At 42.0% G+C, this 57,671-nt stretch carries 56 protein-coding genes, 1 other RNA gene and 2 other annotated features (2 of these 59 cut by a window edge); of the genes, 5 read left to right on the forward strand and 52 right to left on the reverse strand.

The annotated features are described in order from the left end of the window. The 8 genes from ruvX to cymR all read right to left on the reverse strand — a co-directional run. On the reverse strand, positions 1-275 hold the 5' portion of the coding sequence (gene ruvX / locus P5G49_RS06315; RefSeq protein WP_301242647.1) for a Holliday junction resolvase RuvX. 145 nt of this gene lie to the left of the window's left edge; the window shows 275 of its 420 coding nt (coding positions 1-275); its start codon is at positions 273-275; the stop codon falls past the left edge of the window. Continuing rightward, a complete protein-coding gene (locus P5G49_RS06320) occupies positions 272-544 on the reverse strand; it encodes an IreB family regulatory phosphoprotein (RefSeq protein WP_283732267.1) in 273 nt (90 codons plus the stop codon). Before P5G49_RS06320 ends, ruvX begins: the two co-directional genes overlap by 4 nt. An 81-nt stretch (positions 545-625) precedes the next feature. Further along, positions 626-3,259, reverse strand: coding sequence for an alanine--tRNA ligase (gene alaS / locus P5G49_RS06325; protein ID WP_301242648.1), 2,634 nt, complete (start codon positions 3,257-3,259; stop codon positions 626-628). Between the two features lie 295 nt (positions 3,260-3,554). Further along, positions 3,555-5,993, reverse strand: coding sequence for an SF1B family DNA helicase RecD2 (recD2, locus tag P5G49_RS06330; RefSeq protein ID WP_301242649.1), 2,439 nt, complete (start codon positions 5,991-5,993; stop codon positions 3,555-3,557). A 29-nt stretch (positions 5,994-6,022) separates the two neighbouring features. Beyond that, the gene (locus P5G49_RS06335) at positions 6,023-6,685 is read right to left on the reverse strand and encodes a tetratricopeptide repeat protein (RefSeq protein WP_301242650.1); all 663 of its coding nucleotides are present in this window, start codon (positions 6,683-6,685) and stop codon (positions 6,023-6,025) included. An 11-nt stretch (positions 6,686-6,696) separates the two neighbouring features. After that, a complete protein-coding gene (mnmA, locus tag P5G49_RS06340; protein ID WP_301242651.1) occupies positions 6,697-7,821 on the reverse strand; it encodes a tRNA 2-thiouridine(34) synthase MnmA in 1,125 nt (374 codons plus the stop codon). Positions 7,822-7,842: 21 nt separating this feature from the next. After that, the gene (locus P5G49_RS06345) at positions 7,843-8,979 is read right to left on the reverse strand and encodes a cysteine desulfurase family protein (RefSeq protein WP_301242652.1); all 1,137 of its coding nucleotides are present in this window, start codon (positions 8,977-8,979) and stop codon (positions 7,843-7,845) included. 26 nt (positions 8,980-9,005) lie between these two features. Beyond that, positions 9,006-9,428 carry a cysteine metabolism transcriptional regulator CymR gene (gene cymR, locus P5G49_RS06350; RefSeq protein WP_301242653.1) on the reverse strand — a complete coding sequence of 141 codons (423 nt, stop codon included), beginning with the start codon at positions 9,426-9,428 and terminating at the stop codon, positions 9,006-9,008. Positions 9,429-9,559: 131 nt separating this feature from the next. Here cymR and P5G49_RS06355 point away from each other — a divergent pair, with 131 nt between their 5' ends. Beyond that, positions 9,560-10,843, forward strand: coding sequence for a replication-associated recombination protein A (locus P5G49_RS06355; protein WP_301242654.1), 1,284 nt, complete (start codon positions 9,560-9,562; stop codon positions 10,841-10,843). 220 nt (positions 10,844-11,063) lie between these two features. On the opposite strand, the gene P5G49_RS06360 is transcribed toward P5G49_RS06355, so the two are convergent. The 4 genes from P5G49_RS06360 to hisS all read right to left on the reverse strand — a co-directional run bounded on the left by P5G49_RS06360 (position 11,064) and on the right by hisS (position 15,247). After that, the gene (locus P5G49_RS06360; protein ID WP_301242655.1) at positions 11,064-11,831 is read right to left on the reverse strand and encodes a tRNA threonylcarbamoyladenosine dehydratase; all 768 of its coding nucleotides are present in this window, start codon (positions 11,829-11,831) and stop codon (positions 11,064-11,066) included. Between the two features lie 92 nt (positions 11,832-11,923). After that, positions 11,924-12,109: non-coding RNA, 6S RNA (gene ssrS / locus P5G49_RS06365), on the reverse strand. Positions 12,110-12,200: 91 nt separating this feature from the next. Next, the gene (aspS, locus tag P5G49_RS06370) at positions 12,201-13,958 is read right to left on the reverse strand and encodes an aspartate--tRNA ligase (protein WP_301242656.1); all 1,758 of its coding nucleotides are present in this window, start codon (positions 13,956-13,958) and stop codon (positions 12,201-12,203) included. A 17-nt stretch (positions 13,959-13,975) separates the two neighbouring features. Beyond that, the gene (hisS, locus tag P5G49_RS06375; RefSeq protein WP_301242657.1) at positions 13,976-15,247 is read right to left on the reverse strand and encodes a histidine--tRNA ligase; all 1,272 of its coding nucleotides are present in this window, start codon (positions 15,245-15,247) and stop codon (positions 13,976-13,978) included. Between the two features lie 65 nt (positions 15,248-15,312). Then, positions 15,313-15,545, reverse strand: a binding site (T-box leader). A gap of 131 nt (positions 15,546-15,676) precedes the next feature. Between hisS and P5G49_RS06380 the strand changes: the two genes are divergently transcribed. Continuing rightward, positions 15,677-17,212, forward strand: a complete 1,536-nt coding sequence (locus tag P5G49_RS06380; protein ID WP_301242658.1) for an N-acetylmuramoyl-L-alanine amidase family protein — start codon at positions 15,677-15,679, stop codon at positions 17,210-17,212. A 42-nt stretch (positions 17,213-17,254) separates the two neighbouring features. Here the strand turns inward: P5G49_RS06380 and dtd are convergent, their stop codons facing one another. The 7 genes from dtd to P5G49_RS06415 form a co-directional block, all read right to left on the reverse strand. Next, complete coding sequence (dtd, locus tag P5G49_RS06385) at positions 17,255-17,695, reverse strand: D-aminoacyl-tRNA deacylase (protein ID WP_301242659.1); 441 nt, start codon at positions 17,693-17,695, stop codon at positions 17,255-17,257. 17 nt (positions 17,696-17,712) lie between these two features. Then, positions 17,713-19,908 carry a RelA/SpoT family protein gene (locus P5G49_RS06390; RefSeq protein ID WP_301242660.1) on the reverse strand — a complete coding sequence of 732 codons (2,196 nt, stop codon included), beginning with the start codon at positions 19,906-19,908 and terminating at the stop codon, positions 17,713-17,715. Positions 19,909-20,045: 137 nt separating this feature from the next. Beyond that, positions 20,046-20,558 carry an adenine phosphoribosyltransferase gene (locus P5G49_RS06395; RefSeq protein ID WP_301242661.1) on the reverse strand — a complete coding sequence of 171 codons (513 nt, stop codon included), beginning with the start codon at positions 20,556-20,558 and terminating at the stop codon, positions 20,046-20,048. Then, complete coding sequence (recJ, locus tag P5G49_RS06400; RefSeq protein ID WP_301242662.1) at positions 20,549-22,897, reverse strand: single-stranded-DNA-specific exonuclease RecJ; 2,349 nt, start codon at positions 22,895-22,897, stop codon at positions 20,549-20,551. The genes P5G49_RS06395 and recJ overlap by 10 nt, the downstream gene beginning before the upstream one ends. A gap of 129 nt (positions 22,898-23,026) precedes the next feature. Next, a complete protein-coding gene (locus P5G49_RS06405) occupies positions 23,027-23,365 on the reverse strand; it encodes a LapA family protein (protein ID WP_301242663.1) in 339 nt (112 codons plus the stop codon). A 79-nt stretch (positions 23,366-23,444) separates the two neighbouring features. Further along, positions 23,445-25,721, reverse strand: coding sequence for a protein translocase subunit SecDF (gene secDF / locus P5G49_RS06410; protein WP_301242664.1), 2,277 nt, complete (start codon positions 25,719-25,721; stop codon positions 23,445-23,447). Positions 25,722-25,849: 128 nt separating this feature from the next. After that, positions 25,850-26,170, reverse strand: a complete 321-nt coding sequence (locus P5G49_RS06415) for a post-transcriptional regulator (RefSeq protein ID WP_301242665.1) — start codon at positions 26,168-26,170, stop codon at positions 25,850-25,852. Between the two features lie 97 nt (positions 26,171-26,267). Between P5G49_RS06415 and P5G49_RS06420 the strand changes: the two genes are divergently transcribed. Continuing rightward, on the forward strand, positions 26,268-27,788 hold the full coding sequence (locus P5G49_RS06420) for a putative polysaccharide biosynthesis protein (protein WP_301242666.1): 1,521 nt from the start codon (positions 26,268-26,270) through the stop codon (positions 27,786-27,788). On the opposite strand, the gene P5G49_RS06425 is transcribed toward P5G49_RS06420, so the two are convergent. The 32 genes from P5G49_RS06425 to P5G49_RS06580 form a co-directional block, all read right to left on the reverse strand. Continuing rightward, a complete protein-coding gene (locus P5G49_RS06425) occupies positions 27,782-28,423 on the reverse strand; it encodes a DUF421 domain-containing protein (RefSeq protein ID WP_301242667.1) in 642 nt (213 codons plus the stop codon). The two genes, P5G49_RS06420 and P5G49_RS06425, sit on opposite strands and share 7 nt — an antisense overlap. Before the next feature lie 107 nt (positions 28,424-28,530). Beyond that, the gene (gene yajC, locus P5G49_RS06430; protein ID WP_301242668.1) at positions 28,531-28,803 is read right to left on the reverse strand and encodes a preprotein translocase subunit YajC; all 273 of its coding nucleotides are present in this window, start codon (positions 28,801-28,803) and stop codon (positions 28,531-28,533) included. A 38-nt stretch (positions 28,804-28,841) separates the two neighbouring features. After that, positions 28,842-29,981 (reverse strand): tRNA guanosine(34) transglycosylase Tgt, encoded by a 1,140-nt coding sequence (tgt, locus tag P5G49_RS06435; protein ID WP_301242669.1) that lies wholly within the window; start codon positions 29,979-29,981, stop codon positions 28,842-28,844. Positions 29,982-30,018: 37 nt separating this feature from the next. Next, on the reverse strand, positions 30,019-31,059 hold the full coding sequence (gene queA, locus P5G49_RS06440) for a tRNA preQ1(34) S-adenosylmethionine ribosyltransferase-isomerase QueA (protein WP_301242670.1): 1,041 nt from the start codon (positions 31,057-31,059) through the stop codon (positions 30,019-30,021). Positions 31,060-31,096: 37 nt separating this feature from the next. Further along, positions 31,097-32,101 carry a Holliday junction branch migration DNA helicase RuvB gene (gene ruvB / locus P5G49_RS06445; RefSeq protein ID WP_301242671.1) on the reverse strand — a complete coding sequence of 335 codons (1,005 nt, stop codon included), beginning with the start codon at positions 32,099-32,101 and terminating at the stop codon, positions 31,097-31,099. A 33-nt stretch (positions 32,102-32,134) separates the two neighbouring features. Further along, a complete protein-coding gene (gene ruvA, locus P5G49_RS06450) occupies positions 32,135-32,740 on the reverse strand; it encodes a Holliday junction branch migration protein RuvA (protein ID WP_301242672.1) in 606 nt (201 codons plus the stop codon). 135 nt (positions 32,741-32,875) lie between these two features. Beyond that, on the reverse strand, positions 32,876-33,745 hold the full coding sequence (locus P5G49_RS06455; RefSeq protein ID WP_301242673.1) for an aminoglycoside phosphotransferase family protein: 870 nt from the start codon (positions 33,743-33,745) through the stop codon (positions 32,876-32,878). Positions 33,746-33,752: 7 nt separating this feature from the next. Next, entirely contained in the window at positions 33,753-35,030 is a 1,278-nt protein-coding gene (locus P5G49_RS06460; protein WP_301242674.1) for a LysM peptidoglycan-binding domain-containing protein, read from the reverse strand. A gap of 189 nt (positions 35,031-35,219) precedes the next feature. Further along, positions 35,220-36,083, reverse strand: coding sequence for a prephenate dehydratase (pheA, locus tag P5G49_RS06465; protein WP_301242675.1), 864 nt, complete (start codon positions 36,081-36,083; stop codon positions 35,220-35,222). A 51-nt stretch (positions 36,084-36,134) separates the two neighbouring features. Next, positions 36,135-36,590 (reverse strand): ACT domain-containing protein, encoded by a 456-nt coding sequence (locus P5G49_RS06470; protein WP_301242676.1) that lies wholly within the window; start codon positions 36,588-36,590, stop codon positions 36,135-36,137. Positions 36,591-36,630: 40 nt separating this feature from the next. Further along, positions 36,631-37,929: a GTPase ObgE gene (gene obgE / locus P5G49_RS06475; RefSeq protein WP_301242677.1), complete on the reverse strand. Its 1,299-nt coding sequence runs from the start codon at positions 37,927-37,929 to the stop codon at positions 36,631-36,633. Positions 37,930-37,941: 12 nt separating this feature from the next. Next, positions 37,942-38,460 carry a Spo0B domain-containing protein gene (locus P5G49_RS06480; protein WP_301242678.1) on the reverse strand — a complete coding sequence of 173 codons (519 nt, stop codon included), beginning with the start codon at positions 38,458-38,460 and terminating at the stop codon, positions 37,942-37,944. 114 nt (positions 38,461-38,574) lie between these two features. Then, a complete protein-coding gene (gene rpmA, locus P5G49_RS06485; protein WP_191692692.1) occupies positions 38,575-38,865 on the reverse strand; it encodes a 50S ribosomal protein L27 in 291 nt (96 codons plus the stop codon). 12 nt (positions 38,866-38,877) lie between these two features. Next, positions 38,878-39,204, reverse strand: a complete 327-nt coding sequence (locus tag P5G49_RS06490) for a ribosomal-processing cysteine protease Prp (RefSeq protein WP_301242679.1) — start codon at positions 39,202-39,204, stop codon at positions 38,878-38,880. A 6-nt stretch (positions 39,205-39,210) separates the two neighbouring features. Next, the gene (gene rplU, locus P5G49_RS06495) at positions 39,211-39,519 is read right to left on the reverse strand and encodes a 50S ribosomal protein L21 (RefSeq protein WP_251694297.1); all 309 of its coding nucleotides are present in this window, start codon (positions 39,517-39,519) and stop codon (positions 39,211-39,213) included. A gap of 13 nt (positions 39,520-39,532) precedes the next feature. Continuing rightward, positions 39,533-39,606 (reverse strand) — a sequence feature (ribosomal protein L21 leader region). A 39-nt stretch (positions 39,607-39,645) separates the two neighbouring features. After that, on the reverse strand, positions 39,646-40,260 hold the full coding sequence (locus P5G49_RS06500) for a site-2 protease family protein (protein WP_301242680.1): 615 nt from the start codon (positions 40,258-40,260) through the stop codon (positions 39,646-39,648). Further along, positions 40,257-40,805: a M23 family metallopeptidase gene (locus P5G49_RS06505; protein WP_301242681.1), complete on the reverse strand. Its 549-nt coding sequence runs from the start codon at positions 40,803-40,805 to the stop codon at positions 40,257-40,259. The genes P5G49_RS06500 and P5G49_RS06505 overlap by 4 nt, the downstream gene beginning before the upstream one ends. Before the next feature lie 349 nt (positions 40,806-41,154). Then, positions 41,155-42,489 carry an FtsW/RodA/SpoVE family cell cycle protein gene (locus tag P5G49_RS06510; RefSeq protein ID WP_301242682.1) on the reverse strand — a complete coding sequence of 445 codons (1,335 nt, stop codon included), beginning with the start codon at positions 42,487-42,489 and terminating at the stop codon, positions 41,155-41,157. Further along, entirely contained in the window at positions 42,486-42,908 is a 423-nt protein-coding gene (locus P5G49_RS06515; RefSeq protein WP_301242683.1) for a PadR family transcriptional regulator, read from the reverse strand. The genes P5G49_RS06510 and P5G49_RS06515 overlap by 4 nt, the downstream gene beginning before the upstream one ends. A 3-nt stretch (positions 42,909-42,911) precedes the next feature. Continuing rightward, positions 42,912-43,463, reverse strand: a complete 552-nt coding sequence (locus tag P5G49_RS06520; protein ID WP_301242847.1) for a sigma-70 family RNA polymerase sigma factor — start codon at positions 43,461-43,463, stop codon at positions 42,912-42,914. Between the two features lie 229 nt (positions 43,464-43,692). Then, entirely contained in the window at positions 43,693-44,490 is a 798-nt protein-coding gene (gene minD, locus P5G49_RS06525) for a septum site-determining protein MinD (RefSeq protein WP_301242684.1), read from the reverse strand. 2 nt (positions 44,491-44,492) lie between these two features. Then, a complete protein-coding gene (gene minC, locus P5G49_RS06530; protein ID WP_301242685.1) occupies positions 44,493-45,164 on the reverse strand; it encodes a septum site-determining protein MinC in 672 nt (223 codons plus the stop codon). 26 nt (positions 45,165-45,190) lie between these two features. After that, positions 45,191-45,709, reverse strand: coding sequence for a rod shape-determining protein MreD (gene mreD / locus P5G49_RS06535; RefSeq protein ID WP_301242686.1), 519 nt, complete (start codon positions 45,707-45,709; stop codon positions 45,191-45,193). Beyond that, positions 45,706-46,599, reverse strand: a complete 894-nt coding sequence (gene mreC / locus P5G49_RS06540; protein WP_301242687.1) for a rod shape-determining protein MreC — start codon at positions 46,597-46,599, stop codon at positions 45,706-45,708. Before mreC ends, mreD begins: the two co-directional genes overlap by 4 nt. An 18-nt stretch (positions 46,600-46,617) precedes the next feature. Beyond that, positions 46,618-47,634, reverse strand: a complete 1,017-nt coding sequence (locus P5G49_RS06545) for a rod shape-determining protein (protein ID WP_301242688.1) — start codon at positions 47,632-47,634, stop codon at positions 46,618-46,620. A gap of 263 nt (positions 47,635-47,897) precedes the next feature. After that, the gene (gene radC / locus P5G49_RS06550) at positions 47,898-48,575 is read right to left on the reverse strand and encodes a RadC family protein (protein WP_301242848.1); all 678 of its coding nucleotides are present in this window, start codon (positions 48,573-48,575) and stop codon (positions 47,898-47,900) included. Between the two features lie 28 nt (positions 48,576-48,603). After that, positions 48,604-49,203 carry a Maf family protein gene (locus tag P5G49_RS06555; RefSeq protein WP_301242689.1) on the reverse strand — a complete coding sequence of 200 codons (600 nt, stop codon included), beginning with the start codon at positions 49,201-49,203 and terminating at the stop codon, positions 48,604-48,606. Positions 49,204-49,299: 96 nt separating this feature from the next. Then, a complete protein-coding gene (locus tag P5G49_RS06560) occupies positions 49,300-49,965 on the reverse strand; it encodes a hypothetical protein (protein ID WP_301242690.1) in 666 nt (221 codons plus the stop codon). 89 nt (positions 49,966-50,054) lie between these two features. After that, the gene (locus P5G49_RS06565) at positions 50,055-50,810 is read right to left on the reverse strand and encodes a prepilin peptidase (RefSeq protein WP_301242691.1); all 756 of its coding nucleotides are present in this window, start codon (positions 50,808-50,810) and stop codon (positions 50,055-50,057) included. A gap of 128 nt (positions 50,811-50,938) precedes the next feature. After that, positions 50,939-52,669: a sensor domain-containing diguanylate cyclase gene (locus tag P5G49_RS06570; protein WP_301242692.1), complete on the reverse strand. Its 1,731-nt coding sequence runs from the start codon at positions 52,667-52,669 to the stop codon at positions 50,939-50,941. 18 nt (positions 52,670-52,687) lie between these two features. Next, on the reverse strand, positions 52,688-54,394 hold the full coding sequence (locus tag P5G49_RS06575; protein ID WP_301242693.1) for a sensor domain-containing diguanylate cyclase: 1,707 nt from the start codon (positions 54,392-54,394) through the stop codon (positions 52,688-52,690). Positions 54,395-54,543: 149 nt separating this feature from the next. Further along, a complete protein-coding gene (locus P5G49_RS06580; RefSeq protein WP_301242694.1) occupies positions 54,544-55,752 on the reverse strand; it encodes a bifunctional folylpolyglutamate synthase/dihydrofolate synthase in 1,209 nt (402 codons plus the stop codon). A gap of 62 nt (positions 55,753-55,814) precedes the next feature. Here P5G49_RS06580 and P5G49_RS06585 point away from each other — a divergent pair, with 62 nt between their 5' ends. Together P5G49_RS06585 and P5G49_RS06590 are read left to right on the forward strand one after the other, a co-directional pair. Next, on the forward strand, positions 55,815-56,681 hold the full coding sequence (locus P5G49_RS06585; RefSeq protein WP_301242695.1) for an ATP-grasp domain-containing protein: 867 nt from the start codon (positions 55,815-55,817) through the stop codon (positions 56,679-56,681). Further along, complete coding sequence (locus P5G49_RS06590) at positions 56,678-57,487, forward strand: ATP-grasp domain-containing protein (RefSeq protein WP_301242696.1); 810 nt, start codon at positions 56,678-56,680, stop codon at positions 57,485-57,487. The genes P5G49_RS06585 and P5G49_RS06590 overlap by 4 nt, the downstream gene beginning before the upstream one ends. A gap of 27 nt (positions 57,488-57,514) precedes the next feature. Here P5G49_RS06590 and P5G49_RS06595 read toward each other — a convergent pair whose 3' ends face one another. Further along, on the reverse strand, positions 57,515-57,671 hold the 3' portion of the coding sequence (locus P5G49_RS06595; RefSeq protein ID WP_301242697.1) for a valine--tRNA ligase. The gene runs 2,489 nt beyond the window's last position; the window shows 157 of its 2,646 coding nt (coding positions 2,490-2,646); the start codon falls outside the window, past its right edge; the stop codon is at positions 57,515-57,517.

The following is a 57,671-nucleotide window of genomic DNA, read 5'->3' on the forward strand; positions in this document are numbered from 1 at the left end:
ACAACAGGATGACCGAACGCCTCTTTTAAAAGTTCCGCGAATCTTTCAGATGCTTCCCCTCTTGGGCCGACCGTGTTGTTCATATTTTTCGGATAACCGACAACGAAAGAAGTAACAACATATTCAGAAACAAGCTCCTGAATTCTTGACATACCGAATTGGCCGGCACTTTCATCAATCTTAATCGTTTCGATGCCTTGGGCTGTCCACCCAAGTGCATCGCTGATTGCAATACCGACCGTTTTGGATCCAACATCCAACCCCATTACCCTCACTTGGACTTACCCCCGTTTTCACGGATGTAGAACTTCACAAGCTCCTCAAGAATTTCGTCCCTCTCCAATTTCCGGATGAGGTTACGGGCTTCATAATGGCGAGGAATATAAGCCGGGTCGCCAGATAGAAGATAACCGACAATCTGGTTAATAGGATTGTAACCCTTGTCCTCTAGTGCTTTATGCACATGAAGCATGACCAATTTAACTTCTTGCTCCATAGATTCCTCAGGAAAATTGAATTTCATCGTTTTGTCGTATGAATTCATAGTCGACACCCCGCTTTCCAATCGTCCGTTTGTTAATCGGATATCTTTCCCACTTACTCTATACCCGACGCCTATTTCCGTTTAAACGGATTTGACATAATCATACACGGATTGGAGAGCTACATCAAGTTTAGAAGCATCCTTTGCACCAGCCATTGCCATATCCGGACGGCCTCCGCCTTTACCATCGCATTGAGAAGCTACATGATTGACGATTTTACCGGCATGGAACTTCCCATCCTTCAAGTCTTCTGTCACTCCGGATGCCAATAATACTTTTCCATCGGAAGCAGCACCAAGTACAATTACTCCCTTTACAATCTTTTGTTTCAATTCATCAATCATTTGCCTTAACGCGTTATTATCTTTGACATCGACTTTGGCAGATACAACCGTCACATCATCAATTTGTTGTGAAGTTGCCAATATGTCTGTTAACTGGCTATTGCCCAATTTTGCAGAAAGTGAATCATTTTCGCGGTGAAGCTCTTTAATTTCCGCCAATGTGGATTGAACTTTTGCAACAATCTCTTTCGGATTCGTTTTTAAGATTGTCGCTGCGTTGTTCAATAGCCCCTCTTCCTCTTTGAATGAAAGGTAAGCCTGCTTTCCAGTTACTGCCTCAATTCGTCTTGTACCTGCGCCGATGCCGCCTTCCGATTCAATTTTGAAGAGGCCGATAGTCGAAGTTGTCGGTACATGGCAGCCACCGCATAGTTCAAGAGAAAAATCTCCCACGGATACTACTCGGACAACGTCCCCATACTTTTCACCGAATAATGCCATAGCACCCATCTCTTTTGCTTCTTTGATAGATTTTTGGTCAATTTGGACGGAAATATCTTCCCAGATTTTTTCATTGACGATTTCTTCAATTCTTTCCAATTCTTCTTTCGTGACTTGGCCGAAATGCGAGAAATCAAAACGTAGACGATCTGGGCCAACATAAGATCCAGCCTGGTTGACATGTTCACCTAACACGAGTTTCAATGCTTTATGCAGAAGATGAGTAGCTGTATGGTTTTTAATGGTCAATTTCCGGGATTCAGAATCTACCTCGGCATGTACTTTTGTGTTGTTAGAAACTTCACCCGATCGGACAACTCCAGAATGCAAATGTTGGCCATTCGGCGCCTTTTGCACATCTTTCACATCAATGATAAAGGACACACTCTCAACGATTCCTTTATCGGCGATTTGTCCTCCACTTTCTGCATAGAACGGTGTACGATCAAGTATGAATTGGATTTCATCCCCCTCAGAAGCATGCGCAACCAATTCTCCATTATGCAAAAGAACGCTAATTTCCGATTCGCAACCTAAATTATCGTACCCGATGAATTCGCTTGTTTCATGAATATTTCCTAACACTTCCGATTGGACATGCATTGAATCGACATCTTGTCGGGCTGCCCTTGCACGTTTCCGCTGATTTTCCATTTCTTCTTCAAATCCAGCACGGTCAACTGTAACACCGGCTTCTTCCGCAAACTCCTCCGTAAGCTCGAATGGGAAACCGTATGTGTCGTAGAGCCTAAATGCGTCCTCTCCGGATACAACTGAATGTCCGGCAGCTTTCGCCTTCTCCATGACACCACTTAAAATGGCCAAACCTTCGTTCAGCGTCTCGTGGAAGCGTTCTTCCTCATTCTTTATCACTTTCATGATAAAGGCTTCTTTCTCTGTTACTTGTGGGTAGAAATCTTTCATGATTTCACCGACTACAGGTACCAATTCATACATGAATGGTTTATTGACGCCCAATTGTTTTGCGAAACGGACTGCACGGCGTAGTAGTCTACGTAAGACATAACCACGGCCTTCGTTAGAAGGTAAAGCTCCGTCTCCGATTGCAAACGCAACTGTACGGATATGGTCTGCGATCACTTTGAATGCAGTATCTTTTTCATCATTTTTGCCATAGGTTTCACTGGATACCTTTTCGATCGATTGAATGATCGGCATGAATAGATCTGTATCAAAGTTGGTGCGTACATTTTGAATGACGGAGGCCATTCGTTCTAGCCCCATCCCAGTATCAATGTTTTTCTTCGGAAGCGGTGTGTACGTATGATCTGGATTATGGTTGAATTCAGAGAACACCAAGTTCCAGATTTCCAAATAACGCTCGTTTTCTCCACCAGGATACAATTCCGGATCCGAGAAATCATCACCGTATTCAGGACCACGGTCATAGAAGATTTCGGAGTTCGGTCCGCTTGGGCCTTCACCTATGTCCCAGAAGTTACCTTCAAGGCGGATGATGCGCTCCTCAGGAAAACCAATTTTGTCTTTCCAAATCGTGTATGCTTCATCGTCTTCTGGATGGACAGTAACAGATAATAATTCCGGATTAAACCCGATCCATTTTTCGTTTGTCAGGAAGTCCCAAGCACGGATGATGGCTTCTTCTTTGAAGTAGTCACCGATTGAGAAATTCCCTAACATTTCGAAGAATGTATGGTGGCGTGCTGTTTTTCCGACATTTTCAATGTCATTTGTACGTATTGATTTTTGTGCATTGACGATTCGTGGATTTGTGGGGACGACCCGACCGTCGAAATATTTTTTCAGTGTCGCGACTCCGCTGTTGATCCATAGAAGAGAAGGGTCGTCGATTGGTACAAGGGGTGCTGACGGCTCTTCGTTATGGCCGTGTTCTTTGAAATAATCAAGGAACATTCTTCTGATTTCTGCTGCTGTCAATTTTTTCATAAGTCTTCCTCCTTTAATTTTTCAGTGATTCAAATAAAAAAATCCCCGCCCCTGTACAAGGGACGAAGATTTTCATGGTACCACCCTAATTTACCGGCGATGTGACACCGGTATCTCAAGAAGCCTTAACGGGGCTAACGGCAAGGATTAGTTGCACTCGGGAGTAGCTTTCCGACAAATGGCCATGGGAATCCTTGCAGCCTGGGGATTCCTTTCTTAACATGGCGATAGGCGTACTTTCTCCGTCAACGTTTTTCTATGATACTTTGGATTATAGGGAAAAGAGTGCAACGTGTCAATCCATTGCCTCTGAAAAGTCGTATGGGGTGACTCCTCTCATCCCGATCATTGGGTCAATCCCAAGAATTGTTTCCCTCGTCAATCTGTATTCCTTTTTTTCCAAGTTGCTGTCAGGACCATCATTGACCTTGCTTCCCTCTTGTATCGTGTTTGACACTGGATCAGAAACATCAGCACCATTGGTGATGGATTCTTTTCGTAATCTTTCCTTCAAGGTCGTCTGCCGCTCCAGTTCGTCTGTCCGGTTGATTCCGATTTTGAACTCTTCGGGCTCCCCGCATAAGATCAGGAAGTTTTTTGCACGTGTAATCCCAGTGTAAAGAAGGTTTTTACGTAGCATTTTCCTATAGCCCCGAACAATCGGCATGACGACAATCGGAAATTCACTTCCTTGGGATTTATGGATTGAACAGCAATAGGCTAAAGTGATTTGATTTAAATCATTTCTTTCATACTCGACTTCGATCCCGTCATAAGAAACGATAAGCATTTCTTTTTTATCCACGGTTTCATTTGCTTTGATGATTGAGATGACCTCACCCATATCGCCATTGAATACGTTACTTTCTGGTTGATTGACAAGCTGGAGCACTTTGTCTCCGATTCGGTAAACAGTCTCCCCGAACACAACTTCCTTTCGATCGGGGCCCGGAGGATTGACCATCTGTTGGATCATCTTATTTAACCCGTCTATTCCGGCAGGCCCCTTATACATTGGCGCAAGAACTTGGATATTCTTAATATGATGGCCTTTCGACACCGCATTTTTGACAACCTGTTCGACCACTTCAAGGATTTGATCCCCAAATGCCTTGATAAATGAACGATCCCCTGTTTTTCGGGTGATGTCATCTGTCCAGTCGCCATTTTTTATCATATGAGCCATTTCAATAATTGTAGACCCTGCACTTTGACGGTAGATTTCAGTTAATTCCACTACAGGAATCTTTCCGGAATTAAGCATATCCTTTAATACTTGACCTGGCCCAACAGGGGGTAGCTGGTCCTGATCGCCAACGAAGAGGATTTGGATATCACTTTGTAATGCCTTTAGTAGTTGGTGAGCCAACCATGTATCAACCATCGACATTTCATCGACAATAATGAGTCGCCCTTCCACTTCTTTACCGACCGCATCATCTTTCTCTTGTCCAGTGAAACCAAGAAGTCTATGGATTGTCATTGCAGGAAGACCCGTCGATTCAGACATCCTTTTAGCTGCACGGCCAGTTGGGGCTGCTAAAACAATTGGAAAACTTTCCTCTTTTTGCGCATAGATTTTCGAATCTAATGAAAGCCCATGCAATTCGGCATATACTTCCACCAATCCACGGATTACAGTTGTTTTACCTGTACCCGGACCTCCAGTCAAAATCATTGCAGGCGAATGGATTGCTTCCTGGATAGCTGCAACTTGCGTCTCTGCATAACTGACACCTAACCGTTCTTCGGCTTCACCAATTGCTTTGCGGATTTCAGAAACTGGAAACTTGTCGGCATGGTCATTTTCCATGATTCTTTCCAACTTCGATGCTATTCCTATTTCCGAGAAATAGAGCGAGGGAATATAAAGTCTTTTACCTTCACCGCATAACTTTCCTTCCTCCACCAATTCAATGACCATTTGTGAAATTTTCTCGAACGTCACTTCTTCCCTTTGACTACTTTCAAGAAGTCGCTTCACTTCCGGCAAAATCATTTCCGCCTCCAAAAATACATGGCCAGCTGACTGGACTCCTTGGTTAATCGTGTGGAGAATCGCGGCTTTCACTCGCGAAGGATGGCTACCCGTAAGCCCCAAATGTTTTCCCAATTCGTCCGCACGTTGAAAACCGATCCCTTCAACGTCCTCAATCAACCGAAAAGGGTTCTCTCTTAATAATTCTATCGCTTCCTCACGATAGGTTTGATAGATCCGCATGGATAGCTGGGGCCCAAAACCCCAATCATTCAATTGAACCATCGATCGCTCCAACCCAAGGTTTTCCTGCAACACTGTTCTTAAAGTTTCTTTCCTATCATCTGAGAGCTTCGGAATCCGATCAAGAACAGAAGGATTTTCAAGGATTTGTTTGATAGCATCCATCCCTAAAGTCTTTACAATCGTATCTGCAGTTTTTCTACCTATACCAGGAAATAAGTCACTCGATAAATAATGGACAATTCCAGTTTCGGTTTCAGGCATCTCTTTGGAAAAAGTGTGGACGTCGAATTGCTGTCCATATGTCGGATGGTTGACAAGTCGTCCCGTTAATCGATAATCCTCTTCGTTCGCAAGTGGGGGGAAATTCCCTTTGATGACGATTTCCCTATCCGCATAGCCGCTATTCGTTTTAGTAATTTTCAATTTGACAATTGAAAATAGATTATCAGGGTTGTGGAAGATTGTTACTACCGGTCTTCCAACTATGAACATCGCCTCTTCTTTACCCATGACTTCCACACCACCTTAACCGTCAGCTGTTATGATTGTTCACCCATTTTGATCATGTCATATATATATCGTGCTTGAGTATGTTCAGGTTCAAGCGTAAACGCCTTCTCAAGGTGACGAAGGGCATCCTCTTTCTGGTTTGTCGATACAGCATATAACACTCCGATATTGTAATGGGCATCAACATTTTCCTCGTCTTGTTCAAGGATGAAGTGAAGTTCTTTTGCAGCTTCCTCAAACAGTTCCATTTCTGCAAGTAGAATTCCATAAGCCAACCTGATTTCAAGATCATCAGGGGCCAATTCGGCCGCCCTTTGAAAATATGGTAATGCAAGCTTACTATTATCCGATTGCTTTAAGCTTTTTCCAAGCATGAAAAAAGCGTCTGCTTCATTTAATCCTGTGCGGATTGCTTTTTCATAAACTCGCGCCGCTTCTTCGTAACGCTCATTTGTGAAATAGAGATTGCCTAATCCATAAAAAGCAGATCCGGCATTTTCATCTAAAGTGATAGCCTTTTGGAAGAACCGCTCCGCCCTTTCCACATCACCAAGAGAGGCAAATACATTCGCTATGTTAATGTATCCTACGGGGTTGTCCGGTTCTTCTTCAGCTGCCTTCATGAATGCTTCTATTGCCTTTTCATATGCTCCCTCTTGTAAGGCTTTTATTCCAAGTTCATTGTATTCCATTGAATTTCCTCTCATCCTACGTAATCTAATTGGACACCGTTTTTAATGACTGTATCGATTGTTCCGCCACCAAGACATTCTTCTCCGTCATAAAACACTACCGCCTGACCCGGAGTGATCGCTCTGACAGGCTCAGCGAATGTAACGACAGCCTCGCCATTTTCCAACAGTTCAACCGTCACTTTCGTATCCGGTTGGCGGTATCGGAATTTTGCCGTACATTCAAATGTTTTTGGCATCGTACGAGCAGTTGCAAAACTGATATTTATGGCAGTCAGGCTATCCGAATAAAGTGCATCGTGATGGAATCCTTGACCGACTAATAATGTATTCTCTTTTAAATCTTTCCCAATTACGAACCAAGGGTCGCCTGCACCACCGATACCAAGTCCGTGACGCTGACCGATAGTATAATACATCAAACCATCATGTCTACCGACAGTTTTCCCATCCATTGTTTTCATTTCTCCCGGTTGCGCCGGCAAGTATTGGCCAAGGAATTCCTTGAAATTCCGTTCGCCAATAAAGCAAATGCCTGTAGAATCTTTTTTCTTTGCTGTTGTAAGTCCAGCCCGTTCTGCAATTCCGCGAACCTCTGATTTGTCAAGATGCCCAAGTGGGAACATCACTTTTTGCAATTGTTCCTGCGTTAGTTGATTAAGAAAGTAGGTCTGGTCTTTGTTTTCATCTTTCCCTCTCAGCATCGCTACACCTTGCTCTGTTTCTACGACTTGGGCATAGTGGCCTGTTGCCAAGAAATCAGCGCCAAGACTGATTGCATGATCTAAGAATGCGTTGAATTTTATTTCCTTATTGCACATTACATCCGGGTTCGGTGTTCTTCCGGCCTTATATTCCTCAAGGAAATACGAAAATACTTTGTCCCAATATTGTTGTTCAAAATTGACTGCATAATAAGGGATTCCGATTTCATTACAAACACTAATAACGTCCTCATAGTCCTCTGTTGCTGTGCAGACACCGAATTCGTCAGTGTCATCCCAGTTTTTCATGAAAATGCCGATGACATCATAGCCTTGTTCCTTTAAGAGAAGAGCTGCGACCGACGAGTCAACACCGCCGGACATCCCTATGACTACTCTCGTTTCCGAAATCGGTTTTGTTGTAGTTCTCATTGTACTTCATCCTTTTTATATTCATTTCACAAGTCTTTTTACGATTTCCGAAGTTTTTTCAGCCGCCTGCCGGATTATTTCTTCATCAAGTCCAAGTCCGAAGCTGAATCGGACAGAGTTCCTTAATTTCGAAGTTTCGCTACCGCATATGGCAGATAAGACATGGGAAGGCTCAAGCGATCCCGCTGTACATGCGGATCCGCTCGAAACCGCAATTCCTGCCATATCCATATTTACAAGTAGGGATTCTATATCCGTCCCGGGAAAACTAATATTTATAACATGCGGAAGTCTTTCCGCTCCCCCCGCATTCACTTCGAAGGCAACTTCATTTTGCTCAAAAGTTTCCATAAGGATCTTTTCAAAGCTTGCATATTTGATGCGATTTTTGGCCATCTCTTTTTGGGCTATTTTCACTGCTTCTGCAAAACCCGCAATTGCTGGCACATTTTCTGTTCCTGCCCTTCTTTTTCTCTCTTGTTCACCGCCGAATAGTAGAGGGTTCGTTTGAAGTCCTTTTCGTTGGTACAAGAGGCCGACACCTTTAGGGCCGTTCAGCTTATGGGCAGAAGCGCTCAATAAATCAACATTTAGTTCATTTACATCCAGTTCTACTACACCGAATGCTTGTACAGCGTCTGTATGAAAAACGGCCTGATGCCCCTTCAACAGTTCACCGATTTCCTTGATTGGTTGAATCGTACCAATCTCATTATTCCCGTACATGATTGATACAAGGATTGTTTTTTCTGTTAATGCATCCGCAACTTGGGCAACATGTACTTTACCGTTTTCATCCACAGGTAAATACGTCACTTGAAATCCGTTTTTCTCTAATTCTTTACAGGAATTTAAAACTGCGTGGTGTTCAATTGCAGTCGTAATGATATGGTTTCCTTTTTCTATCAATGAATTTGCAGTACCGAATAGGGCGACGTTGTCTGCTTCAGTACCTCCTGAAGTGAAAATGATTTCAGTCGGTTCCGCATGCAATGCCTCTGCAATCACTTTTCTGGAGTCATCTAAAAGTTTACGTGAGTTTCGTCCGAATGAATGGATGCTAGATGGATTTCCAAATACCGTATCCATTGCACGCATATAGGCCGCATTAACTTCCGGATGTATTGGAGTTGTGGCGGCATGATCTAAATATATCATTATCTGAATTTTGCTCCTTCACATGTTTATATATAAAACATATATCCATCCAAATTGGAAGATTCGTCTTCTGATTCAACAAGGTCCTCTATTGTAGTCTTGTCAAGGACATCCCTTATCGCATCGCCGATTCGATTCCAAAGTGCTCGCTGCGGTACATTTTCTTCTTCAATTCCTTCAACGACCTGAATTGGCCCTTCAAGCAATCTAATTACATCACCAGCGGTAATTTCACTTGGCGGCTTTGAAAGCTTATACCCTCCGTATGCTCCACGGACACTATTGACAATTCCACTATTTCGCAAAGTAGGTATGAGTTGCTCTAAATATGCTTCAGATAGGTTTTGCTCCTCAGCTATTTTCCGTAATGGCAACGGACCTTCCCCATACTTTTTTCCAAGCTCTACAACAACCGTTAGGCCATAGCGACCTTTCGTTGAGATTCTCATAGTAACCAACGTCCTTTTCTTTAACTACACTTCAAAATATTATAGCATAACTGTCCCTTTCGCTTCCTCCAAATGACTTATCCACTTTCATTGTGTATAATGGAGGAACAGATGTACGGGGAGGGATTATTTTGCACAATGAACCATTGGCATTCCGAATGCGGCCTAAAACTATTGATGAGATTGCCGGACAGCAGGAAACAATCGGAAAAGATACAGCACTTTACCGAATGATAACAAAAGGCCATGTCCCTTCCATGCTGCTATACGGCGAACCAGGAATCGGGAAAACATCATTGGCATTTGCCATTGCAGGAACGACCCAGTTGCCATTCATCTCCTTGAATGCCACCGTTTCAGGAAAAAAAGAGGTCGAGGATGTAGTTGCTGAAGCCCGGATCACAGGAAAAGTCATTCTTTTTCTTGATGAAATCCATCGGTTCAATAAACTGCAACAGGATACATTGCTTCCTCATGTTGAAAAAGGCTCAATTGTGCTTATCGGGGCAACAACTGAAAACCCCTTCCATAGCGTAAATCCCGCTATTCGATCACGTTGCGGGGAAATCCTGCAGTTAAAACGGCTGGAGTCAGAAGATATTGTAAGCCTTATAGAACGCGCACTGAACGATAATGACCGTGGACTCGGGAAGACACCTATTGAAATAACCGCCGAGCAAATCCAGAAAATTTCTGAAAGCGTGAACGGAGATGCCCGAAAAGCACTCACTTTGTTAGAGTCGATCGTTTCGGCAAGTGACGAAGAAGACGGAAAAATAATAATTGAGGATTGGTTGATCGATAATTTGATTGGCCGTATCGGACTCGTCGGTGATAAAAAAGGATCTCATCATTATAATCTTTTATCCGCTTTACAAAAATCGGTCCGTGGAAGTGATGTAAATGCCGCAATCTTCTATCTGGCAAACTTACTGGAAACCGGGGATTTGATCGCCGTGTCAAGGCGGTTACTTGTAATGGCGTATGAAGATATCGGTTTAGCCGCCCCTGAAGTAGGACCGCATGTTCTTGCTGCAACGGAGGCTGCTGTACGGTTAGGGATGCCTGAAGCACGTATCCCATTGGCGAACGCAGTTATCGAGATGTGTCTTGCCTCAAAATCAAATTCAGCTTATAAAGCGGTCGATGCAGCAGTCAGGGCGATAAATGACGGAAAAACTGGCGACATCCCCCTACACCTTCGGGATACGCATTATGCAGGTGCAGCCGACTTAGGCCATGAAGGCTATCTTTACCCACACGATAACCCAATCGGTTCCTTCGGTGGCTGGGTTGACCAGCAGTACTTACCCGACAAACTAAAAGACACCGAATTTTACACTCCGGTAATTGCAGGCGAAGAAAGAAAATTAGCCGGCATTTATGAACGGTTAAAAGAATTTAGGAAGAAATAATAATTATATATGTGATAATGATGTGAATGGGTGGCTCCAGTTGCTTGTAGTGGAAGGCGGCGACTCCAGCGGGAATAGCATGAGCTGAAGACCCCGCAACGTAGCGAAGCGAAGTGAGGAGGCTGAAGCCATGCCCGCGGAAAGCGTCCGCCTGGAACGAAAAGCAACGGTTTATGCAAAAAAAGGCTGTCCAGAATTAACTTCCGGACAGCTCTTCTCATTACTTTTTATCCTTCACTCGTTCAATCGGTATATCTTTGACAATGTCATTCAATACCCAACTTGCACACACAAGCCCTGCCACTGAAGGAACATATGAATTTGAAGCAGGCGGCATCTTCGCTTTTCGAATCTTTGCATCCGGCTTCCCGACTGTTTCTACGATATCTTCGCGTATAACAATCGGACTCTCATCTGAAAACACCACAGGAACACCTTTCTTAATACCTTCCTTTTTCAATCGAAGTCTAATCACTTTCGCAATCGGATCAGTATGCGTCTTCGAAATATCCGCTATCCGAAAGCGAGTCGGATCCAGTTTATTTGCAGCACCCATACTTGAAATGATTTTAATTCCCCGGGAAACACATTCCTTAATAAGATGAATCTTATAACTAATCGTATCTGATGCATCGATAACATAATCAGGGTTGTAACTGAAAAACTCTTCATATGTCTCTTCCGTATAGAACATATGAAGACCGATCACTTCGCAATCTTTATTGACATCGGCAATCCGCTCTTGCATCACTTCAACCTTTGAACGACCGATTGTTGAAAGGGTTGCTACAAGCTGACGATTAACATTTGTAATATCAACTGTATCTTTATCAATTAGTATTATTCTTCCAACACCGCTCCGTGCACACGCCTCGGCAGCAAACGAACCGACTCCGCCCACTCCAAGTATAGCTACTGTAGTGTTGCGCATCCGTTCAACGCCTTCTTTTCCAATTGCCAATTCATTACGGGAAAATTGATGTAACACTAAAATTCCGCCCTTCTTATATCAATCAAAAACCCCTCCGCATGTCCGCAAGAGGGGTATAGTGAGTTAAGAGTAATCTTTAAAAATCAGTAACGAATCCCAAATATGCCGTCTTTGAAGTATCGTTTTGAACCCGCACTCTGCAGGTGGGTGCCATATCCATCATTTCTGAAGTCCCTTAAAGTAACGGGCATTTCATCCAAAACGGAATACGAGCTCCCTACGATAATTATGTTCGGTCAAAACTGATTAGCAAAAAACGAACACTTCAGGATTCGTATTAATAGTATCCTATCACAATCCGGGATTGGATTCAACGATTTTACACCGGTAGTTTTTGTTTATTTCGAATAGTTACTTTCATCCGCCTTATTTGGACTGGATAGAAATACCTAATTCTGTTAGTTGCGATGGATCTACTTCGCTTGGTGCCTCAGTGAGCAGGTCACTTGCGCTTGCAGTTTTCGGGAATGCGATCGTATCCCGTAAATTTGTCGATCCGGATAATAACATGACAATTCGATCTAAGCCGAAAGCGATTCCGCCATGTGGAGGTGTTCCATAATCAAATGCGTCAAGCAAGAAACCGAATTGTTCACGCGCTTCTTCTTCCGTGAATCCAAGAGCTTTGAACATTTTCTCCTGTACTTCACGCTTGTAAATCCGCAATGATCCTCCACCAAGCTCATATCCGTTCAGAACAAGGTCATATGCTTGAGCTTTTACAGAGCTTGGATCCGACTCAAGGCCATCCACATCTGCTGGCATAGTGAATGGATGGTGAGCTGCGTAATAACGGCCCTCTTCCTCGTCATATTCGAACAACGGCCAATCCGTTACCCATAGGAAATCGAATTTCGATTCATCTATCAAATTCAAGTCCTTTCCAAGTTTCAAACGCAATGCACCGAGTGCATCTGCAACAACCGATTTCTTGTCTGCTACAAATAGGAGCAAGTCGCCTTCTTGCGCATCAAGCAGCTTCGATAACGCTTCTGCTGATTCACCTTCAAAGAACTTCGCAATCGGACCTTTTAATCCTTCTGCATCTACTTTTAACCAAGCAAGACCTTTCGCTCCGTAACGTGCCGCGAATTCGCCAAGTGCATCTATATCTTTACGTGAATAATTATCAGCAGACCCCTTCACATTGATGGCTTTCACTTGCCCACCAGATTCAACCGCACCGGCAAACACTTTAAACGAAGAATCCTTCACAACTTCTGATACATCTTGCAACTCCATCGCGAAACGTGTATCCGGTTTATCCGATCCGAATCTATTCATTGCATCATCGTAAGGCAAGCGCTTGAAAGGAGTTTCAATATCGATCCCTTTTACATCCTTCATGACTTGTTTCATAAGTCTTTCATTCAATTCAATGATATCCTCAATCGTCATGAAACTCATTTCCATATCAATTTGCGTAAATTCAGGTTGACGGTCGGCACGCAGATCCTCATCCCGGAAGCATCGTGCAATTTGATAATACCTATCGAACCCAGATACCATCAACATCTGTTTGAACAGCTGAGGTGATTGGGGCAATGCATAGAAGTGGCCATCATGCACACGACTTGGCACAAGATAATCCCTTGCCCCTTCTGGCGTAGACTTTGTCAATATAGGAGTTTCCACTTCAAGGAACCCTTCCCCGTCAAGGAAATTACGTACTGTTTTTGTAATATCAGACCTCATTTTGAACACTTTTGCAAGTTGTGGTCTACGTAAATCTAAGTAACGGTATTTCAACCGGATTTCTTCATTGACATCTGTCTCGTCTTCAATAATGAAGGGCGGAGTTTTAGCTTCATTGATGATTTGGATTTTTTCCACATGCACTTCAATGGAGCCTGTTTGGATTTTGTCGTTTTTTTGTTTCTCTTCCCGTTCGACAACCTTGCCATATACTTCTATTACAAATTCACTTCGAATAGACTCGGCGATTTCAAGGGCAGCACTAGAGAAATCCGGGTTGAATACAGTTTGAACAATCCCCGAACGGTCTCTTAGATCGATAAAAATGAGGCCGCCAAGATCCCTTCTTTTTTGTACCCAACCTTGCAATGTAACAGTTTGCCCGATTACCTTCTCTGTCAATTCTCCGCAATAATGTGTCCGTTGCATAAAATCATCAACCTTCCTTATTTCAACTGTTCTTTTATTGTTTCAATAATATTTTCATCGGATACTTGTTCCTGTGAACCATCGCCCATATTTTTAAGTTGGACAACATTTCCATTCACTTCATCTTCACCAATTACAATTACCAATTTCGCATTGAAGCGGTCGGCCGATTTCATCTGCGCCTTCATTTTGCGGTCCATATAATCCATATCCGCACGGATGCCTGCGCTTCTAAATTCATTCAATAATTTAAATCCTTTTCGGTGGGCGGGAGTATCTAAGGTTACGATATAAACATCAAGCTCCGATTCTTGCTTAAATGACTTTCCTTCCGCATCCATTGCTAATAAAAGACGCTCTATGCTCATGCCAAAGCCTATCCCAGGAGCTGCCGGACCACCAAGCTCTTCCGCCAACCCATTGTATCTGCCCCCACCGCAAAGTGTTGTAATGGCACCGAAACCATCTGAAGTACTCATGATCTCAAAAGCAGTGTGATTATAATAATCGAGTCCGCGCACTAAATTCGGATCGAGTTCGTATCCAATTCCGACATCATCCAAATAACTCTTTACTTGGTCGAAATACGTTTTAGACTCCTCATTCAAATAATCCGTCAATGATGGGGCAGTCGCCATTAAAGGATTCTTGTGGTCGACCTTACAATCAAGGATGCGAAGCGGATTTTTCTCTAAACGGGACTGGCAATCCTTACAGAACTCTCCGATGCTTGGAGTGAAATGTGCAACGAGCGCATTTTTGTGTGCATTTCTCGATTCAATATCTCCCAATGAATTGAGGACTAACTTAATATCCTTCAAACCGGCACGCTTATACACTTCCATTGCAAGCGAGATAACCTCTACGTCAATAGCAGGATCCGCACTTCCGATTGCTTCAACTCCAAACTGGACAAATTGACGGTAACGTCCAGCCTGTTGGCGTTCGTATCGGAACATTGGGCCTTGATAGTATAGCTTGACGGGTTGATCTGGATAGCCGAACATTTTATTCTCGACAAATGAACGAACGACCGGAGCCGTTCCTTCGGGCCTTAGCGTCATGGAACGATTTCCACGATCGGTAAATGTATACATTTCTTTCGTTACAATATCGGTAGTATCCCCAACTGTACGTAGAAACACTTCGGTTTGTTCAAAAATCGGTGTGCGGATCTCCTTGTAGCGATACATGTCGCATACTTCACGGATAATCGATTCGACTTGTTGCCATTTCCACGATTCGGATGGCAGAATGTCTTGCGTCCCTCTTGGCACTTTAAAATTCATTTGACTACCCCTCCCATGATAATTATTGTTCCGAAAACATAAAAAAGCCCCCATCCCTTGTTAACACAAGGGACGAGAGCTACTATCAGCTTCCGCGGTTCCACCCAAATTGGCATTTAAAAATGCCCACTCGTATCCGGATAACGGCCGGTTCCGTCCGCACCTACTGAAATGGATCGTTCAGCACGGAGCCTCGATGGTGTTGTTCACTTTATCCGTCTGTAGGGAAGATTTCAGCCACGTCCGCCCCTCTCTTGTCAGTCCGCAATATAGTTACTTTCCATGTCAAAAGCGAAATTTGTTTATTTAACCTATGTTTGAATTAAATCTTATCTTAATCATTCATGAACGAAGTGTCAACCTTTTTAATTTCTGTATAGCATTTCGCCTAAGAAACTTCTACAATAGATAGAAAGGGAGAGTGATAGTTTGTCAAAATTATGCAAAGGGATTCTTGCTTTCATCCTAATTATCGCCATCACCTACGATTTTCCTACAATTTCTGCAAAAGGCGAAACAGTCATCATTAATACGAAATCACTAAATGTCCGTACCGGACCAGGTCTGACTTACCCAGTTACCGCTTCCTTGAAAATGGGCGACAAAGTAGAAATTGTGTCATCTTCAGGAGATTGGCATGAAATTAAAGTCGGATCAAGAACTGGATGGATTGCATCCTGGCTTGTAGTAGACCAGCGGGCTGTCGGGAGTGCAAAAAGAACTGCTGTTTCAAAAGTGAATGCTTTAAATATCCGGCTTGAACCTTCAACCAGCGCTGCTGTAATTGGCCAATTGATGGCTGGGGATGCAGTTGAAGTGACTGGACTCAAAGGTGAGTGGGCCTCCATCTCAAAAAACGGAAATAATGGTTGGGTACATACGGATTACATTACTGAAATTTCACATAGTGAAAGTGGACAAGCAGCAACAATCTCAAAACAACAACCAACAAAGACCGAACAATTCACCGTGTCTGTCGATGCATTGAATGTCAGGATAGAACCTAACCTATCTTCTAAGAAAATCGGACTAATCAGAAACGGCGAGACTTTTCCCGTCGTTCAAGTTGACGGAAATTGGGTCAAGATTAAATTAGACAATAAAACTGAAGCATGGGCCTATTCCTTCCACGGTGTAATTGGTCCGAAAAATACTATTGAATCCACTACCTCAAAGGGAAAAAATGTAACTGTTCTAACAAACGGTACGAATATCAGACAATCAGCTACCACCTCATCCAACATTGTCAAAAGAGCGAATGCTGGAGAAGTCTTAACTGTAGTTGAGGAAGCTAACGACTGGTATAAGGTGGCGTTAAATTCAGGAGAAACAGCATTTATCGCTAAATGGGTCGTCTCTTCCGGTGAAGTCACTAAAGCGGATTTACAGAGTAATGGTGGCAAATCCAACCGTACAGCAGGCACATTAAAAGGTTTAACAATTGTAGTAGATGCTGGTCATGGGGGCAATGACCATGGAACAACAGGATTGCATGGTACTGACGAGAAACTTCTAACATTACTGACCGCCCAGTCTTTAGCTGCAAAGTTAAAAGCCGCCGGTGCCAATGTCATACTTACACGTGATTCCGATACGTACATTTCATTGCGTAAACGTGTTTCCATCAATATGCAGGCAAGTGCGGATGCGTTTATAAGCATCCATTATGATGCAAATCCTGACACATCGATTACAGGATTCACGACCTATTACACGAACAGCAACCAAAAAGCTCTTGCGGCAGCCGTAAACAGTGGATTGGAATCATCCATCAATCTACGAAATCGCGGAGTGCAATCTGCCAATTATTTGGTCTTACGTGAGAATAAGAAGAATTCAATTCTTGTAGAATTAGGTTTCCTATCCAATCCTTCGGAAGAACGGATTCTTACTACGGAGAAATTCCGCGAGCAAGCAACACACGGTATTTATCAAGGGCTAATTAAATATTTCGATAAAAACTAATGAAAAATAAAACCGCAACCCCACGAAAGGAGTTGCGGTTTTTCATTTGGATTCAACAATAATTGTAACAGGCCCATCATTGACTAATTCTACGTCCATCATGGCACCGAAAATACCAGTCTCGACGATCAATCCCTGCTCACGCAAACAAGCGTTAAAATAGTTCCATAACGGCTCCGCATGTTCGGGTCTGGCAGCCTCGATGAAACTCGGTCGCCGGCCTTTTCTTACATCTCCATACAATGTAAATTGGGATACTGAAAGGATAGCCCCTTCCACGTCATCGATGGCCCGATTCATCTTTCCATCATCATCTTCCCATAATCGAAGGCCTGCAATTTTCTTAGCTACATACTCAGCGTCTTGTTTGGTATCTTCATGTGCGATGCCCACAAGAAGGACATACCCCTTATCAATCGCACCTGTCACTTCGCCGGCAACTGTTACGGATGCCTTACCAGATCTTTGTAAGATGACCCTCATGAAAAACACCTACCTATTTAATGAATTACACGTTGTACCGAATAGATATCACGTATTTGTTTAATACGATCTACAATACGGTGTAGATGAGATACATCCGTTATTTTTATCGTCATATTGATTTTCGCGATTTTTTCCTTATCTGCTTTCCCGCTGACTGCGACCATAGGTGTTTTCGTCTCGGCTACGACCATCATCACTTCATTGAGAAGCCCTTGTCGATCGAATGCAGAAATCTCAATATCCACTTGGAAATCTTTCCTTTGTGCATTGGAGTCAACCGCCCATTCGACATCAATTAGCCTGTCAGATTCCTCTTCAGTAAAGATGTTCGGACAATCGGATCTATGAACGGATACTCCGCGACCTTTTGTGATAAAGCCAACAATATCGTCACCAGGGATTGGGTTGCAACATCTTGAAAGGCGGATTAGCAGATTCTCAAGCCCTCTAACGATAACGCCCGACTCAGTTGTCCGGACTTGTTGAGGGGCCTTCATATCTGAAACGATTTTGTCAATCGCGTCTTGTTGATCACGTTCCCTACGAATCTTTTCAGCAAGCCTATTGACAACCTGTTGTGCTGTGATTCCATTTGATCCAATTGCGGCATACATGTCCTCTTCAGAAGTGAAGCTGAATTTGTCGATAGTGCGCTGAATATTTTCAGGCGTCAGCACTGCTTTCGGGTCAAATTCCTGTAGCTTCACTTCTTTTTCGACCATTTCCGTGCCTCTTATAATATTCTCTTCTCTTAATTGCTTTTTGAAATATTGGCGGATTTTATTTCTTGCTTGGGAAGTATTCGCGATTTTCAACCAGTCACGACTTGGCCCGAATGATTGCTTAGATGTAAGAATTTCGACAATATCTCCTGTGAATAATTCGGTATCCAACGGAACCATTTTCCCATTCACTTTTGCACCTATGGTTCTATTTCCAACCTCGGAATGGACCCGATATGCAAAGTCGATTGGTACGGAGCCTTGCGGTATTTCTATTACATCCCCATTCGGTGTAAATACGTACACCATGTCCGAAAAAAGATCGAACTTCAATGATTCCATGAACTCCTCTGCATTGGAGGATTCGTTTTGAAATTCAAGAATTTCCCTGAACCATTTTAACTTCGAATCAATATTTCCCGGCTTTTCAGAAACTGATTTTCCTTCTTTATATGCCCAGTGTGCAGCAACCCCGTATTCTGCAATCCTATGCATTTCCGCGGTACGAATTTGCACTTCAAGTGGATCGCCCGCAGGACCCACAACAGTTGTGTGGATGGATTGATAAAGATTTTGCTTCGGCATTGCTATATAATCCTTAAACCTTCCTGGCATAGGCTTCCATAAAGTATGGATGATACCGAGGACTGCATAACAATCTTTTATGCTATTGACAATAATTCGGACTGCAAGAAGGTCATATATTTCATTGAACTCCTTTTGCTGAAGCACCATTTTCCTGTAGATGGAATACAAATGTTTTGGTCTTCCACTTATTTCGGCTTCAATATCCATATCACTTATTTCATCGCGAATTAAATCCATTACGTTCAATAAATAATTTTCACGTTCATCGCGCTTTTTCTTCATCATGTTAACAATCCGATAATACTGCTGAGGATTTAAATAACGGAGTGCAGTGTCTTCCAACTCCCACTTTATCGTCGAGATTCCAAGACGATGCGCAAGTGGGGCAAAAATATCCAATGTCTCTGCCGCTACCCTGCGTTGCTTTTCTTCCGGCACATGCTTTAGTGTGCGCATATTATGAAGACGATCCGCAAGCTTTATGAGAATGACTCTGATGTCCCTCGCCATTGCAACGAACATTTTACGGTGGTTCTCTGCCTGTTTCTCCTCATTCGACTTGAATTTCAGTCTTTCTAATTTTGTAACACCATCAACTAACATTGCAACTTCTTCTCCATAGTCGCGTATTATATCTTCCCTGCTGACGTCTGTATCTTCTACGACATCATGAAGGAAGCCCGCGGCAACAGTGGATGGGTCCATCTGTAATTCTGCTAAAATGCCAGCCACTTGGATGGGATGCAGAATATATGGCTCTCCAGAACTCCGAAACTGCCCCTCGTGAGCAGCCTTCGCCCCCTCATACGCCCTTTTGACGAACGCGACATGCTGCTCATTCATATAGGAAGCAATCAGTTCAAAAATTTCATCTGTCGTCATGTCACGGTTTTTCGCCATTTTACTACTCCTTTCGACCATTTCCGCAAAAAAAATTAAACATATTTCTATTGTATGTATAAATGGCTCATAATGTAAAGCCCCGAGAACAAAAAAAGATCCTCCGCAATTATACGAAAGACCCAATTACCTAATTATTAGTACGACATTAACGCTCGTACTTCATAACCTTTTAACTTTTCTCGACCGTTCAAATAGGAAAGTTCTATCAAAAACGCACAACCAGCAACAACTCCGCCTAACTTTTCAACAAGTTCAACTGTCGCACCAACCGTTCCACCAGTCGCAAGGAGATCATCTACTATTAAAACCCGTTGTCCAGGTTTAATGGCATCTGAATGAATTGTCAACTTATCTTTCCCATACTCAAGATCATATTCCACAGCAATCGTTTCACGAGGCAACTTCCCCGGTTTACGGACTGGAGCAAATCCTACTTCAAGCGCATAGGCAACAGGACATCCAATGATGAACCCCCTTGCTTCCGGTCCTACGATAATATCTGTGCCGACTTCTTTTGCAAATTCAACAATTTTGTCGGTAGCATATTTATAAGCTTCGCCATTATCCATAATTGTTGTTATATCCTTAAAACTAATACCCTCTTTAGGATAATCTGGCACGATTGTTACAAAACTCTTTAAATCCATAATTGTTCCTCCTTGTCGACTGTTTCTTTACAAATCTCATCAAACCAACTTTTCAATTCCATATATGGTGCATAAACAAGCTTATTTTCGAGTTCAATTTGTCTTTCCCTCTTTTGATAGGTAGGAGCTTCAGAAAGATTCTTCTTTACAGCATCCTCCCTAACGGTAGCAAGTCCATTCTCTATCTTAACAAATCCAAGCTCCGAAAACACCATTGTCATAAAATAAATTGTGTCAACCTTCCACCCTTTATGTTTAGATAATTCTTGGACCTGCTTTCGCAGATCAAAGGAACCTCGTTTTTTAAGAAAACTATAATACCAACCAAACTGTTCTCGAGTTGGAATCCCTTCAAAGTAGACCGATTCACTCACATGAAAATGGGCATATATCCGTTTAGGATTCGTATTGACGATTAACTCTTTTAACTGATCAGGAGTTTCAGGTATGTCCAAAAGAATCACATGGTCCGTTTCCATCAATTCGACTTGTCCAAATTGATGAATCTGGACATTGTTCAGCAAAGATTGAAAATGATCAACTGAAGATTCCTGAAAAGCAATGAAGAGATTATTTTTTTGAGGGATGATTGAAATCCACCTATTCGGTTCTCTAATCCCACGCAAATCAAATAATTGCCGTTCATCGGACTGTAAATCCGATAATAACAGTTGTGGTTTTTTTCGTCCATTCCACTCGTTCACTTGCAAGTCACCTGTAACGGATAATTTGACTCCCGGACTCATTTCATCTGCAATGGATCCATTCCCGAAACCGATTATATCTATACTGTTAGTCCCATCTGACAGTTCAAGTTTTAAATGATTTTTAGCAGAACCAATCTTTCGGATGTTCAGTGCAGAAAGATTCTCGATAAGGAAAACGGGCTTTTCAAAGGACACTCCAAAAGGTCGGAGCAGTTCCAATTTCTCTAACACATCAACCTCAATTTCACCTATTTCGAGTGGTACATCGACCTTCAATCGAGGTGTTAGTAAATCATCCGTCATACCCAATTTCCCTTGTTCATTCAAACGATCTCTTAATGAATTAATATCTTCAATTGATAGTGACATTCCGGCTGCCATTTCATGGCCTCCAAAATGCGGCAGTAAATCAGCGTTTTTCGACAGTTCCTTGAACAAATCAAAGCCTTGGATACTACGTCCAGATCCTTTTGCAATTCCTGATTCTTTGTCGATAGATAGCACAATTGAAGGTCGATAATACTTTTCAGTCAATCGAGACGCAACGATACCGACTACCCCTTGGTTCCATCCTTCCCCCGCAATGACGATAACATACGGCAGCATATCCCCGTACATTTCAACAAGCGCCCGATCTGCCTCATCTGCAATTTCAGTGACAAGCGCTTGCCTTTCTTTATTCAATGCATCTAATTGCTCCGCAATGGACATCGCTTCCATTTGATCAGTTGTCTTTAGTAGATGTACCGCCGAATCGGCACTGCCTAAACGTCCTGGAGCATTTAATCTGGGGCCGATCATAAAGCCCAATGATTCCTCATTTAAGGTAGATTGCTCAGTAGCGCTGATTTTCGCAAGCGCCTGGATGGCAGGTCTTTTTGACATACGCATCCGCCTTATCCCTTCCTTGACGATGAACCTGTTTTCATCTTTCAACGGAACTAAATCGGCAACGGTGCCGATTGCAGCTATCTCATACAACTCTTCAGGTACGTCCTCTAACAATGCACATGCTAACTTAAACGCAACACCGACGCCAGCCAACTCTCCGAAAGGATAATTCCCTTTAGGATGCCGCGGGTGGATAATCGCATCTGCAATCGGCAGTTCCTCACCGATTTCGTGGTGATCCGTAACGATGATATCCATTCCTACGGATTTCGCGTACGCTATTGCCTCATGTCCCGAGATACCATTATCTACAGTGATGATAAGAGAAGTACCCGCATTATGAATCTCATTAAACAATTCGATATTTGGACCATAACCATGTTCGAAACGATTAGGTATTCTAAAGTCGACATTTGCCCCTATTTGCTCAAGAGCGGTCGTCAATACAGTAACACTTGTAATTCCATCGGCATCATAATCGCCGTAGACAGTTATTTTTTCATTCGAACCAATAGCCTGCATGATTCGCGTAACCGCTTTTTCCATATCAAAAAGCAGAAAAGGATCATGCAGGCAACTTGTGTTCATATGTAAAAATGACTGAGCCTGTTCGACATCCGTAATCCCCCTCGACACAAGAATCTTTGCATGGATTGACGGAATGTTTAACTCGTTCATGAATAAATTTACAATATGTTCATCTGGACGATTAACTGTCCAGGTTTTCATCGATTCAATCAAAGCTCCTCACTTCCTTTACTGTTCATTATAAAGGATATAAGAGGCCATATAAAGGAATTATCCCGAATTAATAATTCGCTAATTCTTTTCCAAATTAAAAAAGCACCCACTTAACAGATGGATGCAAGATTACTGCTTTTCGTCAAGCTCACCATTTTCAACTTCGTGACCAACAAGTTGTTGCAAAGCAGCTATTTCATTTTGTTGTGTAGCAATCAAAATCTCCTTCGCTGTCATTTCCTTTTTCAACTCATTGATTTGACGATTTGCTGTAATCGACCTGAACATCGCAATGAATCCACTTATGGCTGCACCAAGAAGCGCAGTGAATAAAATGACAAGAATGAGTGGCAGATTTGCTTCTCCAAATAGATAATTCACTCGTACCGATTCTACGTTGAGTATAGCAAATAAAGCAATGATAATTGCAAAAAGAAGACTTACTATTAATGACCACTGCATCTTCATATCTCACCACTCACCTTCACGCAAAATAAAAAACAGGATATACAAGTATGTATACCCTGTTCCATTGAAGTTATAAACATCAAACAACAGGCTCGTCAGAACCCCATTGCTTTTTCTCTTTATCAACTTTTATAGATCCCAATTTTTGCAGTTCCTTTTTCTTCAAGTCATACCAGATTTGTGCCGAGATGAAAATGGATGAATAGGTTCCTGCAAGTAGACCAATCAACAATGCGATTGAGAATGGGCGGATTGCTTCCGCACCAAGTGCAATCAATGCTACTACAACAAAGATGACGGTCAAGACAGTATTCACCGAACGACCCAATGTTTGACGCAATGATTTATTGACAATTTCAGCCAACTCATTTGCATCTTTGATTTTGCCGACCTTATGCATGTTCTCCCGGATCCGGTCGAAAGTGACGATGGTATCATTGATGGAATAACCGATAATCGTCAGTACTGCGGCTATGAATGTGATATCCACTTCAAGCCTTGTAATACTGAAGACGGCAACCATGAAGAATGCATCATGGATCAGACCGATAATGGATGAAACACCCATCCGCCATTCAAATCGGAATGCAACATAGACGACGATACCAAGTGCAGCATAAAGCAATGCATAAAACGCATTTTTCACTAATTCCTTACCTACCGTATCGGAAACTGTTGAAATGTTAGGATCTGCGCCATATTGAGCTGCAAGATCCCTTTTGAATTTATTGACGGTTTCTTGTTTGAAATCTTCCTTATAACGTACAACACCAATATTGTCCGTATCTCCGGAAATAACAATATCCGTCGCAGGGTGGCCTAATTCTTCAAGCGACTTTGAGATTTCCTCGGTCGTTAACGTTTTATCCGATAGGATTTCGACACGTGTACCACCCGCAAAGTCGATTCCAAGATTCAACTTGAAGATTCCTAACACAATTATGCCTGTAACAATCAGTGCAATTGAAATGGCATAAAATTTCTTACGTGAATGAACAAAATCGAATCGATCGAATTTCGTTGTTAGATCAAGCGTGTCCATACCTTCTTCAATTGCATGGACTCGTTTTTTCGGAATACCGAAAAGTCCTGTTTTCCCGTCAAGAAGGCCGCTATTAACAAGAAACCCTAACAATAACCGTGATCCCCAAACAGCTGTCAAGAAGCTGACAAGGATACTGATAATGAGCATTGTAGCAAAACCTTTAACTGAGCTTGTCCCGAAAATGAATAAAACAACGGCTGCAAGCAAGGTTGTAATATTAGCATCCAAGATAGCGGTAAATGCAGATTTCGCCCCTGTAGTAAAGGCAGATTTCACTGACTTTCCTACCCGAAGTTCTTCTCTAATCCTTTCGTATGTAAGGATGTTGGCATCGACCGCCATACCGACCCCTAACATCAGGGCTGCAATACCCGGGAGTGTCAGAACACCATTAATGCCTGTGAAGACAACAAGGATCAGGAAGATATAGATCGATAATGTAACAACTGCAACAAAGCCAGGAATACGGTAATAGATCAGCATGAAGATGAAAATCAAAGAAATACCGATAATTCCTGCCAAAATCGTTTTATCCAACGCCTGTGCACCGAATTGAGCACCGACAGAAGTGGAGTAGATTTCTTCAAGATGGACTGGAAGGGCACCGGCATTCAAGATGCCAGCCAATTTCTTTGTTTCTTCAACAGTGAAGCTTCCTGAAATTTCAACGTTTGATGAATTGATTGTTTGTCTAACGGATGGTGCCGAAATGAACTTCTGCTTTCCAGGTTCTTTTTTAACTTCTTCCTTGAAGGAATCTACACCTTCAACAAAGTCCATCCAGATAACCATAACATTTCCAGGTTCCGGTATTTTGGCAATTTCCGACGTAACTTTTCCGAACTTGTCTGGATCTTTCATTTCAAGCGTAACAACCGGATTTCCATGTTCCCCGAAGTTAGCCTTTGCTTTACCTTCTTTCAAGTCAGTTCCATCCAAAAGAAGATTATCATCAACATCGCGGAATGTTAAATTCGCTTGAGTCGATAGAAGCTCACGAGCTTCTTCCTGATCCTCGACACCTGCCAATTGAACACGGATCCGGTTATTCGATTCAACTGTGATGACCGGTTCGCTTACACCAAGGACGTCTACCCTATTTCGTAAAGCGCCCGCAGTATCCACGACGACAGATTCAGTAATCTGCTGCCCTTCCTTAAGCGGCTGAACTTCATAGAGGACTTCGAATCCTCCTTGTAAATCGAGGCCAAGTCGTACATCTTCTATAATTGGTTTGACAGTAGCGCCCACGAGCGACCCGAACAATACAAGTACGAGTAAAAACGCCACTATCCTACTTCTTTTTTTCATAAAATAGTTCCCCCTCTGTACAGAGCGGTGTATTGATTGCTATGTACAGTTTTTTAAAAATACAATACTCCAATTATGAAACAGAGAAATGCATCTGTCAAATAGCTAAGTGTCAGTAATGTTACACGTTAACCCTTAAAGTCCAAAGTTTTCGGGGATAACAATAGTTGTAGCTCATCACTATTTAAATCTGAAAACCAATTTGCATCCCTTTGCTCCTCAATTTGAGTAAAAGTCATAAATTCAGCTGAAGTCAATCGAAGAATGCTGTTCACAATCTCGTGGATGGGCATTTCTTCGATATTTTTTTTACGCCATTTTCTACGGATGCAAAATTTCCAAATTTCTTCGTTTGTTACAGTCGGATAGCCATAAAGCCGGAATTCTTCCCTTTTGCTCTCAATTGCAGGCAATGCATGATTGAATTTTTCTTCAAATCGAATCGTCACTCTATCCCATCCTTTCCTGTTCAGTCGTAAATAGACAAACTTGTGCATAGATTTAGTGTAAACGAAATGACCGGAATTTAGAAGGAGTTGTTTATGAATGTCCACTTTCATCCGTGGAACCGCCATATTAATGATTGCAGTTTTTATGACCAAGCTATTAGGTTTTGTCTATCGTATCCAGTTTATGAGGGTGGCTGGTGAGGAGGCTGTAGGAATCTATATGACCGCCTATCCCGCCTTTATCTTTTTCCTATCGCTCGTCCAATTGGGCGTACCGATAGCAGTCGCCAAAGTGATTGCAGAATTGAAGGTAAAAGGTGAAACCGCCAAGTTGCCTGCGGTTATGAAGACAGCAACCGTTATTACGATTATTACCGGAATTATCTTCATACCATTATCCATTTTATTTATTCCCTATCTTTCAGAAACATTGTTAGGGAATGCCGCATCTTCCACAACATTATATGTCGGAATCGCCATCATACCGATTGCGGCTGTTTGCGGTCTGATAAGAGGGTACTTTCAAGGAATCGTTAGGATTGAAGAAACGGCTTGGTCTCAAATTATTGAACAAATTTTCCGGATCGTTTTAATAACTTGGATGTTGCCGATGTTCCTAACTCCAGATAACAACGCAATGAATGCCGCCTATGCAATGGGTATCACCTTACTTGCAGAAGGACTTTCAGCTTGTTATTTATGGTTCAAATATCACCAGCATAAGAAACGCGAACGAAATCCTATAGTTCAAAAGAGAGAAAAGTATCCAATGGGGCCAATCTTGTCGATTGCTCTACCTTCCTCAGGAAGCAGGTTATTCGGTACGTTTACTTGGTTTTTGGAGCCAATCATCTTTTTGCGCGCACTTTCTTTAGCTGGTGTCGGTGCGGTTGCTGCCACATCGCTTTACGGCATTATCTCTGGGGTTTTAATACCGTTACTGCTATTCCCTTCATTCATTCCCTACGCCTTGTCTGTTGTCCTTGTGCCAGCTGTGAGTGGGGCAGCTGCCTCCAGCAATAAAAAGAAGCTTCAAGAACGGATTCAACTGGCTTTACGTCTTTCAGCACTGACGGGTGCTTTTGCAGCGGCAGTATTTTATGTTCATGGACAGGAGTTAGCTGAAAAGTTATTCAAAATTTCCGAAGGCGGTTCCTATATGTCATTATTGGCTCCTGTCTTTTTCTTCTACTATATCCAAGGGCCGTTATATTCGATTTTGCAAGCTACCGGTGACGCAAAAGCCGGCATGATGAATTCTGTATATGGAGGAATTGCAAAATTAGGAGTGATGTTCATTTTGGCATCACAGCCTGGTTTGCAGGAAACAGGCGCTGTTCTCGCAATCGGCTTTGGCGTGCTGGTTACCTCATTCCTCCATATTGCTACTTTAAGGAAGAACAAAGCTGCCGCGGCCGGTTTTACAATGTTTGCTTTGCCATATGTATCATTCATCATGACGGCGGTCATGCGTCCTATTTTCGTTCCGATCGGACAATTCGGATTGTTGGTTGAATGTCTTGTTACAACGGCTTTCCTCCTTGTAATCCTCCTGTTATTTGGTCAAGTAAAGAAAAATGACGTATTAATGCTAAAAAGGCTTGTTAAACTTTATTGATATTCTTCTTTTAGTTGGAAATGCAGCACTTCATCTTCATAGGAGCAATAGAAAACCTGCTCGGCATCATTGACGCCTAATTCCCTTAATTCGTCAACGAGCCACCTCTCGGATTTTCCAATAATTTCGAGATGACGGCTTTGGATTACACCATCTGAAATGAGCGCAAGAACTGGCTGGGTTTGGTCATGCTTAAAAACCGAAAGATTTCCCGATGGCTCTAAGTAGGCATAGGAGACTTCACGTACTGAACCAATTTGCTGTTCACGAAGTTGTTGGAATAGATCATCCATATTATACCTTTGTTTCCTCATTTCCTTTTCTTGTATGACACCATTTTCAATGATTACAGTTGGATCTCCATCTACAAGATCTCTGAATTTCTTGCTCTTCAAAGAAATATAGGAAGTTAGCAGCTGGATACCTAAGAGGACGAGCATGGGTAATATTGTATGGCTTATTTTCTTATCGGGCGATTCAAGAGCAATTGCGACGACTTCCGCAATGATAACAAACACAACAACATCAATAACACTTAATTCCCCGACTTCACGTTTCCCCATTACTCGAAGAATTATTAATACGAGCACATACAAAAAAACAGTCCGAACTCCAATTATTAATAGATCATACAAAGTAATTCCTCCTATCCAAATAAGGATGTCTTATCTGAGGAAGGAATATACAAAATAAGAAAGAGGCAGCAACACAGTGAACTGTGTAACTGCCTCTTTAAACGTTTTTAAGATGCGCTTCCGTCAACAACACGGCCTACAGCTTGTCTATCGAATTGCAATGTTGTACCATCTGCAACTTTCAAGAATACAGAACCTTCATCAACTGCGTCGATTACGCCGTGGATACCGCCAATCGTGATAACTTTATCACCACGTTTTAAGCTCTCTTGCATTTGTTTCGTCTGTTTTTGCCTTTTTTGTGCAGGTCGAATCAGTAAAAACCACATGATTGCGAACATCGCGATAATTGGTAAAAAAGTACCTAATGAGTCACCCATATTATTCCCCCCTCTTCTCTCGGTTTATTATACAAGATTCAAAAGTTTTTTGCATTTGGTTTATTAAATCCATATTGCTCAAAAAACTCTTCCCGGAAATCTCCTAACCGATCATTTCGGATTGCATCCCTAATTTGCTCCATTAAATTTAATAAGAAATGGAGATTATGATAGGACGTCAATCGAATACCGAAGGTTTCACCCGCACGGATCAAATGCCTGATGTATGCCCTACTGTAATTTTTGCAAGTATAACAATCGCAGTTCGGATCCAATGGTCCGAAATCGCGCTCGTATTTCGCATTTTTCACAACGAGGCGTCCTTCGCTTGTCATAAGTGTTCCATTCCTAGCAATACGCGTTGGTAGAACACAGTCGAACATATCGACTCCGCGTATCGCACCATCGATCAATGAATCCGGAGAACCGACTCCCATCAAGTAACGCGGTTTGTTTTCCGGCAACAAAGGAGTTGTGAATTCAAGCGCACGGTTCATGACGTCTTTCGGTTCACCGACGGACAATCCTCCGATAGCATAACCCGGGAAGTCCAATGAGACAAGGTCCTTTGCACTCTGTTTACGAAGTTCCTCGAATTCGCCCCCTTGCACGATACCGAATAGTCCTTGATCCTCAGGACGGGCATGCGCCTTCAGGCAGCGTTCCGCCCATCTCGATGTCCGTTCGACACTCGCTTTCATATACTCAAATGTTGCAGGATAGGGAGGACATTCGTCGAATGCCATCATGATGTCCGAACCAAGAGCATTCTGAATTTCAGTCGCTTTTTCCGGGCTGAGGAACAGTTTGCTCCCATTCAAATGGTGGCGGAAATGGACACCTTCCTCTTCTATTTTGCGGAATTCACTCAATGAAAATACTTGAAAACCGCCTGAGTCCGTTAATATCGGCCGATCCCAATTCATGAATTTATGGAGGCCGCCAGCCTCTTTGATAACGTCATGTCCTGGTCTTAGCCAAAGATGATAAGTATTGCCAAGAATGATACCTGCACCCATCTCTTTTAATTCTTCAGGAGACATGGTTTTAACAGTCGCTTGTGTCCCTACAGGCATGAAAGCTGGAGTTTCAAATGAGCCATGCGGCGTATGGACGATTCCCAACCGAGCGCCTGTCTGTTTACACGTCTTAATATGTTCGTATGTGATTGCTGCCATTAATACTACCCTTTCTAATCAAGGAATATAATTCCCATTACTTTTTTGGAGGCTTTATAAACATTGCATCACCAAAACTGAAGAATCGGTATTTCTCTTTTACCGCTTCTTTATATGCAGCCAAAATATGGTCACGAGTTGCCATAGTCGATATTAACATAATTAACGTCGATTTCGGTAAATGGAAATTCGTCAACATCCCGTCAAGAATACTGAATTCATAGCCCGGATAGATGAAGATGGAAGTCCAACCGCTTGTCGGAATGATTTTCCCATCATTTTGCGAAGCGATTGTTTCGAGTGTACGGGCTGAGGTTGTACCGACAGCAATGATATTGCCGCCTTTTGACTTCGCGTCGTTAATCGCTTTTGCTGCACTTTCTGTTACATGATAATACTCCGAGTGCATCGTATGCTCTTCAATCGTATCAGAACTGACTGGGCGGAATGTACCTAACCCTACATGTAAAGTGATAAACTCGACACCAATGCCTTTTTCTTTAATTTCCTGCAAAATTTCTTCAGTGAAATGCAGACCGGCTGTAGGAGCCGCGGCTGACCCTCTTTCTTTTGCAAAAACCGTTTGATAACGTGATTGATCGTCTAGAGTTTCGGTGATGTAAGGAGGCAGGGGCATCTGTCCTAATTCATCCAATAGTTCATAGAAGATTCCTTCATAATGGAATTTGAATATCCTTCCACCTTGCTCAAGGATATCGGTGCATTCTGCCTGTAACCTACCATCACCGAACGATATGACAGTTCCGACTTTGACTCGTTTTGCAGGTTTCACAAGTGTTTCCCATTCATCTTGACCGTTTTCTTTCAAGAGGAGAACTTCGATTGATGCACCAGTCTCTTCTTTTACTCCGATCAAACGAGCGGGAAGAACTCGTGTGTCGTTCAGAACGATTACATCTCCCGCCTGTAGCTCATCGACAATTTGCCGGAACTTTTTATGTTCCACTTCCCCTGTAACTTTGTCTAATACCATTAGTCGGCTTGCCGTACGGTCTTTTAAAGGTGTTTGTGCTATTAGACTTTCCGGCAATTCAAAGTCGAAATCATTTACATCCATAATTTGTGAAGACTCCTTCTATCATTAACTGTTTTCATTAGTTTACCGTTTCTGGCGCAGGAAAGCCAAAATGGTCGTATGCAAGTTGTGTTGCGATTCTTCCGCGTGGTGTCCTTTGTAGGAAACCGATTTGCAGTAAATAGGGTTCGTAAACGTCCTCAATGGTGATGGATTCTTCCCCGATACTTGCTGCTATTGTATCAATTCCAACTGGGCCCCCACGAAATCTCTCGATCATGCCTAAGAGTAATTTATGGTCAATATGATCTAAACCATGGGAATCGACTTGTAGCATTTCAAGGGCTTCGTTTGCGATTTCAGAAGTAATGCTTCCATTGCCCCTTACTTGCGCGTAGTCCCGTACTCTTCTTAGAAGTCTGTTCGCGATTCGCGGTGTTCCCCTTGACCTTTTAGCGATTTCCATAGCTGCCCCTTCATCGATAACAACGTCGAATAGGTTTGCGCTTCTTGTGACAATCTCTTTTAAAGGCTTTTCTCCATAATATTCAAGACGAAGTGGTACGCCGAAACGATCCCTTAGAGGTGCGGATAAAGAGCCTGCTCTTGTTGTTGCTCCTATCAGTGTGAATGGAGGTAGGTCAAGGCGGATCGATTTCGCGGATGGCCCTTTACCGACTACTATGTCGAGGCAAAAGTCTTCCATAGCTGGGTAGAGCACTTCTTCGATTGATCGGTTCAGACGGTGGATCTCGTCGATGAAAAGAACATCGCCCGGTTCCAAAGATGAAACGACAGCTGCAAGATCCCCTGGTCGTTCAATAGCGGGGCCGCTTGTCATTTTCACGTTGACATCCATCTCATTGGCAATAACTGTTGCCAATGTAGTTTTCCCGAGTCCCGGCGGACCGTAAAGAAGGACATGATCCAGACTTTCATTCCTTCCTTTTGCAGCTTGGATGAAAATACTCAGATTGTCCTTTACAGTTTCCTGTCCAATATATTGTTTGAGCGTCTGCGGGCGCAACGATTGTTCGAAGCTATCGTCGAAACCAGATTGTTCACTTGAAATGACTCGCTCCATGCCTGCCCATTCCTCCTTTCAAATAGACTTCGGTTAATTCTGTTTCAATAGCAAGCGCAACGCAAGTTTCATATAGCCTTCTGTATCTAATTCTTCCTTTTGCATTGCTGTTCTAACTTTTGTCAGTTCCCGCTGCGAATAGCCAAGTGCCTGTAATGCAAGGATTGCTTCTTCCAACGCATCATTTTCAACCATAGACAAAAGTGTTGCTTCCTCATCGGGCATTTCAATTTCGGAAAATAAATCAGCTAACTTACCCTTCAAATCGAGGATCATCTGTCTTGCGGTCTTTTTACCGACACCTGGGAATTTGACCAAGAAAGTTTCGTCTTCCCGTTCAATTGCTCCTACGACCTGAGATGGGATGCCGCTCGCCAAAATTGCAAGTGCCCCTTTCGGACCGATTCCCGAAACAGTGATGAGTTTTTTGAACAGTTCGCGCTGTTCCAGCGATTTGAATCCTAATAACCACTGCATGTCTTCTCTTACATGCAAATACGTATATACTTGCTGAACCTCTTCTGTCCGGTGAAATGCATATGGATTAGGCGTCATAATCTGCCAGCCAACGCCCCCCTGCTCGAGCGTTATGTATTCTGGTGTCACACGTGTGACGATTCCTTTTATATAATCGTACAAATCCATTCTCCCCCTAAAGTATAGAAACTATTATAGCATACGAACGGATTTTCTATCTATAGATGTGATAAGGACTGGCCCACTTCAATTAAAAAAGCAAAAAAATAAGCCGCTGTCGAAGCGGCTTTGCATCAGTTAATTCATATTCCGTTCAACATCATACCATAGTTTCGGCCATGCAGAGAGGGCGCTTTCTGTAAAAGGTATGAGTTTCCTTGCAAGACTATACTGTTTGTTCTTAGGTAGGTTTAAAAGATGCAACCATTCCCTTAACAGCTCATTCGGATAAAACAACATGGATTTTGAAGCATTATCCAAATCATTCAAGGCAGATTGTTCCGCCAAGAGAAATTCAAGATTATAACCGACATTCGGAAGAACACGATGCATCCAAAGTGCAAGCTCAGTTCCGGAGGGACCCGTACACGCAAGATCAAAATCGATGAAGCGGATCAGTCCATTTTCATCACGCAAAATATTATGATGGACAACATCTCCGTGAAGTAGAGTCTGGCCAAAAGGTTGATGGTATTGCTTCTTTATCATAGGAAGTGCTTTTTTCCCGAAAAGAATAATATCATCAACCGTCTTTTTACCAAGATAGTTTTCACAGGACAAACGATTATCAATGAAACGCTCCAGTCTTTCTTGCCATTTATCAATCAGCTGGTATCTGTGAAGATACTGGGAAGCATCCCAATCAATCTGCTCTTTTGTTTGATGTAATGCTTGAAGAGCCAACAGGGAATCCGTACGGTCTGCCCTTCTCCTGAAGTTGACCGGTTTTGTCCCTTCAATCCAAGGCTGCATGATGTATAAAGGATCTTCCGTAGAAATGATCGGCACAATATGCGGAAATCGTATAGCTTGTAGTTGTCGGTGGACATACTCCACTTTCACTGCCGTTGATCGGGCTTTATATTTCTTTAACGAATAGGCGGCTTCGCCTTCCACTAACTTCCAAACATTTTCCTTTACTTTCCGGATATTTTTTTCCAGCGCCATACGCCGGTCAGCATCCGCAGCCGTTATTATCCATCGGATTGAATTGTTGCATTGGATACATTTGGGTTGGGTACATTTGATTCATCGGATACATTTGTTGCATCGGCATTGATTGCATCGGCATCGGTTGCATTGGTTGCATTGGTTGCATTGGTTGCATTGGTTGCATTTGTTGCATTTGTTGCATTGGCATCGTTTGCATCGGTTGCATAGGCATCATATTCATCGGCAAAAAGCATGGAAAATTCATAGGGTATTGATGGCACTCACAAGAACAAGGTGTTTGCCATTGATAATTTGCTCCAAACATTTCCTGCGGATTCATCATACCACCTTGATTTGGTTGGAATTCCGGCGAAATCATTTGCGGAATATATGCCTGTTCAGGCGGGCAATTCACCATTTCCTCGAAATTTGGTAGTTGCATTGTTGGAGACTCCGTCAACTCCCAACCACTTATCGGATATTCTGGTGAAGCTCCTACCCCACTACCAGGAATAATTGGGGACTCTTCGAATTCCTCTGATTCCTCACTAATATCCATTAAAGGCGGCTTTACTCCCAACTGAGCAGGGAAGGTTGGAACTTCAGGTATCTGCGGCGGCATCTGCATTTCCGGTTGTGGTGAAGGCGGTATAAAACTCGGTTGGGTAAATGCTGGTTGGGTAATCGGGAAGCAATCAGCATCATATATTGGCACCCAACCACAAGGCATCGGCATGATCGGTTGATAACAACAAGGCATAGGCATCGGCATAGGCATAGGCATCGGGATTGGCATTGGCTGTGCAGTAGGCGGTTGCATTACGGGTGGGGCTGGTTGCTCCATTACCGGTGGAGCAGTTGGCTGCTCTACAGGTGGCATCGGCGGCTGCATGACCGGAGGCTTTTCTAATACAGGCGGCAAAGGAATAGGCGGCTTCATTTGCGGCGGCTTTGCCGGTTGCTTCGGCGCTGAAGGCTTTACCGGATGTGTGGGTTTCTCCATTGGCGGCGCTGCAGGTTGATGATGGTGTTTCTCCATTGGCGGCACTGCAGGTTGATGATGGTGTTTCTCCTTTGGCGGCGCTGCAGGTTGATGATGGTGTTTCTCAGGCATTTTTTCCGGACCTTTCCCACTCGACTTATGTTCCGCCTTCTTCGGCAGGAATATCTTCATACCCGGTACAATATAATCCGGGTTCGCTAAATGGGCATTGACCCTTTTCAATTCTTCAAAAGGGATACCGTACTGTCGTGCAATCTTCCACAACGTATCCCCTTTTACAACAATATGGACATCCACTAACAAAATCCCCCTTCCATCAATCCATCGTATGAATGAACGCCCGTCTATGTGACGCAATTTCGTGATTGGCGCCCTCTCTCATACTATGTATATTGCAGAAAAGGGTCTATTATTCATCAAAAGCAAAGGTTATCCATTTAACACAAAACACCCTTGAACCGAAATAATTCAGTTCAAGGGTATTGGTTAATACGTATAATACGAGCCGAATGAGCGAACGGAGCAATTCAACGCCGCAAGCTCCTCAAGGGCACCTTTCATCATTGGTTGCTCTTCGTTTTCCATTACATCTATTATGAAAAAATAATTTCCTAATCCCGTCTTCATAGGCCTGGATTCAATTTTACTAAGATTGAGTTTACGCCAAGCAAAGACGGAAAGAATTTGGTGAAGTACCCCAGATCGATCGTCCTCAGGCAATTTCACCATTAAGGTTGTTTTTGCTCTTTCTGAATGGTTAGGAAGATCCAAATGACCTTTTCGAAGGGACAAAACAACAAATCGGGTATGGTTAAAATGGAAATCATGTATATTTTCTTCTGCTATATGTAGGTTGTATTTTTCAGCCGCCAATCGATTGCCAATGGCCGCTATACTAAGTTCCGGATTTTCGGAAACGTGTTTTGCCGCAGCTGCTGTTGATGTAGTCTGCATCAATGGTGTACGCCGATAATGATATTGCAGATATTTATGGCATTGAGCAAGTGCTACCGGATGGGAATGTATTGATTCAATTTGTCCTGATTTTTCCTTCATTTTTTTATTCACCATGAGATGCTGTTCAATCGCCATCGATATTTCAGCATTGATAAATAACTCGCTACCATGGAATAAATAATCGATTGTCATCGGAACTGAACCTTCCAAAGCATTTTCGAGGGGAACAATTGCATAAGCGACCTTCCCCTCCTCCACTGCTTCTATACAATCCGGTATGGTTGGTTGTGGAACAAGGCCTGCACTTCCAAAAAGGGTTGTTGCTGCAATATGTGTAAAAGACGCTTCCGGTCCCAAATAGGCGACCGTCGGCTTGTATTGCGTTTCAGACATTATCTGTTCCTCCCAATTCTCTACCTGCAAGTACAGTTTTATTTTTATAGGTTATAACGCACCAGAGCTGATCAAATGGACGGAGTCAATGAAATTCGGGGCTTTCAACCGTTGCATGAACTCCTCCATCCTGATCTCCATTTCTGTTACATCCAGTGACAGCGTAATATTCGCACGCCCCTGCACCGGTATTGTCTGGTGAATTGTCAGCACATTACATCTTGCTTCCGAGATGACACGGAGCAACAACGCAAGTGAACCCTTCCGATCCTCTAATTGGATGAAAATTGTTAAGACGCGCTCGCGTGCAATCGATTCAAACGGGAAGACAGTATCCTTATATTTATAGTAAGCACTTCTTGAAAGCCCAACCCGCTTAGTCGCCTCTTGAATCGTTCTTTCTTCTCCGCTAGCTAACAGTCTTTTCGCTTCAAGCATTTTCAACATCGATTCCGTGAGTACATCTTCTCTAACAAGATAAAATTGACCTTCCCCCAATTGTTTCATTGAAAGCCTCCTTGCCACATTTCAATAACTTTAATGGACATTATTCAAGGAATTCAAATTCAAAATCGAGGAGTCTTACAGTATCCCCGTCTTTTGCACCGCGTTCGCGAAGTGCATCATCGACTCCCATTCCGCGCAATTGACGAGCAAATTTACGGACGGATTGATCGAAGTTGAAATCAGTCATCTTAAATAGACGTTCAATTGAATAGCCTGAAAGTACAAATGCACCATCATCATCACGGGTGATTTTGAAGTCCGCTTCTTCTTTTTCGTGTTTATAAAGAACAGATCGGTTTTCTTCCTCTTCTTCATCCTCGATTTCGTACATCGGGAACTCAGGAGTCGTTTCAAGCAGATCGGCAACCGCAAATAGAAGCTGATCCAATCCTTCACGAGCAACCGCTGAAATAGGGAAGATTAATGCATCTTCATCAGCAAGCTTTTCTTTGAATTCCTTTAGATTTTCTTCGGCATCAGGCATGTCCATTTTGTTTGCAACTATAATTTGTGGACGTTCCATCAATCGCAAATTATATTTTTCCAATTCCTCATTGATTGTATTGAAATCTTCATAAGGGTCTCGGCCTTCAAGTCCTGACATGTCAACAACATGAATAATGACACGCGTCCGTTCGATATGTCGTAAAAACTGGTGACCAAGTCCGACCCCTTCATGCGCACCTTCAATAAGGCCTGGTAAATCTGCAAGCACAAAAGTCCTTCCACCTTCAAGCTCCACCATGCCGAGATTTGGTACAAGCGTGGTGAAATGATAATCTGCAATTTTCGGTTTTGCTGCGGAAACAACTGATAATAAAGTCGACTTCCCTACACTTGGGAAACCAACCAATCCCACGTCAGCAAGAACTTTCAATTCAAGGGTAACTTCTCTTTCAACTCCCGGCTCCCCCTTTTCAGAAAGTTCAGGTGCAGGGTTTTGAGGTGTTGCGAAGCGTGAGTTCCCACGCCCTCCACGGCCGCCTTTCGCGATGACGGCGGTCTGACCGTGCTCGACAAGATCCGCAATGATAATACCGTTCTCTACGTCTTTTACAATCGTGCCCGGCGGTACTTTAACGACCATGTTTTGTCCGCCCTTGCCATGCATGTTCTTACTTCCTCCATGCTCCCCACGAGGAGCTTTGAAATGTCGTTGGTAACGGAAATCCATAAGTGTCCGTAAACCTTCATCGACGATGAAAACGACGTCTCCGCCTTTTCCGCCATCTCCTCCGGCAGGTCCTCCGTACGCGATGTATTTCTCACGTCTGAATGCAACCATTCCATCCCCGCCGTTACCGCCTTTAACATATACCTTTACATGATCGACAAACATGTTTACTTCCTCCTATTGTCCACTGATTGTGAACGTCCATTGCTTATCCTGCTTTTTTTCGCTCACTTCAAAACCGTTTTCAACCATTGGAATTGGTGGAACGTCTTTGAGTGGACCGTCTATTGTTAACTGAATGGACCAATGTGTTTCACTGGCATTCACAGTTATTCGAACGCGATATTCTTCCATAGGATCTACAATTGTTTTAAGATTGTTGATCAAACGCTCCAAATAACTAGCTACTTGTGCATCATCAGCGGACCGTTCACCAGCTGTAATGTGGCATTGTAGTTCTTTTGAAAAGACAGTATGCCTCCATTCGAATGTGGTTAACCAAACTTCCGTTTCGGGCAAGCGGAGTTTTTCTAACATCGAAAGCTGTCTCATGCGTTCTGTTGTGTTCATTAATGTTTTTCTTGCCTCGGACGTTTTGTCAAGGTCGAGGTATAGTAACATTAGTTGTAAATCGTTTAAAAAATCGTGGCGTGCAAACTTTAATGCTTTTCCCAATGTCAGATTATCGGATCCCATTTTATCACCGCCAAAAGTTTCATACTATACAGTATAGCATTTTGAATATGGGTTTCGCCAAATATAAAAAGGACTGCACGGTAATATGCAGTCCTTTCAATGTTAGTGATAACATTAAGCTTCTTGAGCTTCAGGGTATACGCTAACTTTTTTCTTGTCGCGGCCAAAACGTTCAAAACGAACTACGCCGTCAACTTTCGCAAAAAGTGTATCGTCCCCGCCGCGGCCAACGTTTTCACCTGGGTGAATTTTTGTTCCGCGTTGGCGATAAAGGATAGAGCCGCCTGAAACGAATTGTCCGTCAGCGCGCTTTGCGCCAAGACGTTTCGAATGAGAGTCACGACCGTTCTTTGTAGAACCTACCCCTTTTTTCGATGCGAAAAACTGGAGATCCAAACGTAACATAAGTGCCACCTCCTATCGGTTGAAAATAAGTTTTATATGTTGCCCGTAATCTTGTTCAATCGTCTGTAATGAAACAATCATTGCCTTCACGATTAGTTGGATTTCATCGTCTTTCTCCGTTTCCGGAAAAACTGCTTTGAGATAACCTCCATCAGATCCTTGTTGGATTTCAGGTGTTATTCCAGTGAGTGCAATGACAGCATTAACGGCTCCGAATGAAACCGCAGAAGCTCCTGCACAGACGAGATCTTTTCCATGTTCAGCGAAATCAGCATGGCCTTTCATCTCAAAAGAGCTGATACGACCCGATTGTTGTTCATTAATAATGATTTTGATCATGCCGGCTTACGCGTTGATGCCTTCGATGACAACTTTAGTGTATGGCTGACGATGACCTTGCTTTTTGTGGTAGTTCTTTTTCGGCTTGTATTTGAAAACAGTGATTTTCTTAGCACGGCCTTGTTTAACGATTTTAGCCGTTACAGAAGCACCTTCCACGAATGGAGCGCCAACTTTCACGTCTTCTCCACCAACGAATAGAACTTTGTCGAATGTTACAGTTTCTTCAGCTTCGCCGACTAATTTCTCGATGAAGATTTCTTGACCTTTTTCGACTTTGATTTGTTTTCCACCAGTTTCAATGATTGCGTACATACTTGCACCTCCTCTATAGACTCAGACTCGCCTTCAAAGGTGATCCTAACGGATGCTTGTACCTTGTCAGTGCGGTTGTAGCACGGGTGCTACAAACAATAACATTAAAATATTACCACGTGGAAGTTATGACGTCAACTGTTTTCTTTTTAACAGCTCATAAGCTCTTTCATATTTTCGGAACTTAAAAGCGGATATATTTTGTATCAATAAAAATAAAGCAAGTGCAATTGCTAAAACAGTTTTTGGCCAACCAATAAATAATAATAGGATTAATACGCATAAAATTGAAATCGAATAAATTAAAAATGCTGACCTGACTTTATATCTATTGGCATCACTTTCAATAAGAGCGCTAATAGCCTGTCCACCATCTAACGGTAAAACAGGCAATAGATTTACTAGCAGAATGGCAAGTTGGATACGTATGAACTGATCGCTGCCTGGAAACATTATGAGTAATCCCAGGCCAAGGAGAATTGCCGTTGCGATTGGTCCACCCATTGCGACCATCACTCTTTCTTTTTTTCCATAGAGATACCTGTTTGGAATCTGCAATTCTCCTCCATAAGGCATTATCGTGCATATACGTACTTTCATACCTGAGAGCCTTGCGGCAATGATGTGGCCAGTCTCATGTACAAGCAACGAAATGAAGATGAGTGCATAAAAAGCCAGTCCGCCCGATATGAAGAGCAAAAGGAAAAAGGGCGCTAAAATGGGATGAAGTCGAAGCCTCATTTACTGTCTTCCGAGAAATAAGTTGCCAGTATTGCAGCATCAAGTATAGTTCCTTCCCGCTTCACTTTTAAATAGATTGCTTCATCATTCATCAATGCGAGCGTGTCCCCCTTTTTTACGGTTGAATAGGGAAGTTTTTGTAAGGTCCCAACAAATCCGTACGTTACTTCATCGCCATCCTCGTATAATACTGTAATCGTTTTGCCTGATTGACGGGTAAAACCAGTAAATACTACGAGCCCGTCCCCTTGTGCGATGATCGGCATTGCATTTGTATATGAAACGATTACGCCATCCTTATAGGGTTGCATTGATTCATATGCAGCAAATGGGGGTTCCTCAATACTATCAGATACTGCAATGGTATCTTCTTTTGAATCGCCGATGAGTGAGGAGACCCATTTTTTCATAACGATGAAATCTTTACCCGTCGTTATATATTGGGTAACCGGTTTGTTAATGATGCCTATTTCCTCCAATTTGGCAAAGCTGAATACACCAATTGCTACAATTATTGCTAACACCCACTTTGTTTTCCATTTCACCCCGCCACACCACCTTTTTTCTCAGTATATGACGGTAGTTCTATGAATATTATGGGCAAATGAGTTGATTCTTATCTTTTATAAAACTACACGGGATTTCCGCTTCAATCAACTAAGCGTGTGCTATACAAGAAAAGTGCCCGATAGCGTAAATATTGGCCGTATCTCTTAGGATATTATATCAAAACCACTACGTTCCTCATTGATATATACTTCAATAGTCTCAATGTCTTTATCTGTCATTATAAAACCAGTTATTTCATCAAATTACCGGTACTTCGAGATTAAGAAAAAGGCGACAACTATTATTTAGCTGTCGCCCTTTTTATCATCATTCAGATTTTTGACTTTAAATGTTTATATCATCTGCTATCGTGGGTTCTACAATATCCTTTCTTCGATAAACATTTAAAATGAACCCTAAAACAGCAGCGTAAAAGAGGATTGCACTTCCTCCATAACTAATAAACGGCAGGGAAACTTCCATGATGGGCACGATTCCAAAGGCCATCAATATATTCCAAGTAGTAGGAACGGCAAATAATACAGCACCACCGATTACGATTAATCTCCCATAATGATCTTTTGTTTTAAATGCATTTTTTGAGATTCTTAAAATAAAAATCAGCAGAACCAAACAAATACCGATTCCGAATGTCCAACCAAGAGAATAGACGAGGAAGGGGAAAGCAAAATCTGTATGTGATTCTGGCAACAATTGAAATTTCAAATCATTATTAAGTCCGTTACCAAACCATCCCGCTTCTGCAAGGACATTCCTAACGACCCTATACATATATCCGGCTCCATTTGGATCGGCATTTGGGTTTATAAAAGTAGATAATCTAGTAAGAAAATAACTTTGGTGTGAGGTCGTAGTAATAATCATAATGATGAAGATGATACCAGCCACTAGATTTGATACGAATAGGTTGATAGCTAATTTCTTATGAACACGTGCAAATGTAAACATTCCTAGTAAACAGAAAAAGTAAATGACCCCAACCATAAAGTTTGGCACTATCATGTAGAGCAATATGGGAATCCAAAATAAAACAAGAAGAAATCCTTGTTTTTTCCAACTGCGAAACTCATTTATTTTGTTAAAAATACCGGCCCAAGCCAGGAAAATGAAAAATAAACTCAATAGAGTGCCATCGACCGTTAGGCCTGGAAGTGAAATCCATTTTTTTGCTCCGTTGACCGTATATCCAAATAAATAGAGATATACGTGAATGAACAAGCCGATAGCATAAAAGTGCATCCACCAATTCTTTGATTTTTGATAATTAAAGAAAAGAAACCCAATAATCACAAGAGCAGCTAAGGAGTACCAGATAGCTTGTCTCCCCATAATATTGGTGATTGATGATGAAATCCCGGGAATTCCACCAACTAACGGGAGAAAACTGATACTAGCAAAAATAACAAATAAAACAATTAGAATCCAATCCATTTTTGGCTTATAAAGGTGATTTAATTTCTCTCCAATAATAAATGGATTTCCCATTTCTTGAATGGCTTTTTCATCTGAATCTTCTTCAGAAAATCCTCTTTTTTTGTAAGATTGACTTAACTCTTGCAGATGATGAGTAAGCTCTTTTTTTATCCTGTTGTGGGCCTCCGTAGATTTGACTTTGGAAGTGACTTTGCTTAAAAATTCTTCAAATTTGGGAGAACTCATAAAGTTGCCTCCCTTATGAAAGGATTAAGGGATAATCCTTGTTTAGTGCTATCTTGTTTATAAGTAGCTAAGTATTTTTTACCTTTGGAGTTTAAAGAATAATATTTCTTGTTATTTATCCAATTTGAAGTAAGCATTTCTTTATTTTCTAATAGATGTAGCAGTGTATAAAGCTGCCCTTCATTTTTTTGGAAAGCACGTTCATTTTTTTGAAAAAGTTGGACGGAAATATTGTAGCCATCCTTTGATTCATGCTGAACAGATTCTAATATAGCTATAATGGTTTCTGTATGATATTGTGATTGCTGATTCGTACGAATGGCTTCACGCACGGCATTTTTTCTTTCATTAGAAAAAGAAAAATCCTTGAATATTGATTTTTCCATCGAACTCTTCAGGTTCTTAAATGGATCATTCATCTCCTAAACCTCCTCTATCATCTTGTCTTTTAATAATTCCTTCGCACGCTTTAATCTCGTTTTTAATGTATTTATATTTACTGAAGTAATCTTGCTTATCTCTTTTAAAGACAGTTCTTCATAATAATGTAGAAATACGACTTCTCTGTACTTTAGAGGCAAATTCATGACGGCATTCGTTAAGTTATTTTCTTCACTATGCTTGATAACCTCCTCTTCCACCTGTTTTGACTTAGAAGGGATATGGTCAAATACTTTATTGCTAAGCGTTATTTTGCGATAATGCCAGCTTCTTAAATAGTCCTTGCAATGATTACTCGCAATGCGATATAGCCAAGTTTTTATTGTTGACTGCCGATTAAATTGATTTAATTTTTCATAACACTTTATAAATATCTCTTGTGCTAAATCTTCTGCTATGGTTCGGTTTTTTACATATGTATAGACAAGATGCAGGATATCATCGCTGTATTCACGCATTAATTGATCAATGATCTGATCACGCTCATCCAGCATCATTTCATCTGTCACCGCCAATTGGTTTAGTTCTTTCATCAAGTTGTCACCCCCTCATATATCTTAGACGAAGCTACCCTTCATTCGGTTTGAAAAAATATTTTTTTTATGACCGTCTGTTTGAAGTACTTCGGTACGGAAGCCGAAGGATGAACTAACTGCTCAACTTTTACAGCTTTATCTCTTTTTTAAAAGAAAAAAGACCGTAGCAACACCAAAAATCAGGGTGTTTGTCTACAGTCTGAACCCCTAACATTCGTTAGGGGTCTTATTTAACAAATAATGATTTAAGTTTGCCGAAGAAACCGGGTCTTCCTTCGTCCAAGGACATGAGTGGTACAGATTCGCCTAAAATTCGACGGGCGATGTTTCTGTAGCCGATTGCTGCTGGATTTGAAGGGTCCATTACTACAGGCTCTCCTCTATTGGAGGAAGAGATAACGTTTTCATCATCCAAAACGATACCAAGAAGATCGATGGATAGATGCATTGTAATTTCATTTACATCAAGTGCTTCGCCGCTGTTTACAAGTCGGCTCTTAATGCGGTTGACAATCAGCTTCGGTGGTTCAATATCTTCCTGTTCAAGGAGTCCAATGATCCGATCAGCGTCCCGAACTGCCGAAATTTCCGGTGTTGTCACTACGATTGCTCTGTCCGCGCCGGCGACGGCATTTTTATAACCTTGTTCAATACCTGCAGGACAATCGATTAAAATATAATCATAGTCCCTTTTCAACTCAGTAATAAGTTCTTTCATTTCTTCCGGAGTTACAGCATTTTTATCTGTTGTCTGTGCCGCTGGAAGTAAAAATAGACCATCTTCAAAACGCTTGTCTTTGACAAGCGCCTGATGAATTTTGCATCGCCCGGAAATTACATCTACAAGGTCATAGATGATACGGTTTTCAAGCCCTAAGATGACATCAAGATTGCGAAGTCCAATATCCGTATCGACTAAACAGACTTTTTTACCTTGTAGAGCCAAGGCTGTACCTAGATTCGCGGATGTTGTCGTTTTACCGACCCCACCTTTTCCAGACGTTATTACGATTGCTTCTCCCACAATTAGCTCCCTCCTTTGAATGTTGACAGATTAGGCCGGAGAATCCGAAGCTCCTGTAAACGGTCGATGGCTATGAAGCCATTTGGATGTATGTATGCACATTCCATCTCAGGCTGTTCCGACAATATCGTCAGCTCATCAGTCATCGTTTCCATCTTGTCCGCTATCATCAAATGCGTGGCTTCTAACCAGGAAGCTGCGATTACCGCCTCTTCGTTTCCAGTCGCCCCCGCATGTGCGATCCCTTTCAATCTTCCTAAAATATATATGCTGCCCGCCGCCACAACCCGGCCGTTCGGATTGACGTCGCCGATTACAACAAGATCCCCATCGGCCTTCACAACTTGTCCCGAGCGGACAATACCGATGTACGTTTCTGATTGATTTTCTAAAATCTTACGATTGCACTCTTCAATTGTTATCACTTCGCTTTGAATCTTCGAAACTCGTAAATGTGGTGATTCGTGGACGACATTCATAATTTCCCTTAGTTCTTCTTCATTGCAGTAGCGGGTTCCGATATGGACTTTTACTTCTGCCAGCCCATCAAGACTGTTTTCGCTGACTTTATTGCGGAGTTCTGCAATCATGTCCGAATAAGCGCATTTGTCGTCAAGTCGGAGGACAAGTCCGTCTTTTGTCCCTTTTATTGTTACATAGTGCTGTTTCGTCATTTGCGTCCCTCACAATTTCTCAAGGTTTATAATCCGGTCTTTTCCAATCCTCTTTTATCAATCAGTTGCTTAAAGAAATAGCCAAACATGCTAACAAAGATGGAATTGGCAATCATTGTCGGCGAAAGCCTGCTCACAAGGAATTCTTCGAATCCGATTGCCGTCAAAGCAATCAAGCTGGCAAAAAAGTACGACAAGATTTCAAGCAACGCAATCATGATCAACGACAAGAACATCACTGTGAAAATATGACGATGTACTTGTCGAATCATCAATGTCGCGAGATAGCAGATCACCGGATATAAAAAAGTATATACTCCAATAATATCAATGTGATACATATCATACAAGAGTCCAAGAACGATTCCATAGATGATTGCGCGTTGTCGACTGTAGTAAACAGCGATAAAAATCAGATAGACGATGACAAATCGCGGAACAAGTGTATATTGACTATCCGCTATTGTTACAGGTGAGAAGAGACTGAAAACCGGTTCGAGGAAAAATAATACGACAGCAATAAGAGGGATTATGAACCTGATCACGATCCATCCTCCCCCTCTTCTTCCTCGGCAACCTCCCCATCAGTGCCTGAGACAATAACGGACGATCTTTTTGCCACCATTACGTGATCCAACATGCCGAAATCTGCGGCAGGGCGAATATATGCCAATTTCGTCAATCCGAAATCATCTGTTGAAACTTCTGTTACTTCGCCAATTACGAGGCCCTTTGGAAAAATCCCTCCAAGACCTGAAGACTGAACCAATTGCCCTTCCTTTACATCGAAATCGGAATCAATCCTCTTCATAATTAATTCTCCACGAGTCCGATCATATCCTTCTATCAAACCAAAAATTGATTCTTTACCCGGAATAACTACAGCAACCCGAAAATTACGGTTTTCGGTTGAAAGTAGTTCAACAGTCGACCTGAATGGGGTGACAAGGACCACTTTTCCGATTAAACCGCTGGAAGTCATTACAGCCATGTTCAACTTAACACCTTCCACTTCCCCTTTATCAATGATGATTTTCTCTTCCCATTGATCGGGGTTACGGGAAATGACAGTTGCATGAATCGGAGAATAATCACGAAGACTCTCTTCCTTGCCGATGATTTGACGTAACTTCTCATTATCGGCTCTCAAATCTGCTAGTTCAGCCTGTGTGGAAGCGTATTCTTTTAATCTTGCTTTCAAATGTTTGTTTTCTTCATATGTATTCAAGATTCCATCGATTTTATCCAATGTGCCGGTAAGAAAATGAGCCGGTTTCGAGAACAAGGATTGCCCGAAACCGACGACATCTTTTACGATTTGTTCGGGAAGGGTGGCATTCTGCCTGTCTTTTAATGTGAATGAAATTAATGCTACAAGGACGATGACGCCCACAAGCAATAATATCAACCGTTTATTCGAAAAAAATCGCGGCATTGCCAAAATCCTCCCTCATTACCTAGCCTGCATCTTTTTAATCACATCAAAATTATCCAGTGCTTTCCCAGTTCCGATTGCTACGCAATCAAGTGGGTCTTCTGCTATGAAAACAGGCATATTCGTTTCATCCGAAATGACTTTGTCCAAGTTTTCAAGAAGAGCCCCTCCACCCGTCAATACAATCCCGCGTTCCATAACATCTGCAGAAAGTTCAGGTGGTGTTGCTTCCAATGTTTTCTTAACGCCTTCAATAATCTGTGAAATGGACTCACGGAGTGCCTCGACTATTTCGTCAGAGGAAACTTCTAATGTTTTCGGTAGACCTGTCAATAGATCACGGCCTCTGATTTCCATTTTCTCCGGTTTGGTAGATACTCTCGCTGAACCGATTTCGATTTTAATAGCTTCAGCTGTACGTTCACCGATTGTCAAATTATAGACTTTACGGATATAGCTTATGATTGCACCATCCATTGAGTCTCCGCCAACGCGAATTGATTCGCTTGTCACGATTCCGCCTAAAGAGATTACAGCGACTTCTGTAGTACCGCCACCTATATCGACGACCATGCTGCCCGTAGGTTCCCAAACAGGCAAATTCGCACCGATCGCCGCAGCAAATGGTTCCTCAATTGTAAACGCGTCTTTAGCTCCGGCTTGTCTTGCAGCGTCAATTACCGCGCGTTGCTCAACAGAAGTGATACCGAAAGGAACACAAACCATGACGTTCGGCTTCTTCCAATTACCGCCTGCTGCTTTAGTAGCCTCTTTCATATAATGTTCAATCATTGCCGTTGTAATTTCAAAGTCTGCAATGACTCCGTCTTTCATCGGGCGTGTAGCCACGATAGAACCCGGTGTACGTCCGATCATATTTTTAGCCGCTGATCCAACTGCAACGATTTCATTCGTAACTGTATTTTTTGCAACAACGGATGGTTCTCTTAGAACGATCCCTTTTCCTTTAATGAAAACCAATGTATTTGCTGTGCCGAGGTCAATCCCGACATCTCTTGATCCAAATCCAAACAAATTTGTTCTTCCTTTCTATTCGACCGTCACAAAATGGTCTTCTTGAAATCATACACCACATTATAACGGATTGGAGAACAAATTCACAGTGACAAGAGAAATAAGTAAAATTTTGATACTTAGGGCTTCTTTTGACATATTTCTGTAATAAATACAATCAACCCTACGTGCGACAGTAACTCTCGCATTCAAAACGGATCTACTTTGCTTGTTCATTTTACCAAACAAGGAGTAATTTACTAACTAACTTACTAACTAACTACTCAACTCATATAGCCTTTTTCTTTCAAGCTTATAAAACGATGATCACCAATGATGACATGATCAAGCAATTCGATTCCCATAATAGCTCCCGCTTCAACCAATCTTTTCGTCACCTCGATATCTTCAGGTGACGGTGCCGGATTTCCGGATGGATGGTTGTGTGAAACAATTATCGAAGCTGCAGAGCGTTTTACAGCCTCACGAAATATTTCGCGCGGATGTACAATGGATGAATTTAGGCTACCGATAAAGATTGTCTGCTTATGCAACACTTCGTTCTTTACATTCAAAAACAAAACGACAAAATGCTCCTGCAGTAAAGAAGACATGTCCGTCATTAAATAGGCGGCGGCATCTTCTGGAGACTTAATGACATAGCGCCCTTCGGAATGCTTTCGATAAATCCTTTTACCAATTTCAGCCGCGGCAAGAACTTGAACAGCCTTTGCCTGTCCAATTCCTTTCACCGCCATCATTTCCTCAACTGTAGCATCTTTCAAGTCCTGTATCTTATCGAATGAGTTCAATATTCTGTTCGCAAGCAATAATACGGATTCTTCCTTCGTGCCTGTCCTAAGCAGAATTGCAACCAACTCTTGGTTCGACAAACTTGCCGCACCTTGGCGGATTAGCCTTTCACGAGGTCTGTCCGCGATATGTACATCCCGGATCATCATTTTATCTTTTAGGTCAACTGTCAAGGAATCATTCACCCTCCTTCAGTTGGATGATGCCTTCACTGCGTAGAATCTCTACCAATTTGGATAGCGGGAGTCCGACAACATTTGAATAGTCGCCTTCGATTTTATCGACTAACAGGACTCCGGCAGTTTGGATGCCGTAGCCACCGGCCTTGTCCATTGGATCACCCGAGTCGACATAGGCCTTTATCAATTGTTCGTCAAGCGCCTTGAATGCCACTTTCGTCTCAACGGAGAAAATGATTTCTTTCCCTGCACCTAAAACGCTCACTCCAGTGAATACAGAGTGCGTCTTACCCGAAAACTTCTTTAAAAATGCTTCAGCCTGCTCTTCCGTTCCCGGTTTAGGGTACACTTCGCCCTCGAAAACAACGATCGTATCAGCAGCTATTACGACTGCATCCGGTTCCTGCTTCGCTACGGCATCTGCTTTTTTCATTGAGAGTTTTTGGACATAAACATTAAAGTCCCCATCGATCAACTCAACATTTTCATCAATATTGCTTGGTAAGACCTTAATCGGAATGCCTAAAACCCCTAAAAGCTCACGTCTTCTTGGCGAACCTGATGCCAAAACAATTTGTCTGTTTGATATGAATTGCATTCAACTTACCTCCTTTTTCTTTATCATACTGGAGAAGGAGGTGATTGAAAATTTTCTCAAATCCACGGAAATTTCATTTTGACCCGTTTTTCCGCATTAAAAATTTATATCCACACAGCCATCATTATGTGAATAATGGGCTAAAAGCTTTAGGCGAATAACCCTTAAATCGTTAGTAAACGCCGTCACAGCAACAATGTGCTTTCGGAACTCGGCAACTTTCGGATCCTCATTTTCACCTTCGGAGGTAGATGTCAAAGTTTTAATTTGCGATAATTCCGTTTCACTTAATGCTTTTCTCAATTTCCCTGCCCCGACTGTATTACAAGTGTTCGTGTTCACGAAGAAAGGCTTTCGAAAAGTCCCTTCAAACTCACTAACTTCGATTTCTTCTTCGATGATGCCAACAGCACTCCATACATAGTACTGCCCCCCCACTTCAAGGATAGTAGCCTTCCCTAATGACGGATCGTCCGCTATAAGTTGTCCAGCGGACTCTGCCGAAGAAAAGACTCCATGCTGCTTTGCGTACAATTTCAAAGGTGTTTCGTTAGAAATTGCAGGACCAGATGTCGGAGTTGTTTCGACTGTCTCCTGCGGTTTATTCGTTACCACCTCGTTCTCTACTGCTTTTTCTTTCCCTTTTCCATTCGTTCCGACGATTATGAATCCAACAAGTGCAACCGCCGCTATACCAATAATTACTCCATGGAGCATCGCTGCCGCAACTGTCACTTTTGAATATTTTTTTCTGAAGTTCATGTTTGACCACCCCGTTTTTAGTAACCGTATCAGATCAAACATGAAAAAGAACAAGACGTATGTCGCCTTGTCCTTGAAAATTTCTCGACTTAAAAGAATAATTGCTGATACCATTCGACAACTTCCACTCCAAAGAAGTAAGAGATGATAGCAGCAAGTGCAATTGATGGCCCAAAAGCAACGGGGGTTTTCCTACCTTTACCTGTTTTCTTCAGCACATAAATCCCTACAATAGATCCGATAATCGAAGCTAAGAACAGCGTCAATAATGTGTTTGTAGTACCAAGAACGAGTCCGATGACGAAAAATAGCTTTATATCTCCGCCGCCCATTCCACCTTTCGACAAATTTGCAATCAGAAACAGCACACTGAAACCGATAGCAGCCCCTTGGAAGCTGTCCCACCATGGAGTCGTTGGTATCAGCCACCTAAGGATCAAAAACGATACAGCGAAAGGCAGAAGCACTCTGTCAGGTATGGTCATATATGTAATATCGGATACGGTTATAATAACTAATAATGAAATAAATAAAATGGCAATGAATAATTCCTTACTGAAACCTAACTGAAAAAATGCAAACGCATACAATACCCCCGTGATAAGCTCCATAGCAGGATAGATTGCACTGATTTTTTGACCACATCCACGACATTTCCCCCGAAGGACGATATATGAGAGAACGGGGATCAGATCATACAGCCCAAGTTTTCGGCCACAAGTTGTGCAATAAGACGGAGGTGTGGCAACTGATTCCTTTTTCGGCACCCGAAGGCCAACTACGTTGAAAAAGGAACCAAAAACTGAGCCGTATACGAAAAATAGGAATATCCAGACAAAGTTCATTCGCTATCACTCATTTCCGGCATTTTAATATAAGTTGTCGGATTCTGTTTTCCTGAAGGGGGGCGGGACAACACTTTGAGGCTTTCATCCATAAGATTGACCAAATCAGGATGATAAAATGCATGGCTCTAATTTGTAACTTTTATATCACTATTTTCCTCATATACCCCAACGCGATTTCGTCCCGCCTGTTTTCCTCCAATATAGAGTGCACGATCAGCATTTCTGAGAAGGTCCTTCCCATCTTTCGCATCTTCCGGCATGCTTGCAACCCCAAGGCTAATTGTCAATTGGACACCAACCGGTTCTTGATCGTCCGATAAGTCAGGAATGATTTCGAAACTCGATTTCTCAACATCCTTTCGAATCAATTCTGCAAGTTTAACAGCTTCTTCTTTCGAAAAATTCGGTAGGATAATTGTGAATTCTTCTCCCCCATAACGAGCCAATGTCATCCTTTCAAGTTGGTATTTCTTAAGAAGATTCGCAAGTGCTGCAAGCAAATCATTTCCACTCTGATGGCCATACGTATCATTGATGGACTTGAAACGGTCGATATCCAACATGATTGCAGACAGACTATAAATTTCCCCTGTATGCAAAAGGACAATTTCCTCATCCAGTTTTTGTTCGAGGTAGTGATAGTTTCGTAATCCCGTCAGTGCGCATCTCGTACTCTTTTCCACAGTTTTTTCATAATATCTTGCCTTCACCAACGCGGTAGCAAAGTACCCCGTTAATAGATCCACCATTTTTGCCTGCACTTCTTCAAAAGCGAATTTTTGATTTGATGTTAATATGAGAAAACCTTCCGTTTTGCCATCTCTTTTTATTGGGGCAGTCATTACACTTTCAACCGATGGAGCAAATGTAAAACCATTTAATGCGGACAAGCTCTTTTTCGTTAAATACATTTTTGTCGTCTCGACGTCAAGGCCATCATCCTCGGGATTTTTACTCGGAAGTACCAAATTGCTTGCGTTGACCCGGTGAGTTTCACCTTCCACACAGGATAACATGATTAGATTTCCACCAACACGCAAATCGATGATATACGCACTTTCGTAGGGAATTACATTTTTAATTTTTTCGACAAATGTATGTAAGACATCATCTACACGGAGACTTTCCGCAAGGTGATGGCCAATTACAGCTGCCGAAGAGAGCAAATCACTTAATCTGTCGGACTTCAAAAAATTACTCGTTACTAATAAAACTAACAGGAAAGGCACACCAATGAGCAAGAAAGCCTTTCCACCAATTTGTTGGAACAAAAGGGTAAAGATAATTGCAAATGGCAATAACAGTATCGTCGTCACAAAATCCCATAATACAACTTTTTTCTTATCGGAACTATTTTGCTTTAACATTTTTAAGAGTACGAATAGCAATAAGCTATTGACCAACGAATACACCGATGCGTAAATGAAACCGGCTATAAAAAAATTAACCAAAGTCATAGATTGCAAAGAGCCACCGAATGCATAAAAAACATAACCACTCACAAGTGAAACAACCGAAAAAACAATTGAATTGGATGCGAATCTAAATGGTTTTGGTGTTGGAGATTTCAATGTAAACAATAAGATAAACATACCGATTTGCATAAAAACCATTTCCGCAAAAACACCATATTGGAAGAATAGCGAGAAAATGATCCATTTCTCAAGCGTAATGGAAACCCTCTCCAACGGGATCGATATCATCATGATCGCTATCAAAAACGCAAGAGAAATGAACATATTCATATAGTCAAAATCATTGGATGGAAAGAAATTCAGGGCCAAATAAAATGACATAGGAACGACTAATAACCACAAAATATAGATATTCCTTTTATTCGCAGCAGTTACATTCATTTCTCAACCCTCCACCCATTATCTCGCATACGCCGCGACTCGATCTCGGCCCGCCTGCTTCGCTCCTATATATAATGCCCGATCAGCATTTCGCAGCAAAGCCATTGCTTCATCTCCATCAAAAGGCGCACTTGTCACTCCAATACTTGTAGTAATATTCACTACTATTTCATGCTTATCCGGACTTAAATCAGGAATAATTATGAATGGATGCTCTTTAATAGTATTTCTAATTTGTTCTGCGAATTTCAGAGCATCCGTTTTAGAGAACCCGGGTAAGAGAAAGATAAATTCTTCCCCTCCATACCGTCCAACAGTCCCATTTTCCGGTAAAGCATCCTTAAGAACTTCCGCCAATCCTTTTAAAATGTCGTTTCCACTTTGATGCCCATACGTATCATTTACTACTTTGAAACGGTCAATATCGAGCATAACTACTGATAGGTCGTCAATATCCCTTTTCTCCATCCGATCCATTTCATAATGAAGTCTTTCTTCCAAATATCTATAATTGTAAAGATTAGTCAATGCACATCGTTCACTTCTTAGTAAGGCTTCTTGAACATAACGTGCCTTATCTAACGCCACGATATAATAAGACCCAAGTAATTCCAGTATCTTCAATTGGTAATCTTTAAATGCAGATTTCCGATTTGAACCTAATAGAAGAATTCCTCCTGTCTTATTGTTATGAGTTAACGGTATACAAAGGACACTTTCGATTTCATCTGGAACAGAAACTGTGGAAAACTGTTTAAAATCATTCCTTTTTGTATAAATGACAGGTTCATTAGTCGTTAGTACCATCCTTGCAATGCCTTCACTTAATCGGATGGAACTTGAATTCCGATTTGCTAACCGTGATTTTTCATGGATTTTATCGAGTTCCAACCATTGATCGTGGTTGTTAAATAAAAAAACAGTATCAGCATAGAACAATTCACGAGTCTTCGCTATGAACTGTTCAGTCACTTTATCAACATCAGTCAATACTGATAAACTGCTCCCTATTTCCCCTGTTCTTTTGATGAGGTCATTTACTTTCTCCGAGCGGCCATAAAGGCGTATGAAAAATATTGTTAAGAAGAACGGAGTACCTATCAATAAAAACGCCGATGCCCCAATCAGATTTAATAGGAAATAAAATGTCAATGCTAATGGTAATATCAAGACAATAGTCGAATACTCATATCCAATGTCCTTTTTCGTGAATGGGTTCTTCAAACCACGTAACTGCAAATAGAAGTTGATAAACCCTATATTTGCTGTCGTGTGAATTAGCCTATAGACCGAAACAGCTATAAGAAGAGACCAAAAGTCCATTGAACCGATTTGGCCTCCCACTAAATAGAAAGCCCCAGCACTAATGATTGATAAGATGAACATCATAATCGAGTTAATGAAAAAACGTTGGATTTTACTTTGCAAATTACCCTTGGAAACAAACAGGCTTGCAATTGAAGCGAATTGCATAGCAATCATTTCAATAGCTATACCGTAAAGAAGGAAGGCGGGAATCGTTACCCACATGAGCAAAGTTATAGGATCACCTTTTAACTTTATAGGGAGCAAGGCTGTTAACACACTGAAAATAACGAACAAAAAGAAATATAATAAATTAAGCTCTTCGGGCATCTGATTTGAAAGGAAATATAAGATACCTGGAGGAACGATAAGTAACCAGATGATAAACTGAGATACTGTATACCATTTCTTTTCAGACAACCCGCTTCCCCCCCACCGATTCACTAAGAATGTATTAAAACCCAATTAAAAATATCAATCAGTGGAACCCTGTTGCATTCGGTCCCACTGATTATTTGATGAACCAATTTAAATATAGTTAGTTTTTCATTTAGTTTTTTGATAGAGCATTAGGTCAAAAGTCTACTGAGTAAATAAAGTGACCCTGCGACTATTCGCTTTCTATTATTTTCCTTACTTAGTATTATAGTATCATTAGTGAGATTTGTCATCCTTTTTATATTATATAGACAACTTTCCATTAATTCCTCCGCTGAGGCAGCTTGTGGATGGTCAAAATCGACAAAGGTGAACGATTCAGCAACTGGAATCAATTCATCCAATGTCCTCCTGATGTCTTTAGTTTTCAACATACCAATCACGAAATCGACTTTTTCACCAGGAAATTCATTGCGTATCGTTTCTGCTAACATCTTTGCGGCAGCCGGATTATGGGCACCATCAACAAATACCCCTTTTTCTATTTCTTGAAACCGATAAAGTAGTGAAGTATTTGCAATACCTTTAGCAACAGCGACTTCCTGTAATTTCATGCCTGCTTTCCATAATGCCTCGATTGCAATTGCTGCATTGATTGCCTGATGCGGGCCTTTCATCTTTCTAGTTGGTATAGGTACTTCGATATCCCCTTCAAACCTTTCTCCAGGCTTCATACTAAAGTCCTCACCGTAGACCGATAACTCACTATTCATTTCCATAGTCTTTTTGCGGATAACAGTACAAGCTTCCTCGGGTAACAAGCCAATTACCACTGGCATATTCTTCTTAATTATCCCCGCCTTCTGTTCAGTAATTTCCTCTATCGTCTCACCAAGGAATCCGACATGATCGAGAGCTATCGAGGTGATGACTGAAACAAGTGGCATCACGACGTTCGTGCTGTCCAATTTACCTCCCATTCCACATTCAATAAGGGCGTAGTCTGGGGCGTTCCTTTCAAACGTGAGGAATGCGGCGACGGTAAGCAATTCAAAATCCGTAAGCATCCCGCTAAGCCCCGCTTTTTTCATTTGCAAAAATGATTTGTCCATTTCTTCCTGATTAATCGGCAACCCATTTAGACGTATCTGATCATGGACATCAACCAACGCGGGCGACGAAAACACCCCGGTAGAGTATCCATGTTCTTTTAAAATGGACTCCATGAATGCAATTGTGGAACCTTTACCATTTGTACCAGCAACATGAATGACATTCAATTGTTTTTCGGGATTCCCCACCTTCAGAAGCGCTGCACGGATACTCTCAAGTCCAGGCTTTATCGCATCATCGCTATATAGTTCGTATCGTTCTTTATATTCATCAAATTTTGGAATCAAAACTCTCTCTCCTTATGATAGAATCAGCATAGGAAAAGTATATCACGGCCGGAGGGAACGATATGAAAATTTGTTGGGTCATTTACAATGGAAGTTTAACAAGTGATAAATTCCGCGACCAGGCGGAGTTATTGGCGGACGCAGCTAAGAGAGCAGGAGTAAAAGCGAAGATAGTGATGAATTATGAAGTAATGATGAGTTTAAATGCACAGCTTGAAGAACGCCCCGATTTTGTCGTGTTCCTTGATAAAGACATTCTCCTTGCAACGTTTTTGAAGAACGTAGGAATTCCGGTGTTCAATGATCCGGAAGTCATTGAGACTTGTGATAATAAAGCGAAACAGTACATACAGTTAGCGAAAAACGGGATTGCGATGCCCGAAACGATTATTGCGCCGAAAGTCTATCCAAAATTTACGATCGAAGGATCAGGCTATTATGAGCAGGTCCTTGATAAGTTAGGCTTGCCAATGATCATTAAAGAAGGCCATGGGTCATTTGGCATGAAGGTCTATTTAATTGAAACAGAAGAGGAATTCTTTGCGAAGGTCGATGAATTACGTGGTATCGATTATGTGTTTCAGGAATTCATCGAAACAAGTAGAGGGCGCGATATCCGTGTGAATATCGTGGGCGGGGAAATAGTCGCCGCCATGTATCGTTCTTCCCAAACTGATTTCCGGGCAAATATTACGAATGGCGGAGTTGCAAGTATTGTCGAGTTGACTGCTGAACAGAAAGAACTCGCAATCCGTGCAGCTGATGCAGTCAGGGCAGAATTCGCTGGAGTTGATTTATTGTTTGGTGACAATGAAAAACCGCTCGTTTGTGAAGTGAATGCAGCAGCACATATTCGCAATATATACAATGTGACAGGTATTAATGTTGCAGATAAAATGATCGAATATATTTTAGGTAAGTTGGCATGAAGGCGTATATATACTATTCCTCTGCAGAAGCTGAAAGGAATCGAGCGTTTATCGATGATTTGATGTTGCATGCGGCAAAGTTGGGACTTTCATTGAATTTAGTAGTGGATAATGATGAACCGGATGCCGATGCGGATTTCATTTTATTTCGGGATCGGAATCCTGAGTTATCGGCTAAATGGGAAGCAGCGGGTTTTCAAATGATCAATCGATCAGAAGTGAATCGAATAGCAAATGATAAATTGAAGACGTTCGAGTTTGCGGCTCTCCAAGGTGTTCCCACTGTACCGACAAGGCGTTTGAAGTCGGTTGGAGATATTGTTCGTTATCCAGTTGTTTTAAAAACTGTCGATGGCCATGGCGGAAGTGAAGTACATCTTTGCAATACGACAGACGAGGCTGAAAGCTTTTTGAATCAGTTTCGCAATCGACAACTTATCGCTCAACCATATATTGAATCGAACGCAACCGACGTTCGTGTTTTCATGTTGGGAGACGATGTATTGGGAGCAGTGAAGCGTATTGGTAAAGATTCGTTCAAATCGAATTACACCCTTGGCGGCTCAGTGGAGAAGTACATGCTTTCCTCTTCCCAAGAGATAGAAGTTCGGAAGATTGCTTGCGCGTTAAAAAGTGATTATATCGGCATCGATTTTCTTTTATTGCCGGACGGCGGTTGGCTTTTGAATGAAATAGAAGATCCCGTCGGCGCAAGATCTTTGTATGCGACACATGATTTTTCAGTTGCACAGAAGTTGTTGGAGAGAGTAATGAGCGTTAGACAAAAAAAGAGTTGGAAACCCTAATATAGGGATCCAACTCTTTTCCATTAATTAAATCTCTTTCAATTCCTCAATTCGGCGCTCAACTGCTGCCTTCTTCTCTAAATAATCCTTCTCTTTCGCACGTTCCTCTTCAACTACTGCTTCAGGAGCTTTCGAAACAAAACGCTCGTTGGAAAGTTTTCCTTGAACACGTTTCACTTCGCCT

This window comes from Sporosarcina highlanderae (genome assembly GCF_030433715.1).
Lineage (GTDB): Bacteria > Bacillota > Bacilli > Bacillales_A > Planococcaceae > Sporosarcina > Sporosarcina highlanderae.

What these genes read in the sequence shown, in the direction of transcription:
- secDF (WP_301242664.1), bottom strand. Translation starts at nt 25,721, where the DNA reads ATGAAAAAAAGAAGTAGGATAGTGGCGTTTTTACTCGTACTTGTATTG.
- P5G49_RS06480 (WP_301242678.1), bottom strand. Translation starts at nt 38,460, where the DNA reads ATGGGATCCGATAATCTGACATTGGGAAAAGCATTAAAGTTTGCACGC.
- yajC (WP_301242668.1), bottom strand. Translation starts at nt 28,803, where the DNA reads ATGGGTGACTCATTAGGTACTTTTTTACCAATTATCGCGATGTTCGCA.
- obgE (WP_301242677.1), bottom strand. Translation starts at nt 37,929, where the DNA reads ATGTTTGTCGATCATGTAAAGGTATATGTTAAAGGCGGTAACGGCGGG.
- mnmA (WP_301242651.1), bottom strand. Translation starts at nt 7,821, where the DNA reads ATGAGAACTACAACAAAACCGATTTCGGAAACGAGAGTAGTCATAGGG.
- P5G49_RS06555 (WP_301242689.1), bottom strand. Translation starts at nt 49,203, where the DNA reads ATGCAATTCATATCAAACAGACAAATTGTTTTGGCATCAGGTTCGCCA.
- P5G49_RS06520 (WP_301242847.1), bottom strand. Translation starts at nt 43,463, where the DNA reads ATGAAAGAACTAAACCAATTGGCGGTGACAGATGAAATGATGCTGGAT.
- tgt (WP_301242669.1), bottom strand. Translation starts at nt 29,981, where the DNA reads ATGGCAGCAATCACATACGAACATATTAAGACGTGTAAACAGACAGGC.
- alaS (WP_301242648.1), bottom strand. Translation starts at nt 3,259, where the DNA reads ATGAAAAAATTGACAGCAGCAGAAATCAGAAGAATGTTCCTTGATTAT.
- P5G49_RS06590 (WP_301242696.1), top strand. Translation starts at nt 56,678, where the DNA reads ATGAAGGCGTATATATACTATTCCTCTGCAGAAGCTGAAAGGAATCGA.
- P5G49_RS06335 (WP_301242650.1), bottom strand. Translation starts at nt 6,685, where the DNA reads ATGGAATACAATGAACTTGGAATAAAAGCCTTACAAGAGGGAGCATAT.
- P5G49_RS06470 (WP_301242676.1), bottom strand. Translation starts at nt 36,590, where the DNA reads ATGAAACAATTGGGGGAAGGTCAATTTTATCTTGTTAGAGAAGATGTA.
- P5G49_RS06455 (WP_301242673.1), bottom strand. Translation starts at nt 33,745, where the DNA reads ATGGCGCTGGAAAAAAATATCCGGAAAGTAAAGGAAAATGTTTGGAAG.
- pheA (WP_301242675.1), bottom strand. Translation starts at nt 36,083, where the DNA reads ATGTCTGAAACGCAATACAAGCCGACGGTCGCCTATTTGGGACCGGAA.
- aspS (WP_301242656.1), bottom strand. Translation starts at nt 13,958, where the DNA reads ATGCAACGGACACATTATTGCGGAGAATTGACAGAGAAGGTAATCGGG.
- P5G49_RS06390 (WP_301242660.1), bottom strand. Translation starts at nt 19,908, where the DNA reads ATGGCGAAAAACCGTGACATGACGACAGATGAAATTTTTGAACTGATT.
- P5G49_RS06420 (WP_301242666.1), top strand. Translation starts at nt 26,268, where the DNA reads ATGTCCACTTTCATCCGTGGAACCGCCATATTAATGATTGCAGTTTTT.
- P5G49_RS06510 (WP_301242682.1), bottom strand. Translation starts at nt 42,489, where the DNA reads ATGAGTTCTCCCAAATTTGAAGAATTTTTAAGCAAAGTCACTTCCAAA.
- P5G49_RS06395 (WP_301242661.1), bottom strand. Translation starts at nt 20,558, where the DNA reads ATGGATTTAAAGAGTTTTGTAACAATCGTGCCAGATTATCCTAAAGAG.
- P5G49_RS06345 (WP_301242652.1), bottom strand. Translation starts at nt 8,979, where the DNA reads ATGATATATTTAGATCATGCCGCCACAACTCCAATACATCCGGAAGTT.
- P5G49_RS06565 (WP_301242691.1), bottom strand. Translation starts at nt 50,810, where the DNA reads ATGAACTTTGTCTGGATATTCCTATTTTTCGTATACGGCTCAGTTTTT.
- P5G49_RS06490 (WP_301242679.1), bottom strand. Translation starts at nt 39,204, where the DNA reads ATGATCAAAATCATTATTAATGAACAACAATCGGGTCGTATCAGCTCT.
- recD2 (WP_301242649.1), bottom strand. Translation starts at nt 5,993, where the DNA reads ATGGGTAAAGAAGAGGCGATGTTCATAGTTGGAAGACCGGTAGTAACA.
- minC (WP_301242685.1), bottom strand. Translation starts at nt 45,164, where the DNA reads ATGACGAAACAGCACTATGTAACAATAAAAGGGACAAAAGACGGACTT.
- ruvB (WP_301242671.1), bottom strand. Translation starts at nt 32,101, where the DNA reads ATGGAGCGAGTCATTTCAAGTGAACAATCTGGTTTCGACGATAGCTTC.
- P5G49_RS06560 (WP_301242690.1), bottom strand. Translation starts at nt 49,965, where the DNA reads ATGAACTTCAGAAAAAAATATTCAAAAGTGACAGTTGCGGCAGCGATG.
- P5G49_RS06585 (WP_301242695.1), top strand. Translation starts at nt 55,815, where the DNA reads ATGAAAATTTGTTGGGTCATTTACAATGGAAGTTTAACAAGTGATAAA.
- mreC (WP_301242687.1), bottom strand. Translation starts at nt 46,599, where the DNA reads ATGCCGCGATTTTTTTCGAATAAACGGTTGATATTATTGCTTGTGGGC.
- P5G49_RS06515 (WP_301242683.1), bottom strand. Translation starts at nt 42,908, where the DNA reads ATGAATGATCCATTTAAGAACCTGAAGAGTTCGATGGAAAAATCAATA.
- radC (WP_301242848.1), bottom strand. Translation starts at nt 48,575, where the DNA reads ATGATGATCCGGGATGTACATATCGCGGACAGACCTCGTGAAAGGCTA.
- rplU (WP_251694297.1), bottom strand. Translation starts at nt 39,519, where the DNA reads ATGTACGCAATCATTGAAACTGGTGGAAAACAAATCAAAGTCGAAAAA.
- cymR (WP_301242653.1), bottom strand. Translation starts at nt 9,428, where the DNA reads ATGAGAATCTCAACGAAAGGTCGCTATGGCCTAACGGTTGTTGTAGAG.
- P5G49_RS06570 (WP_301242692.1), bottom strand. Translation starts at nt 52,669, where the DNA reads ATGAATGTAACTGCTGCGAATAAAAGGAATATCTATATTTTGTGGTTA.
- hisS (WP_301242657.1), bottom strand. Translation starts at nt 15,247, where the DNA reads ATGAATTTTAAAGTGCCAAGAGGGACGCAAGACATTCTGCCATCCGAA.
- P5G49_RS06500 (WP_301242680.1), bottom strand. Translation starts at nt 40,260, where the DNA reads ATGAGGCTTCGACTTCATCCCATTTTAGCGCCCTTTTTCCTTTTGCTC.
- P5G49_RS06405 (WP_301242663.1), bottom strand. Translation starts at nt 23,365, where the DNA reads ATGAAGATGCAGTGGTCATTAATAGTAAGTCTTCTTTTTGCAATTATC.
- P5G49_RS06320 (WP_283732267.1), bottom strand. Translation starts at nt 544, where the DNA reads ATGAATTCATACGACAAAACGATGAAATTCAATTTTCCTGAGGAATCT.
- rpmA (WP_191692692.1), bottom strand. Translation starts at nt 38,865, where the DNA reads ATGTTACGTTTGGATCTCCAGTTTTTCGCATCGAAAAAAGGGGTAGGT.
- dtd (WP_301242659.1), bottom strand. Translation starts at nt 17,695, where the DNA reads ATGAGGGTCATCTTACAAAGATCTGGTAAGGCATCCGTAACAGTTGCC.
- queA (WP_301242670.1), bottom strand. Translation starts at nt 31,059, where the DNA reads ATGGATGTAAATGATTTCGACTTTGAATTGCCGGAAAGTCTAATAGCA.